The organism is Rhizobium terricola (assembly GCF_012927355.1).
In the GTDB taxonomy this organism is placed as follows: domain Bacteria; phylum Pseudomonadota; class Alphaproteobacteria; order Rhizobiales; family Rhizobiaceae; genus Allorhizobium; species Allorhizobium terricola.
In genome coordinates this window covers 1-53,927 of record NZ_JABBGK010000009.1, presented here as the reverse complement: position 1 = coordinate 53,927, position 53,927 = coordinate 1, and the positions used below count along the sequence as shown (strand labels likewise).

The following is a 53,927-nucleotide window of genomic DNA, read 5'->3' as shown; positions in this document are numbered from 1 at the left end:
CCGTCACGTCGCCGGCATCGCTGCGGATGTCGACCACGGAGAAATCGCCGTCGAGCCGTGTGCGCGCCGCCTTCTGGTCGACGACGACCGCCGCGCCGGATGGGAGATGGGCTGTGAGCTCCATCGTGCAGTCCGACCAGTCGAACAGGCGCGGCCTCGAGCCCACGTCGACGATCAGGGTATTGCCGTCGATCCGCAGGTTGCCGTTGGCCGGGCAGGCGTCGGAGAACCAGCCCGAATGCCAGATCGCGCCCCAGCCGTGACGCGTGCCCTTAAGTTCGGCGACATGCGGGCCGCTTGCCGCGGTCGAGATCCGGATGTCGCTTGCGGATCCTTCGACCCGGATGGCCGAGACCCTGGAGAGGTCAACCGGCCCGGCAAGGCTGTCGCGGCTGGAAATGAAGGCGACGCCGGCATCGATCAGCGCGAGGGCGAGGATGGTGCCGGCGACGGAGAAAAGGATGGTTTTCGGTTTCATCGGTGATGCTCCTTTGGTGGGGGACTGCCCCCATCGAGCATGTCTTGCGCCTGCCGGACGACCTTGATCGCGTTTGAGGTCGACCTCGAACGCGATTTCGGGCCATATCGGCGTCACCGGACCATTCGCTCCACCCTTGCCCTCCTGTTGCCCATGATCTTCGTCCCGCTGTCCTTCGCCGTATCGCTTTTCCTTGCAACCTTTCTCGTGCGGCTCCTGCTGCAGGGGCGCGAAAGCCTGGCGCGCAATCACCTCTTCGTCCTGCTCGTGGCGCTCTATGCCGTGCAGACCCTGCTGGTCGGATTGCGCTGGGGCTATGGCGTCATGGGCATCCTGCCGCTTCTGTCGATCCTGGCGAGCCTTGTGCCGCCGTTGACCTATCTGGCCTTCCGCGATCTGGCCCGCGATGGAGCAAGCGGCATTTCGGTTCGCGACTGGCCGCATCTCCTGCCGACGATCGCCCTGTGCGGATTGCTTCTTCTGTGGCGCAACGCGGTCGATCTTCTGATCATTGCCGAGTTCCTCTGTTATGGCGCGGGCCTGGCCTGGCTCGCCCGCCTCGGCACCGACGGGCTGGTCGCCTCGCGCCTCGACGGATCGCTGCGCTCCCATCGTTCGCTGGTGCTCGCCGCCCTGGCCCTCGTCTCGTCGGCGCTCACCGACATCGTCATCAGCCTCGACTTCGCCCTCGGCGGCGGACAGCATTCCGCAATGGTGGTGTCGGCGGCGACGACGGTCATCCTCTTCCTGCTCGGGATTGCCGCGGTCGTTGCCGGCACGGAAGAAGGCTCGGGCGAGGCGCAGGAGGGGGCTCCGGAGGATGGCGGCACGACGGATGTGGCGACGCCCGAAACGTCGGGCGAGGACGAGGCCATCGCCGCCGGTCTCGACCGGCTGGTGCACGAGCGGCGCCTCTATGCCGACACCGGCCTCAATCTCGGCAAGCTCGCCCGCCGGATGGGGCTACCCTCCCGTGCGGTCTCGCATGCGGTCAACCGCGTCCATGGTATGAGCGTCTCGCAATACGTCAACAATTTCCGCGTTGCCGAGGCCTGTCGGCTCCTCTCGGAAACGGATATGCCGGTCACCCGCGTCGTCTTCGAGGCGGGTTTCATGACGAAGTCGAACTTCAATCGGGAGTTTCTGCGGGTGACGGGTCTCAGCCCGACGCGCTGGCGCGCAGAACAGGCCGTCGCCGACCGCACGGACCTGGCTGCTCAGCCGCCGACGAACTGGAAATAGGCCCAGGCGAGAGCGAAGGCGGCAACGACGCCCAGGCCGATCAAGACCTTGCGCAGGGCCGGATTGGGCTTTTTCGGCTCCTTCGGCTTCGGCGGCTTCTTGAATTCGACGACATTGCTCATCGCGCATGCTCCTTATCAGTCTGGCCGCACCTTACCCTCGAGGGATTGAAAAAGTCCTGATGGAAGAGAATGGGAAAGGCGGGCGGTGCGTGGGCCGCCTAACAGCACGGGTGCGGTGCTGCTCGTTGCCGCGTACCCCCCTCTGCCCTGCCGGGCATCACCCCCTCAAGGGGGAGATTGGCAAGACGTGCCCGCTCGGCCAATGGACTTCGTCAAGGCTCCGCGAGTTTGCGGTTCGTTGGATGGGTGGGCCTGTGTGTGGTACAGAACCGACGCGCCAGATTCAAACCTGATAACGGCGCGAAGCGGTCTGCAGTCCGATCTCCCCCCTTGAGGGGGAGATGCCCGGCAGGGCAGAGGGGGGTGGACATCAATGCGACGGCGGCACACCGAAAAGCGATGCCCGCCCAGTACCCCTCACTCCACCGGTTCGAACACCATCGAATGCCCGTTGATGCAGTAGCGCAGCCCTGTCGGCTTCGGGCCGTCGGGGAAGACGTGGCCGAGATGGCCGCCGCAGGTGGCGCAGCGGATTTCGGTCCTGACCATGCCGAACGACATGTCGCGATGTTCGGTGACGGCGTCCGGCGAGACCGGTTCGAAATAACTCGGCCAGCCGCAGCCCGCGTCGAACTTCGTGTCGGAATAAAAGAGCGGCGTATCGCAGGCCGCGCAGCGATAGAGGCCCTTTTCGAAACTGTCCCAGTAGGGACCGGTAAACGCCCGCTCCGTGCCGTGCTCCCGCAGGATGCGATATTGATCCGGCGTCAGCTGCTCGCGCCATTCGGCATCGGACTTCTCGATCTTCGGCTTGGTCATGTCGCTCATTGGTAAAGCTCCCTTGTCTGGGTCCATAGATAGGGTGGCGATCGTTTCGCGGCAATTCCCCTCGATCCCGCTGGATTGGCACTCAACCGGTGGTGCCTGCCGGAAATCCCCGGATAAACGCCGATGTGAAAAGGGTTTCTCCCGTTTTTTCTTGAGGCGCGTCTGTCTTTGCCCTAACACGGGACGCTCGTTCCGTCGTTCTTCTAGGGCGGGTTGTTTCATGTTTGATCAGGGATGGGCATGCTCAACGACGTCGCCGGACTGACATTGACGGCAATGCTTCTGCCCTTTGCCGGCGCGCTGCTGGCCCCTGTCGTGACCGCCCGTCTTGGTGCCGGCGCCGCCTGGCTGCTGGCGCTCGCGCCGCTCGCCGCCTTTGTCCATTTCCTCCGTTTCGTCCCCGAGATCGCCAATGGCGAGGTCGTCACCGGCGGCTATGCCTGGGTGCCGAGCCTGAGCCTTTCCTTTTCGTGGTATCTCGACGGCCTGTCGCTCACCTTCGCGCTGCTGATCACCGGTATCGGAACGCTGATCGTGCTTTATGCGGGCGGCTACCTGAAGGGCCATCCGCATCACGGCCGCTTCTTCTCCTTCATCCTGATGTTCATGGGCGCCATGCTCGGCGTCGTGGTGTCCGACAGCTTCCTGATGCTCTTCGTCTTCTGGGAGCTGACTTCGATCACCTCCTTCCTGCTGATCGGCTTCGACCATGAGCGCGAGGCCTCGCGCCGCGCCGCCCTTCAGGCCCTCGTCGTCACCGGCGGGGGAGGGCTGCTGCTGCTCGCAGGCCTCTTCTTCATCTGGAACATCACTGGCGTCACCCAGCTCTCGCTGCTCCTGCATTCGGGCGAGCTTTTGCGCCAGAGCCCGTTCTATGCCGCGGCCCTCTTCCTCGTGCTCGGCGGCGCCTTCACCAAGTCGGCGCAGTTCCCCTTCCATTTCTGGCTGCCCAACGCCATGGAGGCGCCGACCCCGGTTTCCGCCTACCTGCATTCGGCGACCATGGTGAAGGCGGGCGTCTACCTGCTGATGCGGCTCAATCCGGTGATGGGGGCGACCCCCGCCTGGGAGATCCTGCTGCCCTTCTTCGGCGGCATCACGCTGCTCGTGGGCGCGAGCCTTGCGATCCGCCAGACAGACCTGAAGCTGATGCTCGCCTATACGACGGTCGCCTCGCTCGGGCTCCTCGTGCTCTTGACCGGCTTCGGCTCGCCTTATGCGGTCGAGGCGGCGGTGCTCTATCTGGTCGCCCATTCGCTGTTCAAGGGTGCGCTCTTCATGGTCGCCGGCATCATCGACCACGAGGCCGGCACCCGCGACGTGACGAGGCTTGGCGGGCTGCGCGCCGCGATGCCGCTCACCTTCCTGTCCGCCCTCTTCGCCGCCGTTTCGATGGCCGGCCTGCCGCCCTTCTTCGGCTTCCTCGCCAAGGAGGAGATCTATGCCGCACTCGCCGGCCCCGATCCGCGCGCCATCGTCTTCACCGGGGTGGCGATCGCCGGCAATGCGCTGATGTTTGCGATTGCCTTCGCCGTGGCGCTGAAACCCTTCCTCGGCCCGAAGGTCGCGACGGCGAAACAGGCCCATGAAGGCCCGGTCCTGCTCTGGCTCGGCCCGCTCGTGCTGTCGATCCTGGGGCTCTGCGCCGCGATCTTCTCCGGCCCCTTCCATGCCGCCGTGTCCTCGCCGATGGCGAGCGCCGTCGCCGGAAAGCCGGAAGCCGTGACGATCAGCCTCGTGCCGCATCTCGGTCTGCCGCTCGCGCTTTCGGCGCTGACGGTGATCGTGGGCGTTGCGATCTATCTCGGCCTTGCCCGTGCGCGGGCCCTGATGGTGCGCCTGCTCGACATCCTCGGCCCCGGTCCTGACCGCGGCTTCGACCATTTCGTCGCCGGCCTCGTCCGCCTCTCCTTCGCCGTCACGCGCTTCGTGCAGAACGGCCGCCTCGAGGTCTATGTCACCTTCACCTTCTTCCTGCTGGCCCTCGTGCTGCTGGTCCCGCCCTTCGTCTACGGCGAGCTTCCGGCGATGCCCGCCTGGCCGGCCGAACTGCGCTTCCACGAGGCCTCGTTCTTCGTCATCGCGCTGGTCGGCGTCGCCGCCGTGCTGGCCGCCCGCGACCGCCTGACGGCGATCGTCTCCCTCGGCATCCAGGGATTTGCCGTGGCCGTGCTCTTCCTGCTCTTCGGCGCGCCGGACCTGTCGTTTACCCAGTTCATGGTCGAGACCCTTTCGGTCGTCATCCTGGCGCTGGTGATGACCCGCATCAGGCTGTCGCCGAGCGACCATCGCGCCCTGCCGGAACTGCTGATCGATGCGCCGATCGCCATTGCCGCCGGCCTCGGTTTCGCGCTGATGCTCCTGAAGTCGACGCAAGTGCCCTTCGACACGGCGCTCACCGACTTCTTCAACACCTATTCCAAGGTGATCGCCCACGGCGCCAACGTGGTCAACGTCATCATCGTCGACTTCCGCGGCACCGACACGCTCGGCGAGATCGCCGTGGTGATGATCACCGGCCTCGCCATCCTCGCCCTGATCCGCATCCGCGTCGTGCCCGTCGCGCCGGCGCAGAAGACGGTCGCCGCCCTCAAGGGCGAGGGCAAAGGCAAGACCAAGGGCCCGGGGCAGGGCCATGGGAAGAGCCAGGGGAAGGAGCTGTCGAAATGAACACGGTCATCTTCCGCACTTTCGCCCCCTTCATCACCGCGCTGATGCTGCTCTTCTCGATCTTCGTGCTGCTGCGCGGCCACAACGAACCGGGCGGTGGCTTCATCGGCGGGCTGATCGCCGCCTCCGGCTTCGCCATCTTTGGCATTGCCTTCGGCGTTCAGGCGGTTCGCCGGGCACTCTGGTTCCACCCGATGTCGATCGCGGGCGCCGGCCTGCTGCTCGCCACGCTCTCCGGCCTTCTCTCGGCGGTGTTCGGGGTTCCCTTCATGACCGGCCTCTGGGTCTATCCGCATATCTTCGGGGTCGAGGTTCCGCTCGCCACCGTGATGTCCTTCGACGTCGGCGTCTATCTGGTCGTGGTCGGGGCGATCACCTCGATCGCCCTGGCACTCGAGGAAAGGGACGACGGCTGATGGAAGTCCTGTTCTCCGGCCTGGTCGGCATCTTCTTTGCCGCCGCACTCTATCTGATGATGTCGAAACACATCGTCCGCGTGCTGCTCGGCGTCGCCCTGCTCGGCAATGCCGTCAACCTTCTGCTCTTCACCGCCGGGCGCCTGACGCGCGAGGTGCCGCCGATCATCCCGAAAGGCGCCGACACCCTTGCCGCCGGCGCCGCCAACCCGCTGCCGCAGGCCCTCATCCTGACCGCGATCGTGATTTCCTTCTCCTTCTTCTGCTTCCTGCTGGTGCTCACCTACCGCGCCTATCAGGACCTCGGCACCGACGACACGACGGCCATGCGCGTCGCCGAACCGAAGTCCGAACCGCTGCCGCCGATGGGATATTGAGCGCATGATGACGGATCCTTCGACATTGCCCTTTGACTTCGCCGTTCGCCGTTGCGTTGGCACCCCCCTCTGGCCTGCCGGCCATCTCCCCCTCAAGGGGGGAGATCGGACCGTGGCTGCCGCCGTGCCGCGGAACACTCGTGGGGCCAGACCTTCAGTCCTGCCGTTTCGGAAATCGTGGCGTGGGCGCGTCCTGGAGATCTCCCCCCTTGAGGGGGAGATGCCCGGCAGGGCAGAGGGGGGTATCAACTAGTGGCCTCGTCGACCCCCGTCGATCTCTCCCATGCCCTCGTCATGGAGCCGACCGGCGCCGAATGGCTGACCATCCTGCCGGTCGCGATCGGGCTGGGCTGCGGCGCGCTGCTGATGATGCTGCGCTATTCGACGCGCCTTCATCCGCTCATCGCGATCATCGGCCTTGCGGTCATGGTCCTCGTCGATCTGCTACTGGTCGGCCGCGTGATCGCGGCCGGTCCCGTCACCATGATGATGGGCCGCTGGCTGCCGCCCTTCGGCATTGCCTTCACCGTCGACCTCACCGGCGCGCTGCTGGCGCTGACGGCCGCCCTTGCCGCCCTTGCCGGCGCCATCTACGCCCTTCGGGACATTGATGCGAGCGGCCGGCGCTACGGTTTCTATCCCTTCCTGATGGTGATGATGGCCGGCGTATCCGGCGCCTTCCTGACCGGCGACATCTTCAACCTCTATGTCTGGTTCGAGGTCCTGCTGATCTCCTCCTTCGGCCTGCTGGTGCTGGGCTCTGAGCGCGAGCAGATCGACGGCGCCGTGAAATATGCGGTGCTGAACCTGATCGGCACGACGCTCTTCCTGATCTCGGTCGGCTATCTCTATGCGATCTTCGGCACGCTCAACATGGCCGACATCGCGACGAAGGCCGGGGACCTGCGCGAGACGGCGCCGCTGATGACGCTTGCCGCGCTGTTCCTGCTGGCCTTCGGCATGAAGGCGGCGGCCTTCCCGGTCAATTTCTGGCTGCCCGCCTCCTACCACACGCCCCGTGTCGTGGTGTCCGCCCTGTTTGCCGGACTTTTGACCAAGGTCGGCGTCTATGCGCTGCTGAGGACCATGGTCATGCTGCTGCCGGTCGAGCGCGAGGCCCTGAGCCTCGTCATCGCGGTCGCGGCCGCGCTCACCATGGTGCTCGGCGCCATGGGCGCGCTTGCCCAGTCCGACATTCGCCGCTTCCTCGGCTTCGTCGTCGTCTCCGGCATCGGCTCCATGCTGGCCGGTGTCGCGATCGCCGGCATTGCCGGCCTTTCCGCGGCGATCTTCTACGCCCTGCATTCGATCCTGCTGATGACGGCGCTTTATCTGGTCTCGGGCGAGGTGGCGCGCCGCGCCGGTTCCTATCGGCTGCATGAGGTCGCGGGCCTCTGGGCCGCAGCGCCCTGGTTCTCGGGCCTGTCGCTTGCGCTCTTCCTCGCCGGCTCCGGCCTGCCGCCCTTTTCCGGCTTCTGGCCCAAGGCCATGCTGGTCAAGGCCTCGCTCGACATCGGCGCCTGGTGGCTGGCCGGCGCGATCCTTCTGTCGGGCTTCCTGACCACAATCGCCTTCGGCCGGCTCTTCCTGCTCGCCTACTGGCGCCCGGCGGCGGGCGAGGGCGGGAGTTCGGCCGCAGCCGTGACTGTCGATCGCTCCAGCCCTGCCGCCATGCTGCCGATCGTCGCCCTGACGGTGCTGATCGTCTGGTTCGGCTTTTTCCCCGAGGCGCTGGTCGATCTCAGCCAGCAGGCGGCGACCGGTCTTGCCGATCCGACCGCCTACTACCATTCCGTCTTCCCGAATGGAGGCCGGCCATGATCCTTTATGCGATCAATCTCCTGATGGCGATCGTCTGGGCCGCCGTCACCGGCAGCGCCTCGCTGCACAACCTGATCTTCGGTTTCCTGCTCTCGACCCTGACACTGGGCCTGATCCGCGAGCAGATCAACGGCACCGGCTATATTCGCCGCGTGCTGAAGATCGCCTCGCTTGCCTGGCTGTTCTTCGTCGAACTGGCGAAGTCGGCCTGGAAAGTCGCCCTCATGGTGGTGAGCCCGAAGCTCGAGATCAAGCCGGGGATCTTCGCCTATCCACTGACCGTCACCCGCGATTTCGAGATCACCCTGCTCGCCAACCTCATCACGCTCACCCCGGGCACGCTTTCGGTCGACGTCTCCGATGACAGGAAGACGCTCTACGTGCATGCCATCGATTGCTCCGACCTGGCGGGTGCCCGCCGCGACATCGCCGAGGGCTTCGAGCGCAAGATCCGGGAGGCCTTCGAATGAGCGGACCCGAAACCATCATCCAGGTCGCCTGCCATGCTGCCTTGGTGATCCTCGGCATCGCCTTCCTCGCCACGGTCTACCGCGTGGTGAAGGGGCCGACGCTGCCCGACCGGGTGCTGGCGCTCGACATGCTGGTCGGCATTGCCATCGGCTTCATCGGCGTCATTGCCATCCGCACCGGCTACACGCTCTACATCGACATCGCGATTGCGCTCGGCCTCGTCGGCTTCCTGGCGACGATCGCCTTCGCCCGCTTCATCCTGGCGCGGGGAATCGGGGGCGAGCGTCCGAACGAGGATGGTTCGGTGCTGGGCAGGGACATGCAAAGACACAATGCCCGAACCAGGGGGCACAGGGGAGGGCGCCGATGATCGCTTATGCCGTGGCCCTTTTCACCGCCATTCTGATCGTCGGCGGCGCGCTTTTTGCGCTCGTTGCCGCAATCGGGATCAACCGGCTGCCCGATCTCTACACCCGCATGCATGCCGCCTCGAAGGCCGGCACGGTCGGCTCCGGGCTCATTCTGCTCGCGGTCGGCTTCCATGCCGCGGATCTGGCGATCTTCAGCCGCGCGCTCGCCGGCTTTTTCTTCTTCGTCCTCACTGCGCCGGTGTCCGCCCATCTGCTGGCCAAGGCGGCCCATCAGGTCGGCTATCGCCTGTCCTCGATCTCGGTCGTGGATGACCTGAAGGACAGTGAAGGATAGTCTGCCGGATAGTTGACGGTTAAAGTACATTGCCGAAGCAAGCGTCGGATTCTGGCGCAATTCCTGCTTTTTTGTAGGTGCATTGTGAGAATTGTTCGCATTAGGCAAACAAGTTTTGCCGCCGTCACCCCATATTTGGTGAAAAATATTAAGTGGACTTTTGGCCGAATGGTGCTAATCGAGTTAGCTGAGCACTGATCTTGAAAAATCTGGCTTCTCACGCGGTTGCTTCAATCTCTGAGCCGATACTTGTATTCGCAAGTGCTGTGTCGGACCGGCGATTGACAGGGAAGACAGCCTGTAAATCAGGATCTGACGGAACAAGTTTCGGTGCGTTCTGCCGGGATCTAGGGGTGGATTCCATGTCGGCGACGACGAGGCGGAGCGCATTTGGCCTTTTTCCAGGGCTTGACGAGCGGTGCCGCGCGAAGATGCCGGTGCCTGGCAAGGACTGTTGAACAGGAGTGTCGAAATGACAGAGAACGCGCATGGCCAGAGCCATGATCTGCTGGTGGAACTGACCGCAGACATCGTGGCGGCCTATGTGAGCCATCATGTGGTACCCGTTGGTGACCTCGCCAATCTGATTGCCGATGTGCATTCGGCATTGAGCAATACGGCAACCCCAGCCCCGACCGTTTCGGTCATCGAAAAGCAGAAACCGGCTGTCGCGGTGCGCAAGTCGGTCCAGGACGACCAGATCATCTGCCTCGAATGCGGCGGCGCCTTCAAGTCGCTGAAGCGTCACCTGATGACCCACCACAGTCTCGGCCCGGAAGAATACCGCGAAAAGTGGGATCTGCCGGTCGACTACCCGATGGTGGCCCCGGCCTATGCCGAAGCGCGCTCGCGCCTCGCCAAGGAAATGGGCCTCGGCCAGCGCCGCAAGCGCGGCAAGTGACCGGATCCCGGTCGCCGGCGTCAGCCGCCGCGACCGCCGGAACGTTCGAAACCGGGCCTCGCGGCCCGGTTTTTTGTTGCGCGGTTTCGGGCGGGCTGGCGATGCCGGTCGGGTTGCCGGCACGGTGTTCACCCGAGAGGCCGGCCATCCGACCCAGTGGCGGGTGGTCTCAGGGCTGGAAATCCTGTCCCGCGGCAAGGGTGTCGATCATCGTGAGCAACCCGGCCTGGCCGCCATGGGCGTCCATCCAGTGCAGAACCCGGCACGCGGCATCGGCATAGATCATCGGGTCCTTGCCGGACAAGGGCGCCCATTGGTAGCCGCTGTCTGGAAGCGGCTTGCCGCTGTCGCGAACGCAGCGATCGGGCCCCGACGCGTTCTGTCTGAGGTATCGCCCGTCATTGGAAACGATCACGGCAACGCCCTCGTCGAACCAGGCCGGCAGCGCCGATGACATGATCTTCCACACGCCGACACGCCGATGCAACTCCACATGGGAGAATTCGTGGGTGATGATGACGGCGTTGAGGCCGCGGGGCGAAAGCCGGATGATGGTTCCAAAGGGCGTGGAATAGGCCATGGCGCGGGCGCCCCTTCCACCAAGGCGCCGGTCGCAATCCTCGCTGGAACAGGCTATGACGGTCGGATGCCCCGCAAAGGCCCCGAAGAACCCGCCGACAACGGCCCGCGAGGTCGAAATGTCGGCCTTGATCTGCTCCCGGATCGCCGGCGTCATGTCGGGATCGACCAAGAGCCCGGCGGCCACGCGCTCCAGTCCGTAGCAAGTCGGGCAGGCGGTCGCGGCGAGCGCGGGATAGGCATAAGACGTGGCCGCCGTGACGGCCACGGCCAGCATTGCCAATGCGGCCAGACCGTATCTGCCGCCTCGAGCCAGACCTTTCTTCATGCTTCTCCTTCTGCGGGCCTTGCCCGGCATGCCTGGCGATGCGCGCCGCTTGCGCGGTGCATCACCCGGTCCAAGCGGCCGCGATCAAGTGCGATGACAAGTCGTGCGAAATTATGTCCTGCGGTCGGCGGTTCGACTCGAAGGCAATCGGCCATGGAACGCACCGGCCCCATGATGACCTCGACGAACACCGTCAGGTTCGCCGGCTGGAGAACGGCTGGTTCAGGCGTTGAAGTGATCGCCGAGGTCGTGGTTCGAGCCTTCGAAAGGAAGTAAATCCCAAACATCACCAACGTGTTTCGCCGCAAACGCTGTGGATGCCGAGAAAATTAAGAAATTTCTCGCTTCTCAAAATTCCCATGCTTCAAATAGGGTGTATGAATTAATTCCTATCAAACGGGAGTTGCCATATGCCGATCGAACCAACCAGCGCTTTGCTTGCCGTCTGCGGCTCTGTGTCCGCGGCAGATGCTCTTGTGCCGGCGGAGCCGTCGCCGGGTCTGAGTGAACGCCGCCTCGTCTGCATGGTGGTGCGCCAGCTCACCGCCGAACTGCTCGCCGTCTCTGGCACTGGAGACAAGCTGCGGAGCGACCGCCGGCGGGCCACCTGCCATCTGCGCCAGATCTCCATGTATGTCTGCCATGTCGCGCTCTCCATGCCCTATGGCGAGGTGGCGCTCGCCTTCGGCGTCGACCGCACGACGGTCAGCCACGCCTGCCACGTCGTCGAGGACCGGCGCGATGACGCCGGCTTCGACGCCTTCGTCTGCAGCATCGAGCGCATGGCCGATGCGGTCTGCATGCTGGCCGGGAGGACGCAATGACCGCGCCCGCGCTTGCCCCCGCTGAGCGCCGCATCCTGCTCCGGCTGCTGCGGCTCGCCCTCGGCGGCCCGCTCTCCGTCCGGCCCGGCACCGGGGCGCTGGTCTGCCTGGAGGGCGCCGCGGGTGTCCTGAAGGACGTTCCGGCCGCGGTCCTGCGCCGCGCCGTCGCCGATGGCCTGTTGCGGCGTGACGGCACGGCTCTCAGCGCCAGCGAGGGAACGGCCACCTATCTGCGGCGCGCCCTCGCCGAGCCCCAGGAAGAAGCCTTTGCCGAGCAGCATCGCGACACGACGGACGCCGTGCTCGTCGAGGACGGCATCCGCCACGCCGTCCGCCGCAACCTGGCCGAATCGCCGCTCTCCGCCCTGTCGCGGCTGAAAGACCGGGAAGGGCGCCCCTGGCTGTCGGAAGAGGCATTTGCCGCCGGCGAACGCCTTGCCGCCGATTTCGAGCGGGGCGGCCTCCAGCCGCGCATCACCGCCACCTGGGAGCCTCGCCTGTCGAGCCGCGTGCCGGGGGCCGCCCCCGCGGCCGTCATCCTCGGCGACGCCGCGCTCGGTGCACGGATGCGTGTTACCGCGGCGATCGAGGCGCTCGGTCCCGAGCTTTCCGGTGTCGCCCTCGACATCTGCTGTTTCATGAAGGGATTGGAGACGGTGGAGCGTGAACGCCAGTGGCCGGCGCGCTCGGCCAAGCTGATGCTGCGCACCGCACTTCTGGCGCTTGCCCGCCACTATGCCCCGCCGCCGCCGGTTACCCGCCGCCGCCACGCCTGGGGTTCTGAGGGCTATCGGCCGGAAATCGGCTGACCACGGGAGATCGCCGAGAGCGCCGTCGCTCAGACCAGATGCCGCGCGGCTTCCTCGCGGATGCGCTGGATCATCGAGCGCAGGCCGTTGGCGCGCTGGGCCGACAGATGTTCGATGAGGCCGAGCCGGCCGAAAAGGTCGATCGCGTCGAAGGCGACGATGTCCGAGGCCCGTTTGCCGGAATAGGCAGCAAGCACGATGGCGACCAGCCCGCGCACGATATGCGCGTCCGAATCACCCGCAAGGTCGATCACCGGATCCGCGCCCTCATGCGGCCGGGTGGTGAGCCAGACCTGGCTGGCGCAGCCCTTGACCTTGTTCTCGGCCGTCTTGTCGGCGTCCGGCAGGTCCGGCAATGCCTTGCCCAGTTCCATGACGTAGCGCATCCGGTCTTCCCAGTCGTCCAGGAAGGCGAAGTCTTCGGTCATCTGCTCGAGTGTCGTCATGGGGCGCGTGCATTCGTTCCGGTTTCGAGAAGCCCGATATAGAGTAATTCCAGCAGAAGTGTGAAGCGGTTTTGCGTCCGGAATTACGTAAAAACAGAGAGATAGCGCATTCACGGCGCTTCAGTTTTCGCCGCTGACGTTGAACGCGATCCGCGCGCCTATTTGAACTGCCGCTGTGGACGAAAAAAAAGCCGCGAGGAGATGGCTTCCTCGCGGCTCGGCTAAGGGCCGAAGTTTCCTGTGGGACAGGCAGACAGGCCGCGGCGCGGCGGTTCCGAGGGACAACACGGAACCCATGCGCCGAAGCAAGGGGGGCAGGAGGCCGACCGTGTCGGGTGGCGGCCTTCGAAATTCGTCGGGTTACACGCGTCGGCGGCTTTTCAGGGCTTCGGCGGCGTGTAGGGCTTGGGGCCCTTTGCGGGGCGGGGGCTCGGAACGACCGTGCCGGTGGTGATGATGTCGGAGACGGTCGTCGGTTCGACCGGCTCGGCGGCGGCGAGGGCCGGCTTTGCAGCTTCCTCTGCCTCGTCGGCGAACTGGCTGTCGAGAAGCTGGTAGGCGACGAGGGCACCTTCGCGGGCTCGCTTGCCGAGCACGGTCAGCGTTTCCGCGCCCTTCTCGCACACTTCGGGTTTCTCCACGCAGATCGCGGAGAGATATTGATAGGCGCCCGTTGCAGCCGCGATTGCGTCGCCCACTTCGAGGCGCTGCTCACCGGCGGTCGGTTCGCTCGGCTGGCTGCCGAAGAAGGACAGCACCACCAGCGTCATGGAGCACCAGAACGTTCCCTTGATCAGAAACCACATCGTCTTCACCAATCCCTGTTTGCCCGCTCTTTGCCGGGCGGCGCCGGGTTCGTTCCCGGACTTGTGAGGGCAACCTAGCCGCGGGTTGCAAAGATCGCTTTTCAAAAACCACGGGTATTTGCTTCAAATTTTATCCAATTCTCGCCGGACGGCATTTGAACCGCCTTTGCTTCAAGTTTTAGCGGTCGCTGTTAAGCATAATTGTGGCGCCGCCCCGGCAATCCACCGGCTTTGCCGGGGGTGTGCGGACACAAAGATTAACGTAATCAGGAAAACACTGATAAATCCGCCGCTTACGTCCCGTTAACCACGTTTTCGAAAGCTCGCCGCAAGTGTCCTATTCTGGGTCTTTGGCGCCCTTTGGGGGGCCTCCGAGGGCCTCCCCTTATCTTTTCCTTAAGCGCGCCGGGCCTAATGTCGGCGCACGGAAATGAAACCGTTTCGCGAGTTTTGGGCGTGCAGGTATTGCGTAACATGGCTGACAGGACGAGGGCGATTCTCGATCGCGCTGCCGGCAGGTGCCTGGCACCGAGCGCGGGTGGCGAGCCGGTCGATCCGACCGAGGTCGCAGCCCTGCGCCGCCTGATGGGCGGCTTCCTTGCGCCGCTTCTCGTCGCCCCCTCCGCGCTCTCCTTCTATTATGGCGCCGCGATCGCCCTGCCGCTCGGCTTTGCCGTCGTCGTCTCGCTCTTCATGGTTTGCGCCGTGGCGCTGATCGCCGCCCATCGCGCCGCCCGGCCGAAGACCGAGGCGCCGCGGGCGTTCGACACCACCGCCGAACTCTCGCCCTTTGATGTCTGCCCGGGCCTTATTCTCGGGCTCGATCCCTCCGGTTATGTCCGCCAGGCCGGCGGCCGCGACCGCGACATGTTCCTCTCCTTCCTGCGCGAGCCCTTTGGCCGGCCCTTCGCCGAGCAGGTCCACGTCTCCGACCGCATCGCCTTCGTCCAGGCGCTCGACGAGCTGCGCCAGGGGGCCGATGCCGTCGTCATCGACCTGCGCCTCGACCGGCCGGTGCTCGGCCTCGACCAGGCCCAGTTCATGAATGTCCGCATGGATATGACCGCCACCCATGCCGTCGACGGCCGGCTCCTCGCGGTGCATGCCCAGATCCTCGACATTGCCGGCGAGATGTCGATCCGCGATACCGTGTCCCTGAAGGAAGACGAGGCCGCCGCCGCCCACGAGGCGAAGTCGCGCTTCCTCGCCGCCGTCAGCCACGAGCTGCGCACGCCGCTCAATGCCATCCTCGGTTTCTCCGACATCCTGGCCGGCGAATATTTCGGCAAGCTCGAAAACGACCGTCAGCGCGAATATGTCCAGCTGATCCGCCAGTCGGGCGCCCATCTGCTCTCGGTCGTCAATGCCATGCTCGACATGTCGAAGATCGAGGCCGGCCGCTACGAGCTGATGCTCGAGCACTTCATGATCGGCGACGCGGTTGCCGAATGCGAACAGATGCTGTCCTTGCAGGCCGCCAACAAGGGCGTCAAGCTGACCAGCCGCATCGCCCGCGGCCTCGGCGAAGTCTGCGCCGACGAGCGCGCCCTGCGCCAGGTGCTGATCAATCTGGTCGGCAATGCCATCAAGTTCACCGAAGCCGGCGGCTCCGTCATCATCGACGCCAGCCGTGAAGGTTCGGACCTCAAGATCGTCGTGTCCGACACCGGCATCGGCATCGCGCCGGAAAAGATGGCGCTGATCGGCCGGCCGTTCACCCAGATCCACGACGACCTGAGCCGCAACTACGAGGGCTCCGGCCTCGGCCTGTCGCTGGTCAAGGGCCTGACCGCCCTGCATGGCGGCACCTTCCGCATGGAGAGCCGTCCGGGCGAGGGCACGGTGGTCACCATCTGCCTGCCGGCCGACGGTTCGGGTGCTGCCGGCGATTTCGGCGGTGGAGAGAACATGGTCGAGTTTCCGCCGCGCTTGAAGTCGGCGGAAAAGCCGGCCACCATGGAGTGCGAGAAAGAGACTGTTTATGACGAAGCGAAAGCGAAAATCGCCTGAGAAGAAGCCGGCCTCGCCTGTGCCGGCCTTTCTTCTTGCGGGCATTGGCGCCTCTGCACGCCTCGTCGGCCGCTACCCGCGGTCGGTGGGCGGCATCGCTGCGTTCTGCGTGACCTTCGGCTTCATCGCCGCCAATGCGCTGTGGTACCAGCCGGGGCTGCATCCGTCGCCGCTGTTGCGCACCCGCGACGTCACCGATTTCAACGCGCTCGCCGGCGTATCGCGCAATCCGCTGCAGGCGAAGGACCCCGCGACCGTCACCACCTTCAAGATCGAGCGCGAGGCCGCACCGGCCGATGCCGGCGAGGCCTCGACGGGCGAAGTCGCTGCCGCCGAGGATGCCGCTCTCGCCCCGCCGCCGGAAACCACCGCTCTTGTCGTCGCCGTTCAGGGCGAACTCGCCCGGCTTGGCCTCTATGAGGGCGCGGCTGACGGTGTGATCGGCCCGCGCACCGAAAGCGCCGTCGCCCTGTTCCAGAAGTCGATCGGCCTCGAGGCGAACGGCCTCGTCAGCACCGAACTGCTCGCAGCGCTCAAGGAAGACACCCGCGTTACGGCCGCCGTGCCGCGCGAGCGCCCGAAGGAAGATCTGGATGCCGCCCAGCAGGCGCCCGATCCGGTTGCGGCTGCGATCCGCAGCGCCCAGAAGGTCGTGGTCACCGCGCCCGACCGCAAGGCGACGCCGCCAGCCGCGATCCCGGTCTCGGCACCCGCCGCTGCCGCCGCACCCGTCTCCGCTGCCCCCATTTCCGCGGCCCCCATTTCCGCGGCCGATGCCGCCCTTGTCATGGAGATCCAGCGCGGCCTCGCCAACATCGCCTATACCGACGTCAGCGTCGACGGCGTGGCCGGCGAACAGACCCGCGCCGCGATCCGCCGCTTCGAGCGCCACTACCGTCTTCCGGAAACCGGCGAGCCGAGCGAGAAGGTGCTGAAGAAGCTGCGCGACATCGGCGCACTTTGACGGATCTCAATGCCCGTTACAGGGCAGGGTTGTATTCGTGAATACGAAGCACTCTTACTTATTAGCATGTATGCAAATTCTTAATTCTGTTGGGGGATAGTCACAATTCGCGGGAGGATTGTGCCTATGACCATGTCGAATGCAGCTCTGACCACCGATTGGCAGCCTGAAGAGCAGCCCGATCGGGGCGTCGACGCTGACGCGCTGCGCGGGATCATCTCCAAGCTGGCCGACGAGGCGTCAACCCTCGGTATCGACCTCGTCGACATTGCCGGCGCGATCCAGGACGTGGCCGCCATGTCGAAGCGCCATGCGACTACCTTCGATGCCGTGACCCGCACCGCCCTTTCCATTGCCGAAACCAACAAGAATGTCGCTGCGTCGCTGCGCGAAACCGACGAGACTGCCGTCGAGGCCCGCCGCATGCTCGGCGAATCCTCTACCCGCCTGTCCGGCGCCGTCGACAAGATCGACCAGATGGTCGCCGCCTCCCAGGAGATCTCCACCGAGATCGGCACCTTCTCCGTCTCGCTGTCCAATGTCGACAAGGTGGCCGAGGAGATCGGCTCGATCGCCCGCCAGACCAACCTTCTCGCCCTCAATGCCGCGATCGAGGCAGCCCGCGCCGGTGAGGCCGGCAAGGGCTTTGCCGTCGTCGCCGCCGAAATCCGCGCGCTCGCGCTGCAGACCTCGCAGGCGACCGGTTCCATCCAGCAGACCTTGAACGAGATCCGCGGCAAGATCGGCCGCCTGTCGGAGGCCGGTCACGGCGCGAGTGAAAGCGCGCTCGGCGTGCGCGAGACCTCCCAGGCGATGAACAATTCCTTTGGCGCGATGGAGGCGGTCATCACCCGCATCCTCGATGGCTCCGGCACCATGGCACGGACCACCGATACGGTGGACCGCCAGTGCGCGGAATTCGTCGGCACGCTCAACACCATGGCCGGCGAGGTGTCGGAATCCGACACAGCCCTGCAGAATGCCGCAACCCGCGTCGACCGCGTGGTGGCGCTTTCGGAAACCCTGATCCAGCTCACCGCGTCTGCCGGCATCGAGACCGCCGACAGCCCCTGGATCGATGCGGCCTGTGACGTGGCGGCGCGGATCTCCGAAGCCTTCGAGAGGGGCGTGAGCGGCGGACGCATCGGCATGAGCGCGCTCTTCGACCGCAGCTACCGGCCGATCCCGGGCACCGATCCGGTGCAGATGATGGCGGCCTTCACCGAATTCACCGACCAGGTTCTGCCCGGCATCCTCGAGCCGGTGCTGACGCTCTCCGACCGCATCGGCTTCTGCGCCGCCGTCGACACCAATGGCTACCTGCCGACCCACAACAAGAAGTTCTCCGCGCCGCAGCGCCCGGGCGACGCCGTGTGGAACACCGCGAACTGCCGCAACCGCCGCATCTTCAACGATCGCGTCGGGCTCGCCGCCGGCCGTTCGACCGCGCCCTTCCTGGTCCAGACCTACCGCCGCGACATGGGCGGCGGCAATTTCGTCGTGATGAAGGACATCTCCGCCCCGATCACCGTCGGCGGCCGCCACTGGGGCGGTTTGAGGTTGGCGATCCGGGTCTAGTCTCCTACCACCCGTTGGCCAGGTCGATGTGCGCCTTGATCAGGTCCTTGAGCTCCGCGATCGCATCGATCACCAGTGAGGTAACCTTGGCAGCCGCATTCGCGATCGAACTCAGGACGGCATTGACCATGTCGAGCAGATAGGTCAGCGCCTTGCGCAGGCCTTTTCGCATCTTGTCGCCCATGGAAACAAGGCCTTTCAACTTCGACAGCAGGCCGTTGCCGATGAGGCGCGTCGCCTCGAGAGCGTCGGTCGCGATGTCGGAAATGCCCGCACGTGCGCGATTGAAGATGTTGTTTTCCCGCGCGTCGGTGAGTCCCAGTCGGACTGTCTCGATATCTTCCCCGAAATCCGGTTTGAAATCGAAGTCCTCGACGGTCTCGTAGAGAAGGTTCACGAGAAGTTGTTCGAGCTGCATGATGAATTCGTCGAGAAGCCCGCGCGGATCCTCGAAGGCGCGCTGGTCGAGATTGGCGAACTGGAACGGCATGGTGTCTTCCTCCTCCGGGTTCCGATTGCCGAGTTTAGCCCAGGACAACCTTCGGGCGAAAGCTACCCAAACGGGCCGGTCTTCAGGGCTTTCCCCGCCCGAAGAGGCGATGCCGGCCCCTCGGACGTCCGCCCTCCAGCGCCCCGTCGCGGTCGCGAGGGACGCCACCCCACGGGGCAGGGCGAGCCACGGATTGCGACAAAACGTGCAGGGTCGGGCCCGCGTGCAATGGCTTGCCCGACTGTCCCGCCGCGATCCGTAAAGATTGCATTTAGGTTTTGCCGGTAAGTTTCCGTTAGCAATTCGCCCCGGCCGACGGCTGAGGCGTGTTGAGCGTGTTCCCTTGTTTGTCTTGCGTGCGGGTAAAAATGCGTCTTACGGCTCTCCCAGCAATCCTCCTTGCCTGTCTGGCCGCCTCCGGCTGCGTGTCCGGTTCCGATCCCGAAAGCGCGTTTCTGCCGCAGCCTTCGCAGGAAAAGACCAGCGCGGTCGCGCCCCGCGCGCCGGTGCCGTCCGCCGAGATCGCCGGTACTGCGGCGCCGATGACCCCGCCCGCCACCGTTGCCGCCGCACCCGCGTCGCCAGCCCCCCACGAACTCGCCTGGGCCGGCGAAGTGCCCCAGCCGCAGGCCTTCACCGCGACCGCGATGACGGTCGGCATGCCGGTGCCGGAGGAAAAGCCGGTCGCCGCCCTCGTGCCGGCCGAACCCGCGGTGCTGACCATCCCGCAGAAGGGCGGCCGCGTCTATGCGCGCCAGTTCCGCGATGCCAAGCCGATCAATTTCGGCAAGCAGTCGCCGAAGAAGCTCGCCGTCCACGGCGTCGACGTCTCGCGCTGGCAGGGCGACATCGACTGGGCCAAGCTCCGCACCCAGGGCGCCAACTTCGCCTTCATCAAGGCGACCGACGGCGGCGACCATATCGACCCGATGTTCCGCACGAACTGGCGCAAGGCGAAAGACGCCGGCATCCGCCGCGGCGCCTATCACTTCTTCTATTGGTGCCGCACCGCCGGCGAACAGGCCGACTGGTTCATCCGCAACGTGCCGAAGGAAGCCGGCGCCCTGCCGCCGGTGATCGACGTCGAATACAACGGCGAATCGAGCTGCAAGCGCCGCGTCTCGCGCGAAAAGGTGCTGGAAAAGATGCAGGTCTTCATGGACAAGCTGGAGCGCCATTACGGCCAGCGCCCGATCATCTACACCGCGCCCGACTTCTACCGCGACAACCTGCGCGGCGCCTTCCCCAACCACCCCTTCTGGCTGCGCTCGGTCGCCGCCCATCCCTCCAAGGTCTATCCGGACCGCAAGTGGCTGTTCTGGCAGTATTCCGGCTCCGGCCTGTCGCACGGCGTCGACGAAAAGATCGACCTCAACGTCTTCAACGGCTCGGAAGCCCAGTGGCACAACTGGGTGGCGTCCAAGGCCGACTGAGCAGGGCGAGGGGACTGTCAGCGCGGATACGTGGAGTTCCGACAAAAACATTTGACTTCACTGGTGGTTGTATTGTCAGTTTTGAGAAACTGGCACTATTTGGACCACGCTCGTCATGCCGCAACAACTTACTCGCTCTGCCGTCCGCATTTACGGCGCGCTATCTGCACTCGGTAGCGAGAGCGGAAATCTTATGGAGGCAATACTACCTTTCTTTGATCCGGTATTGCGTTTGTACAACGGCAACAAACTTGATCCCAATGTGATCGCTTCAGCCGTCAGAGATACTTACAAATGGAACTTCAACGCAGACCTCGTTGAGGCATTTGTCCCATATTTGGAACGCCAAGGATGGGTCGTCGCGGACATCGCTGCGAACAAGGATACTAGCTACACAATTCAAATGCCCGTCCAAGTGAACTTTGACGAGACGGCGCAAAACGTGGAATCAGAACTACGTCGGATCGCTATTCAGTTTAAATCATTCTCTGAAAGCCTGTCCCCGCTCACGACTATTCCAAGAGACGTAGAAGAGTTCGAAGATATTCTTGTCGAATGGCTTCTCTATATCGAGGCGTTCAGTGAGCGTAATATAGATTTTCGGGCTGGATTTAGAAAAGATGAGACAGGAACACTACGGCAATATGTAGAGATTCCAAATACTACGTCGCTTCGTGATGAAGAAAAATTCCTGTGTGCGCGTTTCGTAAAACGGGCAATCGAAGAAGATAAAGGAAGCGCTGAGGTTCTGGCTCGAATTGCCGCGATTGGGTTGTTGACAGAAGTTGTGCAGGACTTTGTACGGCCTGTAACGTCCGTCGATAGAACAGATCTAATAGTTTATCTTGATGCGCCGGTCGCGATGGAATTGCTTGGTGTTTCGGGGAGGTTGGCTCGAGAGAATACGGAGCCAGTAATCGCAGAACTGATCCGGATAGGTGCTTCCATTCGGATATTTGGACAGAGTATAGAAGAGATAAAGAATAGCCTGGAGGCCGTGCTGAGAAACTCTCGACCTACAGGTCCGACCGCCCAAGCAATGCTGCGGCGTGAGGTCTTGCGGGAATATGTTATGGAGGTCTCAAGAGATCCGTCATCTCTATTGGAAAAGAAGGGCGTGAAAATTGCGTATCGCACGATGGATCAGACCCCTTCCGAACACCAATATTTTACGAAAGAACAATGGGAGGAACTCTATAGCAAGCTTAGTTTCGCAGAGAATCCACGTGCGAGAGAGCATGACGCAGATGTCACCGCATTCGTTGTAAGACAACGACACGGGAGAACTAGTCGAGATATTTTTAAGTCGCACGCGGTCCTGCTCACTCGAAATGGCCTGCTTGCACAAATCGTCCGAAAAATATCCGCCCAAGCCACGGCGCCTGCTGCTGATGCTGTGCCACCGGTCGTGCATCGCCGAGTCTTGGCGACTGCAATGTGGCTTCGGACAGGAATGGGGGCAGGCGATCTCAACATTCCAAAACGCATGCTACTTGCCAGCTGCGAACACGTCCTAGCTATCCGGCCAGGTGTAGTGGACGCGGTCAAACGCCTAACCGAGGCGCTAGGTGATACAGATAAGACCCGCCAGCTTGACCTATTGATCTCTCAGGACCGTAGCGCGCAAGCGCTCATGGACAAAACACTCGGCGCGACGAACGTTGTCACTGAAGAAAACTTCGCGTTGCTTTGGCAAGAGATGCTGCACCCCCATCTAGAAGAAGAACGCTTGAAGGGGCAGGCCTCGTTGAACGAGGCGCGTGCGGAAAGTAAGCGGCGTTTGGAGCACGCCAACCAAAAGATCGAAGCCATCCAAAGGGAACGGGAGCAGCAGGAGGCGTCGTTAGGCGCACAATTGGCCACAAAGCTGCAGGAGGATCGAGATGCAGTGGTGGCGCTATGCGCGGATGTAGAACGCGTGCTCGCTCGGAAGAGAGAAATCAGAATTGGTTTGGCACTCGTAATCGCTTTGGTTTCGTGCATTCCGATGTTGTTGGAGACGACGCCAATTGTCCGCTGGCTTGCAGTGTTTTTTGGCTTCTTGTTTGCGTTTCTGACAGCAACAGGTGGGAGGCTTCTGAGGGTCGAAACGGGGAGTGAGGGGGCGCTCAACGAACTTCTGAAAACAGCCAAACATCGGCGGCTCGTCAGCAAACTTGAGCAATTTGACGTTAAGTGGATGGGCAAAAAATTCGTTATTGATGATCAAGAAAAATTGCCATCGGCCGGGAACCGCAATGAGTTGTTCGGATAGAACAATTGCAAGTTCATATTTCTGCTGCGTTCTCGGCTGAGTGCTGATCGCAGACGCAGTTCGCTGCCAGATACTACGCCCTCCGTCGTGGCGCACCGCCCCTACCACCGCAGCAACCGCCGCCCCGCGACATAGCCGGCGGTGGTGACGATCGTGATCGCCAGGGTGTACCAGGTGGCGAGGAAGAGGGGGCTGTCGTCCGGGCAGTGCCAGGCATAGAGCGCGGCCCCGATCGCGCTGGCCGCAAGGCCGGCCACAGCACCGGCGCGGCCCGGGTTTTCCGGCGCACCTTCCCGGAGCGCGGCGATGAAGGCGGCAAGCGGGGCGAGCGAGAGCACCGGAATGAAGAACACGCAGAAGGCGGCGTGCTGGCCGCTAAGGTTGGCGCCCCATTCCGCCTGCGGCACGGTCAGGAGTTCGGCGGCGACCGCGACTGCCACGGCGCCAAGCACGCCGGCAAGCGCCATGATCCACGCGCCGGTCGCCGCCCCCGGCCGGCCGATCCGGGTCAAGAGGCCGAAGCCGGCGATGGCGAGCGCCAGCGTCGCGCCGATCTTGAAGGCGACGCGTGCGGTTTCCACTGCGCTCACGAGGTTATGGCGCAACCCGACGGAGGCGAGGAAAACGGCCCCGGAGACCAGCACGCCGGCGCAGAGCGCCAGCGCCAGCATGCGGCCAAGACGCAGCCGGACGGGCGCATCCTCGGAAAGCAGTCTGATCAACTCGTCGGTTTTCACGTCTCACTCCGATAAAGGGTGGCAAGCGATTTCAGCGCCCGATGCAGCGCCACCCGCACCGCACCTTCCGTCATCTTCAGCCTGAGCGCCGTTTCCCGCACCCCGGCGCCCTCGATCGAGATCGACCGCACGATGTCGCGCTGCGGATCCTTCAGCCGCTCGAGCAGGTTCAGCGCATCCTGCCGGTCGAGATTGCTCGTCTCCGACGGCGCCTCCAGCGTCTCGATCACGTCCTCGATCGGCACGCTGACGCGGCGTCCGCGTCTCCTCAGGCTGTCGATCAGCTTGTTGCGCACGATCGTCGAGAGCCAGGGGCCGATCGGCCGGGCCGGATCCCAGCTGCCGCGCTTGAGGTGGACGGCGAGCAGCACCTCCTGCACGATGTCCTCGGCTTCTCCGGCCGGCGCACCGAACTGTTCGCAGCGGCGCCGCGCCATCGACCTCAACCGGGGAGTGACCGCGACAAGAAAACGGTTATAGGCCTGCGCGTCGCCGTCAATGGCGCCGCGCATCCATTCCGCCCATTCCACTTCCTGCACTGCCTGCTTCACATTGACCTCTACGGGCGCCCACACGTTTTTGTTACCAGAAATTTTGATCGCCGCGGAAATGCATGGCAAGTCCATGAATTGAATGCGGAATTCTGAACCGGAAAAGAAGACCTTCGCCGTCTCCTCGACAATTTTCCGCAAACCGGCCTGTAACGTCCGCACGCCCCGCCGCGTAGCCCGAGATACCAGGCCAATTCCGGCCCGGGATCTGAGGAGAACTTATCATGAAGACCAGTCTCGCCACCCTCGCGCTTGCCAGCTCGCTCGCTTCGGCCCTTGCCGCCGTCTCCGCCCCCGCCTTCGCCGAGGATGCCAAGGAGAAATGCTACGGCATCGCGATGAAGGGCCAGAACGACTGCGCCGCCGGCAAGCACGACTGCGCCGGTCATTCGACCATGGACTACGACAAGCAGTCCTTCAAGCTGGTGCCCACGGGAACCTGCACGACCATGATGACGCCCGACGGCGGCCATGGCTCGCTGACCCCGGCCTGATCCCCGGCTTGATCTTGAGATCGACCCCGACCACCCATCGTCCAACAAGGAAGAAGACCATGAACAACACCTGCAACGTGCTGGCCGCTTCGCTTGCCGCCGCCCTGAGCCTCGCCGCAAGCCATCCGGCCGCGGCGCAGGATGCCTCGAAGGAGAAGTGCTACGGGGTCGCCCTCAAGGGGCAGAACGACTGCGCGGCCGGCCCCGGCACGACCTGTGCCGGAACCTCGAAGATCGACTACCAGAAAAACGCCTGGAAGCTCGTGCCCGCCGGCACCTGCGAGGCGATGAAGACGCCCGACGGCCACGGCTCGCTGATGCAGGGCCCGGCGCCCGTCTGAGGTCGCTCGAACACAAGGGGTGGCGCGGATTGAGCCGCGCCCCTCGATTTCCATTCCATCCGGAGAGTGATCATGCAGGCCTCAACGCTTCCGCGCCGGACCGGCGTCGGCTTCAAGCCCGAGCATTTTGCCGAGATCGATACGGGACCCCAGCCGCTCGGCTTCTTCGAGATCCATGCCGAAAACTACATGGGGGCGGGCGGCCCGCCGCATGCGCGCCTTTCCCGGCTGCGCGAGGATTATGCGCTGTCGGTCCATGGCGTCGGCCTGTCGATCGGCGCCATGCAGCCGCTCGATCGCGATCACCTGAAGCGCCTGAAGGTCCTCTGCGACCGCTACCAGCCGGAGAGCTTTTCCGAACATCTCGCCTGGTCGAGCCACGGCGAGGTCTTCCTCAACGACCTGCTGCCGCTTCCCTATACGAAGGCGACGCTTGACGGCGTGGTCGCCCATATCGACGAGGTGCAGGCGCTCCTGAAGCGGCAGATGCTCCTGGAAAACCCGGCCACCTACCTGACCTTCCGGGAGAGCACCTTCGAGGAAACCGACTTCCTTGCCGAGGTCGTGCGCCGCACCGGCTGCGGCCTGCTGCTCGACGTCAACAACGTTTTCGTTGCCGCCACCAATCACGGCATCGATCCGCGCGCCTATCTTGCCCGCTTTCCCCTTGCCCATGTCGCCGAGATCCATCTGGGCGGACACTCCGAGACGACCGACGACGCCGGTGCGGCGCTGCTGATCGACAGCCACGACACGGCCGTGAAGGATCCCGTCTGGGCGCTCTATGAGGAGGTGATCGACCGCACCGGGCCGATCGCAACCCTGATCGAATGGGACAACGACGTGCCCGACTGGCCGGTGCTGCTGGCCGAAGCGCGCGCCGCCGAAGACATCCTCGAGCGCGTCGCGCGACGGCGTGCCGCGTGAGGCCGCCCATGTCCGCTTCAACGCTCACCGCCTTACAGCCGGAATTCGCCGCAGCGCTCACGGACGCTTCGCTGCCGGTGCCGGAAGGGCTCACATCCTGGACCGCGGATCGCCCGCCGCGGCGTTTCGCCGTCTATCGCAACAATGTCCGCTCCGGTCTCGTGGCGGCCCTTGCGTCGCGCTTTCCGGTGACGGAGCGGATCGTCGGTGCGGATTTCTTCTCGGCCATGGCCGCGGAGTTTATTGCACGCCATCCGCCGCGCTCGCCCTTGCTGCTGACCTATGGCGACGACCTCGCCGATTTCGTCGCCACCTTCGAACCGGCGCGCGATCTGTCCTACCTGCCCGACGTCATCCGGCTCGAGGCGGCCCGGGGCAGGGCCTACCACGCCGCGGACATGGCCCCGCTTGAGGCGAGCGACCTGACCGGGCTCGATCCGGAACGGATCGGCGACCTGCGCCTCGTTGCCCATCCGTCCCTGTCGATCCTGCGCTCCGCCCATCCGGTGGTGACGATCTGGGCGATGAATGCCGGTGAGATGCCGCTGCAACCGGTGGACGACTGGAGCGGCGAGGACGCCCTCGTGCTGCGCCCGGCCATGATCGTCGAGGTTCACCGGCTTCCATCGGGGGCCGCCGTGTTTCTCTCCGGCCTTGCGGCGGGCCTCACGCTTGCCGAAGCGGCCGAAACGGCGCTCGGCGACACTCCCGAATTCGACCTTGTCAAAAACCTCGTCGGCCTGATCACCAGCGGGGCGTTTTCGAAAATCCAGACACCGGAGGAAGCATGATGTCGCAACAAGCCAAACTCGTCGCGGACGGCCGGCCGTCGGCAATCGGCCTCGTCACGAGGGCCCGAAATCTCGCCGAACGTATCCCGCATGACCTGATCGCGCTTGTCGCGCGGCTCGGCATCGCCGGGGTCTTCTGGCAGTCGGGCCAGACCAAGGTCGAGGGCTGGCATCTCTCCGACAGCGCCATCTACCTCTTCGAGAACGAATACCGCCTGCCGCTCCTCGATCCCTGGCTCGCCGCCCATCTGGCCGCCTTTGCCGAACATCTCTTCCCGGTTCTGCTGGTGCTGGGGTTGTTCAGCCGCCTCTCGGCGCTCGCCTTGCTCGGCATGACGCTGGTCATCCAGACCTTCGTCTATCCCGGCGCCTGGCCGACGCACGCCACCTGGGCCGCCTGCCTGCTGCTGATCATCGCCGGAGGTCCCGGGCGGCTGGCGCTCGATCACTGGATCGCCGGCGCCCTCGGCCTGCCGCGCAGATAGGCGCTCACGCGGTTGCGCACACCCCCCGTCTTCCCCCCGTCATGCCGAGCCCCCATATAGGCGGTCATTGGTCGCATTTCACAACCTTTGCCTTGACGGCGGGGCTTCGGCCAAACATTGGTGGATCGGGGATTGTTGGGCCGCAGGGCGCCGGCGTCTCCGGATCAAGTCGGAGGGTGGGCGTGAGTTCGAAGAAGACCGGGAATCGACAGGCCGTCACGGCGCCGAGCCAGTTCGACCTTCGCCGCGACGAGCGCATCTCGCTGGTGGGCCCGCGTTCGGCGGCGCGCTGGCTCTTGGTCTTCGTGCTGCTCGCCGGCGTCTATTTCTTCCACGGCTTCCTCGTGCCGGTGCTCGCAGCCCTCGTCATCGGCTTTGCCTCCTGGCCGCTCTATCGCCGCCTGCTCTCGGCGGTGAACGGCAATCGCACGCTCGGCGCGACGATCGCCATCCTCTCGGTCATCTCCTTCATCGTCGTGCCGATCTCGCTCGCTGCCGCCTATGCAGTGCAGGAGGTGAAGATCTGGGCGGTGTGGGTGATCGCATCCAACGCATCCGGCGCGCCGGTTCCCTCCTGGCTCGGGGGCATTCCGCTGATCGGGGAGGCGCTCGCCGAGCAGTGGACCAAGCATCTGAGTCACCCCGGCGGCATCGGCGAGGTCATCCAGCTCACCAGCGGCTCCAACATCGGCAGCATCTATCGCGGCCTGCTGGTCGTCGGCGCCTCGGCCTTTCAGTGGTTCCTGACCCTGCTCTTCATGCTGATCACGCTGTTCTTCGTCTATCGCGACGGCGCCCACCTGATCGCCCAGCTCGATCGCCTCGGCGAACGCATCCTGCCGATGCGCTGGGAACGCGTCTCGCGCATCGTGCCGCTCACCATCTCCTCGACGGTCACCGGCATGACCATCATCGCCATCGGCGAGGGCATCGTGCTCGGCACCGCCTACTGGCTCGCCGGCGTGCCCTCGGCCGTCACCCTCGGCCTGATTTCCGGCGTCATGGCGCTGATCCCCGGCGGCGCGCCGCTGTCCTTCACGCTCGTCTCCTTCTATCTGATGGCGAGCGGCTCGCTGGTCGCGGGCCTTGCGCTCTTCGCCTGGGGCACGGTCGAGCTCTTCATCGTCGACAAGACGCTGAGGCCCCGGCTCGTCGGCGGGCCGATCAAGCTGCCCTTCCTGCCGACCTTCTTCGGCCTGATCGGCGGGGTGAAGACCATGGGCTTCCTCGGCCTCTTCGTCGGCCCGGTGCTGATGGCGCTTCTGGTGGCGATCTGGCGCGAATGGATCCGTGATGCGAGCGAGGAACCCGCCGACCTGTCGTCGGCCGACGCAGTGCCCGACGTTGCGGAAAGCCGGGCGTCTGCATCGGCAAGCGCGACCGCCGTCGGCGAAAACGCCTGAACGGCCGGGACCGGACCCGCCATGCGCGTCAGATCCGATCTCTTCGTCTCCGCGCTCGTCCGCCGCGCCTTTTCCGCCGGTGGCTTTGCCGCCGTCGCGAAGAAGGGTGTCGAGGAAGCCGGCGCCATCTTCGTGCGCCAGCGGTTCCGTGACGGCACCGAAACGCTCTACGGCCCCGCACCCCAGGCCCTCGTCGCCGACGAGGATCGTGATAGCCGCATGTTCGAGTTGAGGCTCGCTCGCGGCGAGCCCGAGGCGGCCGACGCCCTCCTCGAGCGGGAACGCAAATGGGATCCGGATTTCTGGGTGGTGGAACTCGAACTCGACGAGATCGGTGATCTCCTGCCGATGGCAGAGGGCTGAGGCTGCCTTAAGCGTGCCCCGGCGTTACGCCGTGGGCTTCGTCGGATGCTTTCCGACGATCTCCTCCACCGCGCCGCCGGCCGTCTTCCACGCGGTGAAACCGCCGGCGATGTGGCTGACCCGGTCAAGCCCCATGTCCTCGACCGTCTTGGCCGCAAGGGCCGAACGCCAGCCGCTGGCGCAGAAGAACAGGAACTGCCTGTCCTCGGCAAAGACCGGCTTGGCATAGGGGCTTTCCGGATCGACCCAGAATTCCAGCATGCCGCGCGGGCAGGAAAAGGCGCCGGGAATGCTGCCCTCGCGTTCCCGTTCGCGCGGGTCGCGGAGATCGACGAAGACGAGGTTGTCGCGGCCGTGCAGCGCAAGCGCGTCTGCCGCCTCGACGGCCGTCACCTGGGCATTGGCCTCCGCCAGCAGTTCCTTGTAGCCCTTCTTCACGCCAAGCCTCCCCGTGAAATGCAAGATGTCTCTTCGCCGCCGATCTTGAGCGGCGGGGCAGGGTGCGTCAACCGCGACGGAGGACGGAGAACCGAAACGGGGAGGTGTGCGGCTGCTGCCGGCGCCGGGTCAGCGCATCCGGTGACGCAGAACCTGCCGGCCGCGCTCGTCCACCGCCTGGGTCGACGGCCGGATGGCGGGGGCCGGACCATTGGACGGAGCCGAGGAATTGGCAGCCTGCGGCACGGCGTCGGCGCTGGCGTCGTCGAAGGTGTAGCTGTCGGCGCGCCGCCAGGTGTCGACCCGCTCCTCGCATTCGATCGCGTCGAGGCCGGAAATCAGCGCCTCGGCACGGCTCACGCCGGCATTCTCCTTGGCGAGATGCGGATAGAGGCGGGTGAGCACGTAGAGCGCCTCGGAGGGGTTCATCGCCACCCCGATCAGCGTGGTGGCGAGCTGCCGGCCGGAAATGTCGAGCAGGATGCGCTCGGCGAGCCAGCGGCTGGACGACAGCACGTCGGCGAGCGTGGTGGCGAAATGACCGGCCTCGCGATTGCGGGCGAAGCGTACGAGAAGCGCCTCCTGCATCGGGGTTACGGTGCGCAGGCCGAGCCGGTCGTCCGGCGGCCGGTTCACATGCGTGGCAAGCCGGCGGATCTGGTCGCGCAGCTGTTCCTCGCGCTCCGCCGTCGTGAGCTGTGTGCCGGGAACGGCCGGCTGTACCGGCGGCTTGGCCACAGCCATCGGCGCGGCGGCATCGGTGGTATCTGACGAGGTCTTCTTCGCGGGCGTGCGTGCCGGCTCGCCGTGGCGAAGGCCGACCAGTGCGTCGATTACGGTCGGCGACAGCTGCTCGCGGCGCACGATGGCGCGGGCGTGTTCTGCCCCTTGCGTGCGGGCGATGGTGATCAGCAGCTCGTCGGAAAGGCAGGGCGAGGAGACGAGAAAGGGTGCGGCGATCGAAATCGGCTGCGAGGCGATGAAGAGCGCGACGGCGCCCGGAACGTTCGGGCATTGCGACAGTGCCGCCACCGCCTGGCGTCGGGCCTCGACCGTCGATGCCTGAAACAGCGGGGTGAAGAGCTCGGCGAATTGCCTGAGCTCCGATTTCGACGGAAACTGCAGGTTCTCGAAACTCGTGACCGTCGCCATCAGCACAACGTCCCTCTTCCTCACGCTTAACGGCTTTTCCAGTTCCCGAAACTGATCGCTCACGGCAAGACCCACGCTTACGCAATACCCATTTGGGACAGATTAGACGCTATTTGTTAGCAAGCTGTTAACTAAGCTGTGGCCAAATCGAAAGGTGGCGAAGGCGCCGGAACATGATTCGCGCGACCTGGCCTCGACCGTAGTTGCGTGCCCCCAGGAGGGCAGGAACGGCTCCCCCCTCCGGTGATGCGCAAGGAGAAAGGCGCAGATGCTCCGCTCGCGCCGTGTTCGTCCCCTTCAGTCAGGGGCGGTTCGGCCTCCGGGGATGTGCTGGCCCTTCACGTGAAGGGCAGGGTGAGATCACGGCATTCATCCGTCTCGATTTCTTTGTTTTGAAGGAGACGAGCATGGCGGAAATCATAAAGATCAAGGATCGGCTGGAGCTGAACGGCAAGTCGACGCGCAAGGCGTCCGGCGCGGCGCAGATATTGCTGTTCACCGGCATACGCTACGAGCGCTTCGAGCCGGCGCCGATGCGGCCGGAGGGATTGCTGCAGGCCCTGCCGCGTCCCGGCGAAGGCATCGACCAGCTGGCCTATTGATCGGAAACCCGCCCCGTCCTCATGGGCCGGAAAGGGGAGTGCAGACCGCCTCTTCGAGGAAGCTCGCGGCTTCAGCCTCGAAACTCGGCTGCGGCGCCATGGTGCGCAGCACCACATAGCCCGTCGTGCCCTTGTGCTCGACGAGGATCGACTGGGTCAGCGCCGCGCCCGGTGCCTTGCGGATCTGCGAGAGCTGCACCGGCGTTGCCAACACCATGTCGAGATTTCCGCCGACAGAGGTCCGGTCGTTCATGCTGAAGACCTCGTTGGAATCCTTGTCATAGATGGCGAGCGACCAGAAGCTCGGGCCGCCACGCGCCAGGAGACGGAGCGGCTGGCGGGCGATGTCGAAATGGCAGACCGCGGTCTTGATGAACGGGTCGACATTGGTGAGCCCGTCGTCCTTCGCCACGTCGCCGAGGCTGTGGAAGCTGTGCGACGGGCCGATCGCCCTGACCCTGGTGAAGGCGTCCTTGCCGGTGAAGTTCGGCAGGGAGAGGATGATGATGATGTGAAGCAGCGCTGCGCCGACGATGCCGGTCACGACGGCATGCATGATCCTATTCATTGCCGCACCCCAGGCGCTCGACCTTCGGCATTTCCAGCCCGATCAGCCCGGAACTTCCGGCCGCCGGCGTGTCGAGCAGCGTCAGCACCAGCGAAAACGCGCCGGTATCGGGCAGCGCCAGCCAGTTCATCGGCTTGGCGGTCGGGGAGACGGTGATGGCGAAGGAGCCGTCGCGGTTGCGCAGGATGCCTTGCGAATTGTGTGCGGCGGGAAGTTCGGCCCGTGTCGCGAGCGGCCGGCCGTCCGGGTCGGCGGCATAGAGCGTCCAGAGCCGCGCCGTCGGCGTCTTGCCGGAGATCTTATAGGTGCAGGTGCCGTTCAGCTGTTCGCCCGCCTCGTCGGAGGCGGCGGTAAACGTCAGGCCCTCCGCCGATCCGTAGAGCAGCCGGCCGGCCTTGGCGCGGTGCGACTTGGCGTAAGGATCGGCATTGGCCGTCTGCACGTCGGGAAAGGCGCTCCACACCCCGATGCGGATCGCACCGAAGCCGGCAGACGCGTTGAGCGCCGAAAGCGTCGTCAGAATGCCGCCGCCGAACGCGATGGCGAGCGTGAGCGCGATGAGCAGAGGAACCCGGAACACGTTTGTCTTTTGAACCCTTGGTGACGGCTGAAAGCGGTATCACTGATTCTAGGCAAGGGGAAGGTTCGGGGACGGTCCGGGGAGGGCGGCAACAGCACGCGATCAGGTTCCGCCGATGGATGTCACCTTGCGTCCGGTGACGCTGGCCGCTGCACCGGACAGCAGGGGCCGAACCGAAATCTCGGACAGACCCGCATCCTCGAACAGGCCGGAAACCGTTTCCGGCGACAGTTTGCGCGACCAGGCCTGCCAGCAACCGAGCACCGTCCGCGAAAAGCCTGTGACCACCAGCTCATCGGCGATCCGATCGACTTTGGCGGTATCGAACTCAAGAACCGGAAAAAGGACCGAAACGTAACCGCCTACCACCGTCACCCGCGTCATCTCGGCGATCAGGACTTCCGGACCTGTCACGACATTGACCAGCGAAGCGGCCACGACGGCCTGAAACGTGCCTTCGCCAAAGGGCAGGGCCAGCGCATCGCCTTCGGCGAACCTTGCGCCGCCGCCGGAATATTTGCGCCGCGCCAGCGCGATCATGCGCGAGGAACGGTCGAGCCCCGTGACGTTGGCACCTGCGGCCTGGAGCGATGCCGACAGCGCGCCCGGGCCGCATCCGACGTCGAGTATGGATCCCCCCGGCCGGAACGGAAACCCGCCTGTCCACTCGTCGAGCATGCTGCGCTGCCAGTGCAGGCCCGCGATGTAATCGAACAGACGCGGCGGACTGGCCGCCATCAGCGCCCCGACCGCCAGTCGCTCGAACATCTCAGCCGGCCGCACGTGTATTGCCTTCCCAGACTGCCCGCGGGCGCAGCCACGTCAGCAGGACCGCGATGACGACCGCGTTGAACATCGGAAATGCGGAAACCTCGAACCCGATGACGCCGGTCAGCGAATAGAAGAGGCCGGCCAGGAAGTCGATGCCCTGGATGGCGATCATGCCGTCGAGCCATGCCCGGTGGCGCAGCGGATCGCCGGCAATGACGAACATTCCGACACCATAGACGAGGAACCGGGCAGCCAGCATGCCAAGCGGATAGAATACTTCCGGCGAGGCGACCGAAATCCCCTGCCAGGCAAGAAACCCGCCCGGCACGGCGATGTAAAGAACCCCGAGCGCGATCTGCACGAGGCCGACGATGCGGCAGACCCAGGTGAGAGCAGTCATTCGATATCTCCTTCGATACTGTGAAATCCACTGATCTTGGGAGATAAGGCACCTTGCTTCATTTTGTGAAGTATGCACTTTATTTATAGTCACTATCAAATTGGAAAGCGCCATGGGCCTCGCATCGGAAACATATCTGCAAGGGGCCTGCGAGGCGGAATGCCCCGTCCGCCGTGCGGCAGAGGTGCTCGAGGGAAAATGGACGACCCTGATCGTGCGCGAGCTGGTGTCAGGTGTGAAACGCTATTCCGAACTCCAGCGGGCCCTTGCCGGCATATCGCCGAAGATCCTCGCCGACCGGCTGGCCCTGCTTCAGGTGAAAGGTTTGGTGGTGAAGACCATTTATCCCTGCGTGCCTCCGAAAACCGAATACGAGCTGACCCCGCTCGGGCGCGAAATGGAAAAGGTCATCCGCGCCATGGCCGAATTCGGGCTCATGCTGCAGGCGGCGGGGGAGGCGACTTCAGCACGACCTTAGGGCCAAAACGCAGGCGGGAATGGCGTTCTGATTGGGGTTTGAACTCAGTGGAAAAGCGCCATGAGCGAAGCGACGACGATGACCGTCCAGGTCGCCATCATCGCCGGCGCGCGCAGTGCATATTGCTGCAGCGAGCCTTCCGGCGCCACCATGCCGAACGGGTGGACGAGGCGGGCGACGAGCAGCGCGATCAAAAGGGCGCGGACCATCGACGGCGCCGATCCGCCCGCCTCGCAGAGCCCGATCAGGATCAGCGCGATCGGCACATATTCGGCAAAATTCGCCTGGATTCGGATGCGGCGCTGCAGCCGGACATCGCCGGCATCGCCGTGATGCGCCCTGAACTGCGCCCGGCCGGCCGAAACCCAGACGGAAAGCAGGATGAACAGCAGGCCGAACAGGCCGGCATAAAATGCGGTCAGGGCAGGAAATATCATCGTCGCCTTCCTCGGTTCGCCGGGATCGATTCGGGACCGATGCTACGCAATCCCGGCGATCCGGTGAAGGCCGGCGGCGCCGTTGCCGCGAAAGCGGGAGAGCTGGCGGAAGATCTGGCGGCGATGACCGTCCAGGGCGCCATCATCGCTGGCGCGCGCGCACCTGTCCGGATTGGGTCTTATGTCAGGACCACGTCTCACCCCACCCCGGACCTTCGGTCCGACCCTCCCCCTCGAGGGGAGGGTGCCAGAGGCGACAGCCAACCCCGCCTCACAGAGTCCCGGTCAAAGTGGCGGATGTTTCTCCGTCTCGGGGAACGGGCGGCGGACGCGACAGCCACCCACCTCCCCCTTGAGGGGGGAGGTCGCCGTAAAGCGGCGGGTGGGGGTGATGGACGGTTCGGCGACCACGACTTGTCCTGCGGGATCTCCGTCAGCCGGCCAGGGCCAAGGCGTCGGCGCCAGCGGGAAGGCGCGTCGGCGACGACGGATCGGTGGCTGCGCGCCACACGGCTTCCGCAACGTCCGAGGCGGTCGTTATCTCCGCGTCTGCCTGCTGTTCCCATCCGGCAAAGACGCCGGCAACCACAGCGGAATAGGCCTCCGGAAAGCCGCCCTGTTCCTGCATCCGGGCGCGTGCCGTCTCGCCGAACCGCGTCGCCGGCGCGCGGCCGGGCAGCACGAGCCGCACGCGGATGTCGAAGGGCGCGAGTTCCAGGGCCGCGGACTCGGTGAACGCGTTCACCGCCGCCTTGCTTGCCGTGTAGGCGGACAGAAGCGCGAGCGGCTTCAGCGTCACGCTGGACGTGACATTGACGATCACGCCGGCCCGCCGCTCGCGGAACTGCGGCAGCACGGCCTGGGTCATGGCGATGGTGCCGATCGTGTTGGTGTCGAAGAGGTCGCGCACCATGGCCAGAGGCGTGCCTTCGACGGCGTTCAGCCAGCCGATGCCGGCATTGTTGACCAGCACGTCGATCGGGCCGCTCGCATCGACCACGGCGCGAATGCTGTCCGGGTCGCGGATATCGAGCCCCATGATCGACAGGTTGGTGGACTGCGGCAGGAGATCCTGTCGCGGCGTCCGCATGGTCGCGACGACGCGCCATCCCCTGTCGAGGAAGAGCTTCGCGGTCTCGAGCCCGAAGCCCGACGAGCAGCCGGTGATGAGAACGGTTTTCATGGGTGTCTCCTTTTTCCGTCTTGGTTTTTTCGAAACTAGACAGACGGATGTAGATTTTACATAATGCATAATCCAAGTTTCGTTATCAGGAGTATCGATTGCGGGATCCACTGGCCGAGATCGTCACATTGCTTCAGCCCGGGGCACCCTTTTCCAAGGTGGTGAGCGGGGCAGGGGCCTGGCGTGTCGAGCGTGAGGAGAGCGGCCGGCCGTTCTATTGCGTCGTCCTCGATGGCAAAGCCCGGCTGGAGGCCGAAGGTCATGCGGCGTTCACTCTTTGCGCCGGCGACTTCGTCCTGATCCCCGCGGCCCAGGCCTTTGCCATGTCGAGCCTCGCCGAAGCGGACGTCACGGGCGCCGATCCGCTTGCCGTCACAAAGCTTCCCGGCGAGACGCGGCACGGCAATCCCGACGGCCCCGCAGAGGTTTTGATGCTGGTCGGACACTTCGTCTTCGGATCGCCGGACGCGGCGCTGCTGGTGTCGCTCCTGCCCCGGCTTCTCCATGTCGAGGGCGATGCGCGGCTCTCGGCGATCGTCCGGCTGGTGACCGACGAGGCGCGGGCCGACCGGCCGGGACGCGACATGATCGTGGAGCGCCTGCTGGAGGTGCTGCTCGTCGAGGCCTTGCGCTCGGGCGCCGGCGAGACGGCGCCCCCCGGCATTTTGCGCGGGCTGGCCGACGAGCGTCTTGCCGCCGCGATCCGGCGGTTGCACGGCGAGCCGTCGCGGTCCTGGACGGTGGAGGAACTCGCCCGCGCCGCCGCCCTGTCACGCTCCGCCTTCTTCAACCGGTTCCGCCGGGCGATCGGCGTGGCGCCGATGGAATATCTGCTGTCATGGCGCATGGCGCTCGCCAAGAACCTGCTCATCGCCCGCGACACCGGCATTGAGGAGATCGCCGCACGGGTCGGCTACGGCTCCGCAAGCGCGTTCAGCACCGCCTTCACCCGCTTCACCGGACTGCCGCCCTCGCGTTATGCCGAGCATCTTTCGGCTGGCTGACGGCGGGGCAATCCGACCCCGCAGGCGCCTTAGACGATCCGGGTGATCTCCAGTTCCTGGTCGCCCATGCTCACCACGTCGCCGACGGACTTGCCGGAAAGCAGGCGGGCGACGGGGGAGACGTAGGAGATCGAACCGGCCTTCGGGTCGGCCTCGTCCTCGCCGACGATGCGATAGGTCTGGACCCGGCCGTCGTCGCGCGAAAAGGTGACCGTGCTGCCGAAGGCCACCGTGTCGGTGGTGCTCGGGGCGGGCATCGGCTGGGCGGTGCGAAGGCGCTCGGAGAAATAGCGCAGGTCGCGGAGCGGTCCGGCCGACTGGCGCCGCCGCTCGTTGACGTCCTCGATGGTCGTCGCCGCCTCATAGGCCTCACGCGCCTCTGCAAGCTGCCGTTCGAGCGCCTTCAGCCCGGTCTCGGTGACGAGGTTCGGATGCGGCGAGATCGGACGATCGGGCAGCAGGGTTTCCGAAGCGGCTTCGGCACTCTCTTCCTTGACGAAGGCGACACTCAATGGGCAACTCCTCTCGGCCTGCGCTACCTGTCCCGGGGCAAGCGGCCTTGACCGCCCCTTGCCCCGGGACATCGAACGGACGACCATAGCCGATTGGGCCGGATTGATCCATCGCCCGCCCTTTTTCCCGTCTGTCGAGTAAGCGGGCTACGTCCTCCGGCGGAGAGCGGGACGCCGATCTGGTGGCGGTCCCGCCGAAGGGATGCCGCAGGGCGGCTCCCCTACCCGAAATCGTGATTTAGCAACTTCGGAAAAACGCGCTATCCTCTTGAGGTCAATTCAATGCAGGCCAAGTCAACGGAGGAATGATCGATGAAAACGCTTTCCCTGATGGTTCTGGCGCTTGCCCTTTCGGCCGGTGCCGCCTTTGCCGATTGCGCCTATCACAACACCAGCGCTGCGATCGACGTCGATCGCCAGATGACCACCGCCAGCATCCCGCCTGCCCAGGAAGCCGTCCCGGCGACGGAACAGACCATCGTTCTGCTCAAGAAGACGCAGCGCCGCGTGCCCCCGGCCGATACCACCGAATAGCCGCACCGCCGATCCTCCCCGAGCGCGATTACGCGGCGTCGATGCTACGTGATCCGCCGGGAGACGGTGCCAGCCGCCAGCCGTTCCGGCCGTCGCCCTTCACCCCGTAAAGCGCCTCGTCCGCTGCCTCCAGCAGCTCGTTAAGCAGCGTGTCGCTGGCGATCGAGCCGCAGGCGACCCCGATGCTCACCGTGACATGACGATTGCGGTCGCCGGTATGGGCATGCTCGATCGACAGCGATCTGACCGCCCGGCGCACCCGCTCGGCGAACATGCCGGCCCGCGTCTGGTCGGTGAGCGGCATGACCGCGAGAAATTCTTCGCCGCCGAGGCGGGCGAGGTGCACCGTGTCCGGCAGGTCGCGGCGCATGGCACGCGCGACCTCGCGCAGACAGCCGTCGCCCGCGCCATGGCCATAGCTGTCGTTGAACGCCTTGAAGTGGTCGATGTCGACGATCAGCACCGCCGAGTTCTGCAGTTCGTGCGGCTTCAGCGTCCGGCGCAGCCGGGCGATTTCGGCCTCGGTGCCGCGCCGGTTCGGCAGCTGGGTCAGCGGGTCGGTGGAGGAGAGCCGCGCCAGGTCGTCGTTCTGCCGCGACAGCTCGCGCTTCAGCGCCTCGTTCTCGTGCATCTGCAGGAAGGCCCGCTGCCGCTCGACTTCGAGCTGGTGGCTGGCGACCAGCGTGAGCACCACGGTCGGCAGATAAACCGCGAGGTGATGGGCGACATTCACCGCCGTCATGCCCTCGACGAAGCCGATGAAGCCGTAATTGATCACGGCCGTGACGAGACTTGCGGAAAGCGCGAGGCCGTAGGTCGGCCGGGCCGCGATCGTCACCACCATCTGGAACACCGCCGCGGCATAGTAATAGTGGAGCGCCGCCGGATTGTCGCTGGCCGCCACAATGATGCACCAGACGACATTGCCGGCGATCGCCATCGCCAGCGTGGCGATCTCCTTGTGGCGGATCGGATGCTGGCCGCTCTGGTACCAGCCGAGCGCCAGCATCAGCGGCAGGATCAGGCCGTAGCGGAGCGAAAGGGAAAGCCAGGCGATGTCGCCGAGCAGCAGGATGTCGACGAGCCCGTACAGCAGGTAGAAGGCACCGACCGCGACCGTCGTGCGGGCGAGCGCGCGGTTGCGCGAGGCAGACCGCTCCTGCTCGTAGGAGGCGGCCTGTTCATCGGTCAGGCGGGGCAGCGCATCGAGGCCGAACCAGAGATCCATGCTTCTTCCAAGGGTCTTCGGGGAGACGGGGTGTCCTGAATTCGTCGCGAGGCTTAGGCCGTGGCTGATTAATCCCCTCTTAAATTGAGGGGATTTGCCGGCATGACAAATGCCGACCGCGCCTTGTGGTTAATCGGGGGTAAGCCGAGCCTTCGCAAAGGTCGCGAAATGCGTCAGTCGACGCTCGCGACCTTCTGCGGATCGAGCACGATCGGCTTGGCTTCGTCGAGCATGCGGGCGATGCCGCGGATCATCCGGGTCGTTTCCGCCGAGAGCGAACGCGGGCGCACCATCGGCGGCAGCTTGCCCTCTTCCTCGGCCGGCTTTGCCTTGGCGATTTCCTTTTGCGCCTCCGGCGGCGGGGTCTCGACGCCCGGGATGGGGCGAAGGTCGATGCCCTGGTGGGCATAGTCCATCAGCGCCTTGAAGGTCATCGCCGGCAGCGAGCCGCCGGTCATGTTGTTGGACGAGGTGTAGTCGTCGTTGCCGAACCAGACGGCGGCCGTGTAGTTGCCGGTGAAGCCGCAGAACCACGCGTCGCGATAGGCCTGGGTGGTGCCGGTCTTCCCGCCGGTCAGGACCCCGTCGACGGCGGCGCGCCGGGCCGTGCCGACGTAAGGCACGCGGGTCAGCATCTGGTTCATGTAGGCGGCCGCCGTCTCCGACAGCACGCGCTCGGGCGCCGGCTCGTCACGCTCGAAGTCGTATAGGATGTCGCCGGCATAATTGGTGATCTGCCCGATGCCGTGGCGCCGCGACTGCAGCCCGCCGGCCGGGAAAACGGCATAGGCGGTCGCCTGGTCGAGCACGGTCACTTCCGAGGTGCCGATCGGGATCGTCACGTCCTTGCGGATCGGCGTCTCGACGCCGAACTTCTTGGCCTCCGCCATGATCTTGTCGATGGCGCCCGGGCCGAGCTTGTCCTTGGCGAGGCGCACCGGGATCGTGTTGATCGACTTGGCGAGCGCAGTCTTGATGTCGATGCGGCCGGCATAGCTGTTGCCGTAGTTGTGGGGGCTCCAGTTGCCCCACGAGATCGGCGCGTCGACGATCGGCGAATCCGGCGTCAGGCCCGATTCCATGGCGAGCGAATAGGTATAGACCTTGAACGAGGAGCCCGGCTGACGCAGCGCCCGCGAGGCGCGGTTGAACTGGCTTTCGCCGTAGTCGCGGCCGCCGACCATGGCGCGCACGGCCCCGCCGTTCTCGATCATCACCAGCGCGCCCTGCTTGACGTTGTAGCTCTCGCCATATTCGCGCAGGTTCGCCGCGACCGCCTCTTCCGCCGCCTTCTGCAGGCCGGTGTCGATGGTAGTGCGGACCACCAGCGTATGGTCCTTGAACTTGGCGGCGATGCGCTGCACCTCGTCGAAGGCCCAGTCGAGGAAGAAGTCCGGCGCCTCCGCCTCGTCGCGGTCGATGACGCTTGCCGGATTGCGCCGCGCGGCGATCACCTGACCCTCGGTCATGATGCCGCCCTGCACCATGTTGGACAACACCTCGTTGGCGCGGGCGCGTGCCGCCGGCAGGTTGACGTGGGGCGCATATTTGGCCGGCGCCTTGAACAGGCCGGCGAGCATCGCCGATTCCGCGAGGTTCACCTCGGTCAGCGGCTTGCCGAAATAGAACTGTGCCGCCGCCGCCGCCCCGAAGGTGCCGCCGCCCATGTAGGCGCGGTCGAGATAGAGCGACAGGATTTCCTTCTTGGTGAGGTTCGCCTCGAGCCACAGCGCCAGGAAGGCTTCCTTGATCTTGCGCTCGATCGACCGCTCGTTGGTGAGGAACAGGTTCTTGGCGAGCTGCTGGGTGAGCGTCGAGCCGCCCTGCACGACGGTTCCGGCCCTGGCATTCTCGCTCATCGCGCGGGCAAGGCCGAGGAAGTCGATGCCGAAATGCTCGAAGAAGCGCCGGTCCTCGGTCGCCAGCACCGCCTTGATCAGGTGATCCGGCAGCTCGTCGATCGGCACCGAGTTCTCGTGGATGATGCCGCGATGGCCGATCAGGTTGCCGTAGCGGTCGAGGAAGGTGACGGCGAAGTCGCCGTGGTTTCGCCAGTCCTTCTTGGTTTCCTCGAAGGCCGGCTGGGCGAGCGCCAGGAGCAGCACGAAACCGGCGGTGCCGAGCGTCATGCCCTCGCCGAGCACCTCGAAGAACAGCTTTTTCCAGCCGCGCACCCGGAAACGCCGGAAGAAGATGGTGATCTCCTCCCAGGTTTCGGCGAGCTGGAAGCCGGCATTCCACATCGTCGAGTCGATCCAGCTGTCGACGCGAAGCAGGATGTGGCGCTTGAGGCGCGGCTTCTTCTGGTCTTCCGGCGGACGTTCCTCGGCCACGTGCACTTCAATCCTTCAACGAGAAGGCCTGCGCCCTTGACGCGACCGCCGGCAGGGGCCAAGACCGTCCCCTGAAAAGCGCCGGGCAAATCGGCATGCCTTACAATTGGCTGATAGATTGTCGATTTGCGGGCAAAGAACAAGAAAAAAGCGAGGGGCTGGCCCCCGCACGGACGGCCCGGCACAAGGCTCGGGAATGGCGATGAACGACACACCCTACTGGAAGACCAGGACGCTCGCCGAGATGAGCCTTTCCGAATGGGAAGGCCTTTGCGACGGCTGCGGCCTCTGTTGCCTGAACAAGCTCGAGGACTGGGACACCGGCGAGGTCGTCTTCACCTCGGTCGCCTGTCGCCTGCTCGACGGGGAGAGCTGTCGCTGCAAGGACTACGAGAACCGCCAGGAGACGGTGCCGGATTGCATCCAGCTCACCGTCAAGGGCGTCGACGAGATCGCCTGGCTGCCGCCGACCTGCGCCTACCGCCTGGTCGGCGAGGGCCGCGACCTCTACTGGTGGCACTACCTCGTCTCCGGCGACCGCGAAACCGTCCACGAGGCCGGCATTTCCGCCCGCGACCGCACCGTCTCCGAGGACGACGTCGCCGTCGAGGATTTCGAGGATTATGTGGTCGACTGGCCGTTGCATGTCGGGGAAGGGGCGGAGTAGGGGGCGGGGCTGTGCTGGGCCACCTACTTCGGAAACTGCCAGTATATGGCGCCAGTTGCCGAGCTCACAGCTCTAAGGGTTGGTGTCCGTCTGTCAGGTGGGCGAATTCCCGACAACATCAATGCGGCAATATCATCGACGACGGAACGGTCGTTGGCGAAATAGCTGTGATTGATGCCAAAAACGTAGTTGCTTACCGCGGTAGCATCGATCGTGTCGATCCCCTTCAGGATCAACGGGCCGCTAGAAGGGGAGTCTCCTGCACGCGGCATGTGTGATCGCAATGACTTCGATGCCCGCAATGCCCGATCACTGGAGGAGGCATAGAGCGTGACCCCGTCAGCGAAGGTAATGATGCGAGACGCAAGACTTGCAAAATCGTCCGCATCCACATCGGGGGCGGCGAAGATAATGTCATCATACGGAGTAAAGTCAGTGCGGGAGGCCTGATCAGCGAGTGCTTCTATCAGCGCTGCACTGCCCATGCTGTGGGCGACCAAGGTGATCTTCTGAATGTCGGGCACGGATTTTATAAGGTCGAGGAATGCCGACATCTTGTCACGAGACTGCCGGGCGCTATCGACATCATAAAAGTAGTCTTTGACTGTTCCCTTGGACGGCCAGCTGTAGAGCGCTACAAGTCCGTCAAACTGCATATCCCAGACAAGCTGGGCGGTGGAATAAAGGGCGTCCTCGAATTTGACGTTAAAACCATGAACGAACACCAGCGCGTGTCCCTCGTTCCGGTCTGCCGCGGAGAGACGTTGCGTGGCATATGCGTGGAACTCGCTTGGGCTCAATGTGTTTATGCTTGCGATCGTGAAATGTGCCTTCGGATCTTCCTTCTCGAACGTAATCGTAACCAAGGGGAGCTCTATCGAGGCGGGGCGCTCAACCACACCAAAACGATGGTCTTCGGGAACGGTTACCCATGCGAGCCCGAGCTGGAGTTTTCCCGAGCGTTGGTCGTTGTATTCTACGCCGGATAGGGTCGCGTTTTGCTGGCGATCGGTCCCGAACAGGACAGGTACGGCGCGGTACTGGGCAAAAAGTCCCTCGCAGATATCCATATCGTTAGATGCAACTCTGCACTTCTCGGGCGGGCTTAGCGAGCCGGCATCTATCTTCATCTGTAGATTTTTGTCGGTAACCAAGAGCGGCTCCAGCAGAAAGGCCTGGACTAGGTGATCTGGCTTCTCAATTGTAATGGTGGTGGTATTGATCGACTCTCCCATTGCCATTTTCATTGCGATTGCCACTGCCGCCTTGCCGAGTTCTCGCCGATCTAGCCATATCCCCGCCATTTGCCTGCCGCTGTTTATTCGGCCTAACGTCTCAACGTCGCTAGCAGGTGCGCCAATTGTGACTTTTTCGCCAAACTCGGAATCGGCGATAATTTTCGCTGCCTCTCCGCTCGGCGCGATGACGGCATCTATCTGATCATCGCGGGGGAAGAGGTACTGCTCCAAATTGCGCTTAGCTATTTCCTGAGGCCAAATTGGATTGATCGTCTCTTGATAAAGGCTAATTCTGCCGACGGACGCCGCCGGTTTCAGCACATCGAGCTGCCCCTGTAGAAATAGGTTGTCTTCCGGATTTTTCTGCTCTTCGTGAAGAACAAGAAAACTCTGCCCCGGCGTTTCTGTCATCATATTGTTGGCGATCGCACGTCCTGCTGCACGATAATCGAAATCAACACTGACAACCCAAGGATCCTCTACAAGGGCTCCGAGAGCAATTACAGGCACCCCCCGCAATCTGGCTTCCTTGCTTATTCTTGACGCGGCAATCGTGTCCACAGGATCAAGAATCAAGGCAGTTACGCTCTGGTCGAACAGGCCTATGGCATCCTCGATCTGTTTGCTTGAGGAGCCATTGGCATCTATCTCTATCCAAGTAGCCTCGATCGCTTGAAGCGCCGTGCGTAAGCCTGCATGTTCTTCATACTTCGAGCCTGCAGGATCATCCGCCCACAACACACCAATGGTTGACGCGTGCGCTAAGGTCAGTTGCAAAGGCAGTACGAGGATTGCGACGATGAGTGCGATTCTATGAATATTCATTGTCATAGCCCCCATGGGATCTCGCGATCCAACGCAATCATTGGTCGACAATTTGGGGTTGTCAATATTCCCATCGCCTTCAAGCAGGGCCGCAAGGTTCTGCCTGCCGTCTCCGCCGTGCTCGCCTCGCTGCACCGCATGGGCCTCGTCTCGACCGCCGACGGCAAGACCTTCGCTTTCCGCCGCGCCCCGTGAAGCAGTGGTGCCGCCCTTCGACTTGCCCGGCAGGCGGATGAGGGGCGGTTGCTGATTATGGGTGCCGCCGCTTTGGCTAGGCGATCCCGAGAAAGACGGCGAGCGAGCGCGTCACCGACAGCATGGTCTCTTCGTCGAGGTGGCCGATCACAGGGCCGATCCGTTCGCGGCGCACGGACATCGCCTTGTCCACCATGATTTGCGATGGCCGGGTCAGGCCATTTTCCGGTCCGGGATCGATCCCCGGCCGGATGAGCGGTGCTTCTGTAAGAGTGCTGGTGATGAGCAGGACGGTGACGGTGCCGATGCCGTCGAAGGCATCGGCCTGAATGACCAGCGCCGGGCGTGGCTTGCCGAAGTCGTCGGAAACCGCCACGGTGACGACGTCGCCGCGTCTCAATCCGCCTCCTCCGCGAGATCGTCCAGTGCTTGATCGAGCAGGACCTGAAGGTCATGGTCGCCTCTGTCCGACTGAGCGACGGCCAGCGACTGGCGACGGCATTCCTCCACAAAGCCCGGTCGGCGCGTATCGGGCAGCCAGATCTGCACCGGCCTGAGGCCCATGGCCCTCAGCGCCTGCCGTCGCTTTTCGACCCGCTTGCTCACGGATGTCGCCATGATCGGTCTCCGGTTAAATGTTACATGTAACATTTTGCCCGGCCAGCGGCAAGGATTTGACCGGATCCTGCCGTCGTTGCTCCCACCAAATGGGGCGAGCAGACGGCGGCGGCAGCGACTGTCGTCTCTTCTGCCTGTCAGATCGCGATGGGGGCGGTTGCTGCCCCGTCTTAAAACTCTTCCCAGCCGGGACCCGCGCCGCCACCGCCACCGCCGCCGCCACCGCCGCCGCCGCTCGGGCCGCTGGCGGAGAACAGTTCTTCGAGGTTGAGGAAGCAGATCATCTGGTCCTGGTGGGCGAGGATGCCGTCGATGAACTGGGTCGCCTGTCCGGTGTTGTGCGGGACCGGCTGGAGGCTCTCGGCCGGCACGGTGAGGATGTCGGAGACGCCCTCGACCAGGAGGCCCATGGTCATGTCGTTGACGTCGGTGACGATGATGGCGCTGCGCTCGGAGGCCTCGGTGCCCTGCATGCCGAGCTTGGAAGCGAGATCGATGATCGGGATAACCATGCCGCGCAGGTTGATGACGCCGAGCACCTCGTAAGGGGCATGCGGCATCGGGGTCACCGGCACCCAGCCGCGGATCTCGCGGATCGACCGCGTTCTCACGCAAAACGACTGGTCGTTCAGCCGGAAGGCGATGATTTCCAGGGAAGCATTGGTCATTGCATTGACGTTCACGCCGGTATCCTCGCGACGGGGAAGAATGTGAACTCGTTTCCTACCGGTCAAAGCTGGCGCCGGGCTGGCTTGATCTCGTCCCTCGAATTCTACCCTTCACCCTGACCCGGCCGGTGTCGCGTTGCGCTTGCCCCTCACCCTGACCCTCTCCCCGTCGTGACGGGGAGAGGAGACGGCCGGTGGGGTGCCGCTTGGCCCTTCTCCCCATGATCATCGGGAGAAGGTGCCGCCCTGCGACCGGCTCAGGGGGCGGATGAGGGGCGGGCTGCGCCGACCTCTGGCCGATCTCCCCCCGCGTGAGGGGAGATGCCCGGCAGGGCTGAGGGGGGGGTATCGCCCGCCGTAACGACAAAAGTCACCCCCCTCTGTCACTTCGTGACATCTCCCCCTCAAGGGGGGAGAGTGGGAGTCCGCGGGCCTCGCTTCGCGTCCTGGCCTCGCGTCAGCACGCATATTTTTTGCCCCACACCCCTTGACCCTCCCATGATGGGAAGGTGCATCTAGGGGAAAGACGCCTTTGGACCGGTCGGGTTCGGGCGCTTTTGAAACCGGTTTCCGTGCCGTGGATGTGGGCTATTCCTGTTTCGGGACCCCATATATGGGGCCTGCATCGTGGGACCGCCGCCGCATGGCCGAAAGGTGAAGAGATGAACGAACGTCAGACGATCCATCCGACGGGTGGGGAAAGCTCCGGGCAGGCGCCCTTGCCGGCCAAGGGCGCCACCAGAACACCCGCGCTGTCGCCGATCATCGTGCCGGTCGAGGGCATGACCTGTGCGTCCTGCGTCAAGCGGGTGGAAAAGGCGGCGGCCAAGGTTGCGGGTGTCGAGACGAGCGCGGTCAACTTCGCCACCGAGACGCTGAGCGTGACCCCGGGGCCGGGCTTTTCGGCCGAGGCGCTGGTCAAGGCGGTGAAGGACGCCGGCTATGAAGCCAAGGCCGAAACCGTGATGCTCGACATCGAGGACATGACCTGCGCCTCCTGCGTGGCGCGGGTGGAAAAGGCGCTGAAAACCGTGCCGGCGGTCGAGACCGCCGCGGCCAACCTCGCGACCGCCAAGGCGGTCGTCACCGTGCTCGGCGGACGCAATGCCGTACCCGCCATGGTGAAGGCGGTCGAGAAGGCCGGCTACAGGGCGAAACTGCAGGCCGAGGCCGGCGAGCCGGACACCCACGAGCAGGCCAAGGAGCGTGAGATCGCCCGGCTGACCCGCGATTTCTGGATCGCGCTCGTGTTTTCCCTGCCGCTTTTCGTCATGGAAATGGGAAGCCATATCTATCCGCCGCTGCACCATACCCTGATGACGCTGTTGCCCGGCAACCAGTTGAATCTCCTGCAGTTCGTGCTGGCGACCGCGGTGCTGGCCGGTCCCGGCCGGCGCTTCTTCGTCAAGGGCCTGCCGGCACTCCTGCGCGGCGGCCCGGACATGAATTCGCTGGTGGCGATCGGCACGGGGGCGGCCTATCTCTATTCGCTGGTGACGACCTTTGCCCCGGCGGTGCTGCCGGCCGAGGCGCGGCATGTCTATTATGAAGCCGCGACCGTCATCGTCTCGCTGATCCTGCTCGGCCGCCTGCTCGAGGCGCGCGCCAAGGGGCGCACCGGCGCGGCGATCAGGAAGCTCGCCGGCCTGCAGGCCAAGACCGCCCGCGTCGAGCGGGCCGGTCAGACGCTCGACATCGCCGCCTCCGATGTGGTGGTCGGCGACGTCGTGGTGATCCGCCCGGGCGAACGCTTGCCGGTCGACGGCACGGTGATCGACGGTGCCTCGCATGTCGACGAGGCGATGATTTCCGGTGAGCCGCTGCCTGTCGAGAAGACGCAAGGCGCGACCGTCATCGGCGGCACGATCAACGGTCGCGGCTCGTTCCGCTTCCGCGCCGAAAAGGTCGGCGCGGACATGATGCTCTCGCAGATCATCCGCATGGTCGGCGAGGCGCAAGGGGCGAAACTGCCGATCCAGATGATGGTCGACAAGGTGACGGCCTGGTTCGTGCCGGCTGTGATCGCCATTGCGGCCGCAACCTTCCTCGCCTGGTTCTTCGTCGGGCCGGATCCGGCCTATACCTATGGCCTGGTCGCCGCGGTCGCCGTGCTGATCATCGCCTGCCCCTGCGCCATGGGGCTGGCCACCCCGACCTCGATCATGGTCGGCACCGGCCGGGCCGCCGAACTCGGCGTGCTGTTCCGCAAGGGCGAGGCTTTGCAGACGCTGAAGGAAGTCGACACCGTCGTTATGGACAAGACTGGCACGATCACCAAGGGCCGGCCGGAACTCACCGACGTGTCGGTGGCCGAGGGTTTTGACGAGAATGAGGTGCTGTCGCTGGCTGCCGGCCTCGAGGCCCGCTCGGAACATCCGGTCGGCGAGGCGATCGTCAGGGCGGCCGAGACCCGCGGGCTGACCGTCGCGGCGGCCGACGGCGTCGAGGCGGTGGCCGGCTTCGGCATCACCGGCAAGGTCGATGGCCGCACCGTCGCGGCCGGCGCCGACCGCTACATGGCAAGGCTCGGGCTCGACGTTGCCCCGTTCACCGAGGTCGCGGCAAGGCTCGCCGGCGAGGGCAAGACGCCGCTTTACGTGGCGATCGACGGCCGGCTGGCGGCGGCGCTCGCGGTCTCCGACCCGTTGAAGCCCAACAGCGTCGCCGCCATCAAGGCATTGAAGGCGCTCGGGCTTTCGGTGGTCATGGTGACCGGCGACAATCGCGGCACGGCAGACGCGATCGGTCGGGCGGCGGGCATTGCCGAGGTGGTGGCCGAGGTGCTGCCGGACGGCAAGGTCGAGGTGCTGAACCGCTTGAAGGCCGAAGGCCGCAAGGTGGCCTTCGTCGGCGACGGCATCAACGACGCGCCGGCGCTTGCCACCGCCGACACCGGCATTGCCATCGGCACCGGCACGGACGTGGCGATCGAAAGCGCGGACGTGGTTCTGGTCGGCGGCGATCTCGCCTCGGCGGTCCACGCGATCGAGCTCAGCCATGCGGTGATCCGCAACATCGGGCAGAACCTTTTTTGGGCCTTCGCCTACAACATATTGCTGATCCCGGTGGCCGCGGGCATCCTCTACCCCGGTTTTGGTATCCTGCTGTCGCCCATGGTCGGCGCAGGCGCCATGGGCCTGTCCAGCGTCTTCGTGCTGACCAATGCGCTCCGCCTGCGGCGCGCACGTGTCACCGATCTCGCGCGGTGAGGCTGGAGAGGAACGCGATGGGTAGGACAATGGCACGACTGGGCGGAATGAACATCGGCGAGGCCTCGGAAGCCTCGGGCGTATCGTCGAAGATGATCCGCTATTACGAGGAGATCGGCCTCGTGATGCCGGCGCATCGCACGGCGAGCAACTACCGCATCTATGGCGAGGACGAGGTGCACCGGCTGCGCTTCGTCCGCCGCGCCCGCTCGCTCGGCTTCTCGCTGGAGGAGACCGAGCGCCTGCTGAGGCTCTGGGCCGACAAGGACCGCACCAGCGCCGAGGTCAAGAAGCTGGCGCTCGATCATGTCGCCGAGCTCGAGCAGAAGATCGCCGGCATGCAGGCGATGGTCGCGACGCTTTCCGATCTCGCCCGCTGCTGCCACGGCGACGAGCGGCCGAGCTGCCCGATTCTCGCCGACCTTTCGGGCGGCAAGACGGCCGGCGTCGCGCGTCCGGCCGCCCGCCGCGGCACGGCACGCACCGCCCGGGCCGCCCGCGACATCTAGGGCGTTTCCCGGAATTGCGTCGACAGACCGTTTCTCGCTTTTCCGCTTGACCTTCCCATGGTGGAAAGGTGCAAGAGAGAGGAACGCGACACTGACGGAAACAGATAAGGACTGACCATGAGCGCAAAACATCTCTTCCTCGTCGAGGACATGACCTGCGGCCACTGCGAAAAGGCCGTGACCAAGGCACTCGCCGAGGCCCTGCCGGGCGCCGCCGTGGCGATCGACCTCAAGACCCATGAAGTGGCGGTCGAGGGCGATGCGGCAAAGGCCGAGGAAGCGATCCGCGAGGCGGGTTATACGCCGGTCCTGAAAAGCGCCTGAGCGGCGAGGGGGCCGACCTTGCCCGTCATGCTCGGGCCTGTACTGGGCATCTGCCACGGGATGCCTTTCGTTGAGGCAGTAGATCCTCGGCACAAGGCCGAGGATGACGGCGATGGAAGGCGGGGCGCTTGTCCACGAACTGGCGGCCCGTCGTCTGACTGGCCGCCGGGCTGCCGACGGGGCGGTTGATCCTCGCGCCGTCATGCTCGGGCCCGTCCCGAGCATCTGCCACGGCTTGCCGCTCTTTGAGGCAGTAGATCCTCGGCACGAGGCCGAGGATGACGGCGATGGAACTGCTGCACCTGCCATCAAGCCGGGGCCGGCCGGTTTGCTGACTGGCGGCTGGGCTGCCGACGGGGCGGTCGATCCTCGCGCCGTCATGCTCAGGCCCGTCCCGGGCATCTGCCACGGCTTGCCGCTCTTTGAGGCAGTAGATCCTCGGCACAAGGCCGAGGATGACGTCGAGTAGAACGGCTGCACTGCCATCTAGCCGGGGCCGCCGGGCTGCCGACGGGGCGGTCGCCGTTCGTCCGGACTGGGGCGGATCGCCGCGACGCATGATTTTGTCGGCCGGGGTTATTGCGTATCTACAGAGCTTCGTACATATATAGCGCAAATCCTATATGTGTGCGAAAGGCAGGGCTCCCATGTCCAAGAACTATCTCGAAATCACCAAGGAAATCTCCAACGGCATCAAGACCTTGCGCAAGGACATCCCGGACGTGATGGCCGGCTTTTCCGCCATGGCGCAGGCCGCCACCAAGGACGGGGCGCTGGACAAGAAGACCAAGGAACTGGTGGCTCTCGGGATCGCGATCTCCACCCGCTGCGACGGCTGCATCGGCTTCCACACCGAGGCGCTGGTCAAGCTCGGCTGCACCAAGGCGGAGTTCGAGGAGACCCTCGGCATGGCCGTCTACATGGGCGGCGGGCCGTCGCTGATGTATGCCGGCCACGCCATGGCGGCCTGGGAACAGTATGGTGGGGCGGCCGAGTAAGGCCGCTTGCTGCCGGCGGACCCGCCGCCTCGGGTCCGCCAACCTCATGTCCGCCCATACTTGGCGGTTTCGCCGCCCGCTGACCCGCGCTAGGCTCCAGCCGACCCGAATCTCCTGGAGTTCCCGCCGATGCGCCGCAGCCTTACGACCGCCCTTGCTCTTCTCGCCGTCCCCGCCGTCGCGCTTTCCGCGGAACCCACCTTCTACGAGAAGGCGGCCACGTCGCTGACCGAATGCGAGACCGCCTTTTCCGAGAAGACCCCCGACTTCAAGCGCCGCCGCGACTTCATCGTGCGGCGCACCACAGACGGCCGCGAACGGGTGATCCAGTGCCTGCCGGACGGTGTGGTCGAGCTCTTCTGCGATCCGAAGGCCGGCCGCTCGGTGGTCGCGGTGCTCGAGGGGGAAACGCTGCCCGCCTGCGCGCGCCTGAGCCTCGGGCTCAAGGTCCGCAAGACGGAAACGCTGATGCCGCAGTAAGCGCCCTCCGGCCCCTCAAGGATCGCCTTGACGGCCGGCAACGCCTTGTCCGCGAGGGCCTCGTGTGCCCTTGCCCAACCTGCCTGCCCCCATTTCTGTTAGTCCTTTGTTTTCACATTTTTAGTAAAAGCTAAATTTGCGGGGGCGCAGGAACGTTCGGGGAAAGGGGCAAGATGGCTTTTGCGGGCATGAGGAACACCCTGGCCGGGGGCCGGGTGGACGTCCTTCTTCGGTTTCGTCCCGACATCGACGCCCTCTACGAGGCCGACAACGGCGAGGCGCGGACACGACATATGAGGCACACCGCGCTGGTCGGCCTGATCCTCTACAATCTCTACAACATCACCAGCTTCTACCTGCTGTCCGACATCCATGATTTCACCGTGCTGGTGCGCGTTCTCGTCCAGACCCCGGCCTGCCTCGTCATCTTCTGGGCGATCCCCCGCGTCGGCTCCTTCTGGCGCGAGTTCATGGTGCTGCCGGCTATGCTGGGCGTCACGCTGTTTTCGGTTGTCGTGGTGCTGATGTCGAAATCGCCGCTCGCCGCCTATACGCTGGGCGAGCTGTCGCTGGCGCTGGTCTTCGCCAACATGCTGATGGTGTTCCGCTTTCGTTATGCGCTGGCGATGACGCTGATCACCTGCACGGTGACGATCGCCGGGCTTTCGGTCAAGGCGGGCCTCGACGAGGGCCTGAGGATCTCGCTGATGCTGCAGATGGTGATCTGCTGCATCTTCACGCTCTATGCCAACTGGCACGCCGAGTTCCAGCGCTGCCGCTCCTACCTCGCCGAGCTCGACGCCCGCACCCGCGCGGCGACGGCCGAGGAGATCGGCAGCCACTTTCGCGATCTGTCGCGCACGGACGCGCTGACCGGCCTGCCGAACCGCCGCCATCTCGACATGGAACTCTCCGCCCGGCTGGAACGGGGCGCGCCGCTCGCCGTGATGATGGTCGACGTCGACTTCTTCAAGCTGTTCAACGACCGGCTCGGCCATGCCGCCGGCGACGAATGCCTGCGCCGCATCGGGGCGGCACTTGCCGAAAGTGCTGCCGGCGCCGGCGGCTTTGCCGCCCGCCTCGGCGGCGAGGAATTCACCCTTCTGGTCGATGGCGACGAGACGGCCGGCCGGGCGCTTGCCGAAGACGCGATCAATGCGATCCGATCGCTGTCGCTCGCCCATCCCGGCCGCCCGGACGGCGCGCCCCTCGTTACCGTGTCGATCGGCATTGCCTGGGGCCGCGGCGAAACCCCGCAGACCGCCCACCGCCTGATCGCCCGCGCCGACCGCGCCCTCTACGAGGCCAAGCGCCAGGGGCGCGACCGGCTGAGCGCTGCGGCGTAAGGGGCTGCTGCGGGGGACTGTCTCTTTCGACAATCCCTGGCGCTTGCCCCTCGACCTCGACCTCTGCCGCTGCCCCTCACCCTGACCCTCTCCCCGCTTGCGGGGAGAGGGGACGGCCGCGACGGTGCCGCTTGTCCTTCTCCCCGCCTGCGGGGAGAAGGTGCCGGCAGGCGGATGAGGGGCAAAGGGGAGGGGCGTGGCAGCGTGCGGCGGTGGCGTGAGTGGGAGGAACTGCGCGAAGCCGACGCTCACTTGCATCGCCATCTTGCCGAGTTTGATTTCCGTCATTACCGCGGTGCGGCCCTCAAGATCAGCGATGCAGAACGCGCCGAAGATTTTGTTCGTCAGGCTCGCGACACGCGTTTGACCTGTCGGCGGGTTGGTGAAGGCAGTTACGCCAAAGCAAAAGGCGCGTAAGATCATGGCGACTCGAAAAAAGGGGAAACGCCGTGCCTAACGCAAGATTTGCAGTAACGAACGTACGGCGAGAAGAAACCGGCGCATGGGTCTTAACTGTTGGTGCGCTGCCTGACTCAATTGACGTTGTACTATCAGAGGCGGAAGCGGTTCTATTAGTTCGAACAATGCAAAGTGGTTTCCTTGACCGACTTGGGAAGGTATCGGCCCACCCCAATTACCCGCGTCTGTCTGTTGCGGATGCCAATGTTGCGCACGGCCAATCTGAGACCGGTCTTCTACTCGATACGGAAGAAATTGGATCGATGGTCTTAGCATTCAGCTCTCCGCTGGCGGAGAAAATCAAACACGAAATTGACCGCGTCGTGCAATCGAACAAAGACAGGCAAACGGGGCATTAGCCCTTATTCTTGGTTTACTTATCCTTCCCAGGCTTCGGCTTTGGAGCGGTTTTCGGTTCAGGTGGGGTCTTCACATACACCGCAAGACCTCGTCGCCCTTCTTGTCGTCAATCTGTTTTGGGGTGTCTGACATGCACGAGAAATTCCGCAATCTTGATTTTGATCCGAGAAAACTACCGCCACAGTATCTAGAAGCGATAGGGCTTGCTGTAGCATGCTCTGCTCAAACTGAAGACCACATGCAGATGGCAATATCAGGGTGCCTTGGCATTGACGCCGAACTAGGTTGGGGTGTTACCTCACACATGACTGCCCCGCTTAGGGAAAACGTCTTGAAGTCTGTCGCAGAGATCAGAATTGATGATTTAGACGATCTAGATCGTCTTGACGACCTTATCGATTTGGTCAAGCAGGCCGCCGATAAGCGCAATGCGATAGTTCACCACATGTGGTGCCACGATGAAAAAACCGGAGAAGTTTTCCTCGTTAAGACTACGGCTCGAAACACGGTGAAGGCAGACGTCGTCCCAATGCCGTTAGATACCATCAGAGCTGACGCGATGTTCATCTATGATGCGGGAATAAAACTTCTCCAGTTTCTCCTTGCCAAAGACCTTATCCCTGCGCTCCCGCCTGTCGGTCGCTCTCGCTTCCATAAGAGCAAGGCGGCGCGAAAGAAGAGAATTAAACGCTAACTGAATGCCGGCCTGTCGCGAAGCAGTGCCATTTTGCGCCTTGGTGCATCACACACCAAAATAGGAAAATAGTCCTTGACGGCGTGACGGTCGTCTGCTAGGGTTCTGTCATCGTCGTAAAGCTGTGGCCGCAGCGGTTGTCTTGCTGGCCTGCTGGCGACGGGAAGTTTGTGAAGGCTCGGGGGACCGGGCCTTTTTTGTTGCGCGGTCGGGGGAGTGTGTCGGCTGGTCGGTTTTTGGCCACGGCCTTGCGATTGCCGCCTGGGATGGCAGCTTGGGATTGCCTTTCTGCAACGCCTCCGGATTGCCCCTTCACATTGCCCCTCACCCTGACCCTCTCCCCGCATGCGGGGAGAGCGACTGTCTTGGCAGTCAAGCGTTTTGCCATGGTTTTTCGTCCCGGATGATGGCGTTGAGGATTGTCAGCAGTTTGCGCATGGTAGCGACGACTGCGACGATCCTGGGCTTGCCCG

General features: G+C 64.4%; 62 protein-coding genes and 1 pseudogene (1 of these 63 running past the window's edge). 38 read left to right on the top strand and 25 right to left on the bottom strand.

What is annotated here, in order from left to right; translation table 11 throughout:
* Window positions 1–478: the 5' portion of a hypothetical protein gene (locus tag HHL25_RS22205; RefSeq protein ID WP_169595425.1), read on the bottom strand. It extends 260 nt beyond the left edge of the window; only the first 478 of its 738 coding nucleotides appear in the window; its start codon is at window positions 476–478; its stop codon lies off the left edge, out of view.
* 63 nt (window positions 479–541) lie between these two features.
* On the opposite strand from HHL25_RS22205, the gene HHL25_RS22200 reads away from it, so the two are divergent.
* The gene (locus HHL25_RS22200; RefSeq protein ID WP_246701943.1) at window positions 542–1,720 is read left to right on the top strand and encodes a helix-turn-helix domain-containing protein; all 1,179 of its coding nucleotides are present in this window, start codon (window positions 542–544) and stop codon (window positions 1,718–1,720) included.
* Here the strand turns inward: HHL25_RS22200 and HHL25_RS22195 are convergent.
* Window positions 1,696–1,842, bottom strand: a complete 147-nt coding sequence (locus HHL25_RS22195; RefSeq protein ID WP_169595423.1) for a hypothetical protein — start codon at window positions 1,840–1,842, stop codon at window positions 1,696–1,698. The two genes, HHL25_RS22200 and HHL25_RS22195, sit on opposite strands and share 25 nt — an antisense overlap.
* A gap of 417 nt (window positions 1,843–2,259) precedes the next feature.
* Window positions 2,260–2,670 (bottom strand): peptide-methionine (R)-S-oxide reductase MsrB, encoded by a 411-nt coding sequence (gene msrB, locus HHL25_RS22190; RefSeq protein ID WP_169595422.1) that lies wholly within the window; start codon window positions 2,668–2,670, stop codon window positions 2,260–2,262.
* A 240-nt stretch (window positions 2,671–2,910) separates the two neighbouring features.
* Between msrB and HHL25_RS22185 the strand changes: the two genes are divergently transcribed.
* The 8 genes from HHL25_RS22185 to HHL25_RS22150 all read left to right on the top strand — a co-directional run bounded on the left by HHL25_RS22185 (window position 2,911) and on the right by HHL25_RS22150 (window position 10,031).
* Window positions 2,911–5,340 carry a putative monovalent cation/H+ antiporter subunit A gene (locus HHL25_RS22185; protein WP_169595421.1) on the top strand — a complete coding sequence of 810 codons (2,430 nt, stop codon included), beginning with the start codon at window positions 2,911–2,913 and terminating at the stop codon, window positions 5,338–5,340.
* A complete protein-coding gene (locus HHL25_RS22180) occupies window positions 5,337–5,756 on the top strand; it encodes a Na+/H+ antiporter subunit B (protein ID WP_169595420.1) in 420 nt (139 codons plus the stop codon). Before HHL25_RS22185 ends, HHL25_RS22180 begins: the two co-directional genes overlap by 4 nt.
* Window positions 5,756–6,133 (top strand): Na+/H+ antiporter subunit C, encoded by a 378-nt coding sequence (locus HHL25_RS22175; RefSeq protein WP_169595419.1) that lies wholly within the window; start codon window positions 5,756–5,758, stop codon window positions 6,131–6,133. Before HHL25_RS22180 ends, HHL25_RS22175 begins: the two co-directional genes overlap by 1 nt.
* Before the next feature lie 252 nt (window positions 6,134–6,385).
* Complete coding sequence (locus HHL25_RS22170; RefSeq protein WP_169595418.1) at window positions 6,386–7,954, top strand: Na+/H+ antiporter subunit D; 1,569 nt, start codon at window positions 6,386–6,388, stop codon at window positions 7,952–7,954.
* A complete protein-coding gene (locus HHL25_RS22165) occupies window positions 7,951–8,424 on the top strand; it encodes a Na+/H+ antiporter subunit E (protein WP_169595417.1) in 474 nt (157 codons plus the stop codon). The genes HHL25_RS22170 and HHL25_RS22165 overlap by 4 nt, the downstream gene beginning before the upstream one ends.
* Window positions 8,421–8,795: a cation:proton antiporter gene (locus tag HHL25_RS22160; RefSeq protein WP_169595416.1), complete on the top strand. Its 375-nt coding sequence runs from the start codon at window positions 8,421–8,423 to the stop codon at window positions 8,793–8,795. Before HHL25_RS22165 ends, HHL25_RS22160 begins: the two co-directional genes overlap by 4 nt.
* The gene (gene mnhG, locus HHL25_RS22155) at window positions 8,792–9,130 is read left to right on the top strand and encodes a monovalent cation/H(+) antiporter subunit G (protein ID WP_169595415.1); all 339 of its coding nucleotides are present in this window, start codon (window positions 8,792–8,794) and stop codon (window positions 9,128–9,130) included. The genes HHL25_RS22160 and mnhG overlap by 4 nt, the downstream gene beginning before the upstream one ends.
* A gap of 472 nt (window positions 9,131–9,602) precedes the next feature.
* Window positions 9,603–10,031, top strand: coding sequence for a MucR family transcriptional regulator (locus HHL25_RS22150; RefSeq protein ID WP_169595414.1), 429 nt, complete (start codon window positions 9,603–9,605; stop codon window positions 10,029–10,031).
* Window positions 10,032–10,200: 169 nt separating this feature from the next.
* Here HHL25_RS22150 and HHL25_RS22145 read toward each other — a convergent pair whose 3' ends face one another.
* Window positions 10,201–10,938 (bottom strand): hypothetical protein, encoded by a 738-nt coding sequence (locus HHL25_RS22145; protein WP_169595413.1) that lies wholly within the window; start codon window positions 10,936–10,938, stop codon window positions 10,201–10,203.
* A gap of 410 nt (window positions 10,939–11,348) precedes the next feature.
* Here HHL25_RS22145 and HHL25_RS22140 point away from each other — a divergent pair, with 410 nt between their 5' ends.
* Window positions 11,349–11,762 (top strand): helix-turn-helix domain-containing protein, encoded by a 414-nt coding sequence (locus HHL25_RS22140; protein WP_169595412.1) that lies wholly within the window; start codon window positions 11,349–11,351, stop codon window positions 11,760–11,762.
* Window positions 11,759–12,571: a DUF6456 domain-containing protein gene (locus HHL25_RS22135; protein WP_169595411.1), complete on the top strand. Its 813-nt coding sequence runs from the start codon at window positions 11,759–11,761 to the stop codon at window positions 12,569–12,571. The genes HHL25_RS22140 and HHL25_RS22135 overlap by 4 nt, the downstream gene beginning before the upstream one ends.
* A gap of 29 nt (window positions 12,572–12,600) precedes the next feature.
* On the opposite strand, the gene HHL25_RS22130 is transcribed toward HHL25_RS22135, so the two are convergent.
* Together HHL25_RS22130 and HHL25_RS22125 are read right to left on the bottom strand one after the other, a co-directional pair.
* Complete coding sequence (locus HHL25_RS22130) at window positions 12,601–13,017, bottom strand: SufE family protein (protein WP_169595410.1); 417 nt, start codon at window positions 13,015–13,017, stop codon at window positions 12,601–12,603.
* A gap of 380 nt (window positions 13,018–13,397) precedes the next feature.
* Window positions 13,398–13,823, bottom strand: a complete 426-nt coding sequence (locus HHL25_RS22125; RefSeq protein ID WP_169595409.1) for a DUF5330 domain-containing protein — start codon at window positions 13,821–13,823, stop codon at window positions 13,398–13,400.
* Window positions 13,824–14,297: 474 nt separating this feature from the next.
* On the opposite strand from HHL25_RS22125, the gene HHL25_RS22120 reads away from it, so the two are divergent.
* The 3 genes from HHL25_RS22120 (at window position 14,298) to HHL25_RS22110 (ending at window position 18,375) form a co-directional block, all read left to right on the top strand.
* A complete protein-coding gene (locus tag HHL25_RS22120; RefSeq protein ID WP_205927982.1) occupies window positions 14,298–15,833 on the top strand; it encodes a sensor histidine kinase in 1,536 nt (511 codons plus the stop codon).
* Window positions 15,805–16,797, top strand: coding sequence for a peptidoglycan-binding domain-containing protein (locus HHL25_RS22115; protein ID WP_169595407.1), 993 nt, complete (start codon window positions 15,805–15,807; stop codon window positions 16,795–16,797). Before HHL25_RS22120 ends, HHL25_RS22115 begins: the two co-directional genes overlap by 29 nt.
* A 132-nt stretch (window positions 16,798–16,929) precedes the next feature.
* Complete coding sequence (locus tag HHL25_RS22110; protein WP_169595489.1) at window positions 16,930–18,375, top strand: methyl-accepting chemotaxis protein; 1,446 nt, start codon at window positions 16,930–16,932, stop codon at window positions 18,373–18,375.
* Between the two features lie 4 nt (window positions 18,376–18,379).
* Here the strand turns inward: HHL25_RS22110 and HHL25_RS22105 are convergent, their stop codons facing one another.
* Window positions 18,380–18,865, bottom strand: a complete 486-nt coding sequence (locus tag HHL25_RS22105) for a hypothetical protein (RefSeq protein ID WP_169595406.1) — start codon at window positions 18,863–18,865, stop codon at window positions 18,380–18,382.
* Between the two features lie 368 nt (window positions 18,866–19,233).
* Between HHL25_RS22105 and HHL25_RS22100 the strand changes: the two genes are divergently transcribed.
* Window positions 19,234–20,298, top strand: a complete 1,065-nt coding sequence (locus tag HHL25_RS22100; protein WP_169595405.1) for a glycoside hydrolase family 25 protein — start codon at window positions 19,234–19,236, stop codon at window positions 20,296–20,298.
* 115 nt (window positions 20,299–20,413) lie between these two features.
* Window positions 20,414–22,552, top strand: coding sequence for a hypothetical protein (locus HHL25_RS22095; RefSeq protein ID WP_169595404.1), 2,139 nt, complete (start codon window positions 20,414–20,416; stop codon window positions 22,550–22,552).
* 101 nt (window positions 22,553–22,653) lie between these two features.
* On the opposite strand, the gene HHL25_RS22090 is transcribed toward HHL25_RS22095, so the two are convergent.
* Window positions 22,654–23,289 carry an NrsF family protein gene (locus tag HHL25_RS22090; protein WP_169595403.1) on the bottom strand — a complete coding sequence of 212 codons (636 nt, stop codon included), beginning with the start codon at window positions 23,287–23,289 and terminating at the stop codon, window positions 22,654–22,656.
* The gene (locus HHL25_RS22085) at window positions 23,286–23,840 is read right to left on the bottom strand and encodes a sigma-70 family RNA polymerase sigma factor (RefSeq protein ID WP_169595402.1); all 555 of its coding nucleotides are present in this window, start codon (window positions 23,838–23,840) and stop codon (window positions 23,286–23,288) included. Before HHL25_RS22085 ends, HHL25_RS22090 begins: the two co-directional genes overlap by 4 nt.
* 224 nt (window positions 23,841–24,064) lie before the next feature.
* On the opposite strand from HHL25_RS22085, the gene HHL25_RS22080 reads away from it, so the two are divergent.
* The 7 genes from HHL25_RS22080 to HHL25_RS22050 all read left to right on the top strand — a co-directional run bounded on the left by HHL25_RS22080 (window position 24,065) and on the right by HHL25_RS22050 (window position 28,644).
* Complete coding sequence (locus HHL25_RS22080; RefSeq protein ID WP_169595401.1) at window positions 24,065–24,334, top strand: BufA1 family periplasmic bufferin-type metallophore; 270 nt, start codon at window positions 24,065–24,067, stop codon at window positions 24,332–24,334.
* Between the two features lie 59 nt (window positions 24,335–24,393).
* Window positions 24,394–24,675, top strand: coding sequence for a BufA1 family periplasmic bufferin-type metallophore (locus HHL25_RS22075; protein ID WP_169595400.1), 282 nt, complete (start codon window positions 24,394–24,396; stop codon window positions 24,673–24,675).
* A 72-nt stretch (window positions 24,676–24,747) separates the two neighbouring features.
* Window positions 24,748–25,602: an MNIO family bufferin maturase gene (bufB, locus tag HHL25_RS22070; RefSeq protein ID WP_169595399.1), complete on the top strand. Its 855-nt coding sequence runs from the start codon at window positions 24,748–24,750 to the stop codon at window positions 25,600–25,602.
* Between the two features lie 8 nt (window positions 25,603–25,610).
* The gene (locus HHL25_RS22065; RefSeq protein ID WP_169595398.1) at window positions 25,611–26,393 is read left to right on the top strand and encodes an HvfC/BufC N-terminal domain-containing protein; all 783 of its coding nucleotides are present in this window, start codon (window positions 25,611–25,613) and stop codon (window positions 26,391–26,393) included.
* Window positions 26,390–26,878, top strand: coding sequence for a DoxX family protein (locus HHL25_RS22060; RefSeq protein WP_246701942.1), 489 nt, complete (start codon window positions 26,390–26,392; stop codon window positions 26,876–26,878). Before HHL25_RS22065 ends, HHL25_RS22060 begins: the two co-directional genes overlap by 4 nt.
* 257 nt (window positions 26,879–27,135) lie before the next feature.
* The gene (locus HHL25_RS22055) at window positions 27,136–28,281 is read left to right on the top strand and encodes an AI-2E family transporter (protein WP_390624536.1); all 1,146 of its coding nucleotides are present in this window, start codon (window positions 27,136–27,138) and stop codon (window positions 28,279–28,281) included.
* A 21-nt stretch (window positions 28,282–28,302) separates the two neighbouring features.
* Window positions 28,303–28,644 carry a DUF1491 family protein gene (locus tag HHL25_RS22050; RefSeq protein WP_169595396.1) on the top strand — a complete coding sequence of 114 codons (342 nt, stop codon included), beginning with the start codon at window positions 28,303–28,305 and terminating at the stop codon, window positions 28,642–28,644.
* 24 nt (window positions 28,645–28,668) lie between these two features.
* On the opposite strand, the gene HHL25_RS22045 is transcribed toward HHL25_RS22050, so the two are convergent.
* On the bottom strand, window positions 28,669–29,082 hold the full coding sequence (locus tag HHL25_RS22045; protein WP_169595395.1) for a rhodanese-like domain-containing protein: 414 nt from the start codon (window positions 29,080–29,082) through the stop codon (window positions 28,669–28,671).
* 129 nt (window positions 29,083–29,211) lie between these two features.
* Complete coding sequence (locus HHL25_RS22040) at window positions 29,212–30,297, bottom strand: DUF2336 domain-containing protein (protein WP_169595394.1); 1,086 nt, start codon at window positions 30,295–30,297, stop codon at window positions 29,212–29,214.
* 344 nt (window positions 30,298–30,641) lie between these two features.
* Here HHL25_RS22040 and HHL25_RS22035 point away from each other — a divergent pair, with 344 nt between their 5' ends.
* Window positions 30,642–30,836 carry a hypothetical protein gene (locus HHL25_RS22035; protein ID WP_169595393.1) on the top strand — a complete coding sequence of 65 codons (195 nt, stop codon included), beginning with the start codon at window positions 30,642–30,644 and terminating at the stop codon, window positions 30,834–30,836.
* Window positions 30,837–30,855: 19 nt separating this feature from the next.
* Here the strand turns inward: HHL25_RS22035 and HHL25_RS22030 are convergent, their stop codons facing one another.
* From HHL25_RS22030 to HHL25_RS22015, 4 genes are all read right to left on the bottom strand, one after another.
* Window positions 30,856–31,404 (bottom strand): DUF1254 domain-containing protein, encoded by a 549-nt coding sequence (locus tag HHL25_RS22030; RefSeq protein WP_169595392.1) that lies wholly within the window; start codon window positions 31,402–31,404, stop codon window positions 30,856–30,858.
* A complete protein-coding gene (locus HHL25_RS22025; RefSeq protein ID WP_169595391.1) occupies window positions 31,397–31,984 on the bottom strand; it encodes a DUF1214 domain-containing protein in 588 nt (195 codons plus the stop codon). The genes HHL25_RS22030 and HHL25_RS22025 overlap by 8 nt, the downstream gene beginning before the upstream one ends.
* 102 nt (window positions 31,985–32,086) lie before the next feature.
* On the bottom strand, window positions 32,087–32,767 hold the full coding sequence (locus HHL25_RS22020) for a class I SAM-dependent methyltransferase (RefSeq protein ID WP_169595390.1): 681 nt from the start codon (window positions 32,765–32,767) through the stop codon (window positions 32,087–32,089).
* The gene (locus tag HHL25_RS22015) at window positions 32,754–33,155 is read right to left on the bottom strand and encodes a hypothetical protein (RefSeq protein ID WP_169595389.1); all 402 of its coding nucleotides are present in this window, start codon (window positions 33,153–33,155) and stop codon (window positions 32,754–32,756) included. Before HHL25_RS22015 ends, HHL25_RS22020 begins: the two co-directional genes overlap by 14 nt.
* A 112-nt stretch (window positions 33,156–33,267) precedes the next feature.
* Between HHL25_RS22015 and HHL25_RS22010 the strand changes: the two genes are divergently transcribed.
* Window positions 33,268–33,633, top strand: coding sequence for a winged helix-turn-helix transcriptional regulator (locus tag HHL25_RS22010; protein WP_169595388.1), 366 nt, complete (start codon window positions 33,268–33,270; stop codon window positions 33,631–33,633).
* 44 nt (window positions 33,634–33,677) lie between these two features.
* Here HHL25_RS22010 and HHL25_RS22005 read toward each other — a convergent pair whose 3' ends face one another.
* Together HHL25_RS22005 and HHL25_RS22000 are read right to left on the bottom strand one after the other, a co-directional pair.
* Window positions 33,678–34,070, bottom strand: a complete 393-nt coding sequence (locus HHL25_RS22005; protein WP_169595387.1) for an MAPEG family protein — start codon at window positions 34,068–34,070, stop codon at window positions 33,678–33,680.
* 433 nt (window positions 34,071–34,503) lie between these two features.
* Window positions 34,504–35,253, bottom strand: a complete 750-nt coding sequence (locus tag HHL25_RS22000) for an SDR family oxidoreductase (RefSeq protein WP_169595386.1) — start codon at window positions 35,251–35,253, stop codon at window positions 34,504–34,506.
* A gap of 98 nt (window positions 35,254–35,351) precedes the next feature.
* Here HHL25_RS22000 and HHL25_RS21995 point away from each other — a divergent pair, with 98 nt between their 5' ends.
* Window positions 35,352–36,257, top strand: a complete 906-nt coding sequence (locus tag HHL25_RS21995; RefSeq protein WP_169595385.1) for an AraC family transcriptional regulator — start codon at window positions 35,352–35,354, stop codon at window positions 36,255–36,257.
* A 29-nt stretch (window positions 36,258–36,286) separates the two neighbouring features.
* On the opposite strand, the gene greA is transcribed toward HHL25_RS21995, so the two are convergent.
* The gene (greA, locus tag HHL25_RS21990; protein WP_169595384.1) at window positions 36,287–36,769 is read right to left on the bottom strand and encodes a transcription elongation factor GreA; all 483 of its coding nucleotides are present in this window, start codon (window positions 36,767–36,769) and stop codon (window positions 36,287–36,289) included.
* 312 nt (window positions 36,770–37,081) lie between these two features.
* On the opposite strand from greA, the gene HHL25_RS21985 reads away from it, so the two are divergent.
* On the top strand, window positions 37,082–37,303 hold the full coding sequence (locus HHL25_RS21985) for a hypothetical protein (RefSeq protein WP_169595383.1): 222 nt from the start codon (window positions 37,082–37,084) through the stop codon (window positions 37,301–37,303).
* Between the two features lie 28 nt (window positions 37,304–37,331).
* Here HHL25_RS21985 and HHL25_RS21980 read toward each other — a convergent pair whose 3' ends face one another.
* Window positions 37,332–38,531, bottom strand: a complete 1,200-nt coding sequence (locus HHL25_RS21980) for a GGDEF domain-containing protein (RefSeq protein ID WP_169595382.1) — start codon at window positions 38,529–38,531, stop codon at window positions 37,332–37,334.
* 173 nt (window positions 38,532–38,704) lie between these two features.
* The gene (locus tag HHL25_RS21975) at window positions 38,705–40,864 is read right to left on the bottom strand and encodes a transglycosylase domain-containing protein (protein WP_315853112.1); all 2,160 of its coding nucleotides are present in this window, start codon (window positions 40,862–40,864) and stop codon (window positions 38,705–38,707) included.
* Window positions 40,865–41,066: 202 nt separating this feature from the next.
* Between HHL25_RS21975 and HHL25_RS21970 the strand changes: the two genes are divergently transcribed.
* The gene (locus HHL25_RS21970; protein ID WP_169595381.1) at window positions 41,067–41,531 is read left to right on the top strand and encodes a YcgN family cysteine cluster protein; all 465 of its coding nucleotides are present in this window, start codon (window positions 41,067–41,069) and stop codon (window positions 41,529–41,531) included.
* Window positions 41,532–41,554: 23 nt separating this feature from the next.
* On the opposite strand, the gene HHL25_RS21965 is transcribed toward HHL25_RS21970, so the two are convergent.
* Window positions 41,555–43,594 carry an alpha/beta hydrolase gene (locus HHL25_RS21965; protein ID WP_169595380.1) on the bottom strand — a complete coding sequence of 680 codons (2,040 nt, stop codon included), beginning with the start codon at window positions 43,592–43,594 and terminating at the stop codon, window positions 41,555–41,557.
* On the opposite strand from HHL25_RS21965, the gene HHL25_RS21960 reads away from it, so the two are divergent.
* On the top strand, window positions 43,583–43,789 hold the full coding sequence (locus HHL25_RS21960) for a hypothetical protein (RefSeq protein ID WP_169595379.1): 207 nt from the start codon (window positions 43,583–43,585) through the stop codon (window positions 43,787–43,789). The genes HHL25_RS21965 and HHL25_RS21960 overlap by 12 nt on opposite strands.
* Window positions 43,790–43,865: 76 nt before the next feature.
* On the opposite strand, the gene HHL25_RS21955 is transcribed toward HHL25_RS21960, so the two are convergent.
* The 3 genes from HHL25_RS21955 to HHL25_RS21945 all read right to left on the bottom strand — a co-directional run bounded on the left by HHL25_RS21955 (window position 43,866) and on the right by HHL25_RS21945 (window position 45,075).
* Window positions 43,866–44,189, bottom strand: a complete 324-nt coding sequence (locus HHL25_RS21955) for a type II toxin-antitoxin system PemK/MazF family toxin (protein ID WP_169595378.1) — start codon at window positions 44,187–44,189, stop codon at window positions 43,866–43,868.
* Window positions 44,186–44,407 (bottom strand): antitoxin MazE family protein, encoded by a 222-nt coding sequence (locus HHL25_RS21950; protein WP_169595377.1) that lies wholly within the window; start codon window positions 44,405–44,407, stop codon window positions 44,186–44,188. Before HHL25_RS21950 ends, HHL25_RS21955 begins: the two co-directional genes overlap by 4 nt.
* Window positions 44,408–44,577: 170 nt before the next feature.
* The gene (locus tag HHL25_RS21945) at window positions 44,578–45,075 is read right to left on the bottom strand and encodes a chemotaxis protein CheW (RefSeq protein WP_169595486.1); all 498 of its coding nucleotides are present in this window, start codon (window positions 45,073–45,075) and stop codon (window positions 44,578–44,580) included.
* Window positions 45,076–45,737: 662 nt separating this feature from the next.
* Between HHL25_RS21945 and HHL25_RS21940 the strand changes: the two genes are divergently transcribed.
* The 9 genes from HHL25_RS21940 (at window position 45,738) to HHL25_RS21900 (ending at window position 53,454) form a co-directional block, all read left to right on the top strand.
* Window positions 45,738–48,284 (top strand): heavy metal translocating P-type ATPase, encoded by a 2,547-nt coding sequence (locus HHL25_RS21940; protein ID WP_261345131.1) that lies wholly within the window; start codon window positions 45,738–45,740, stop codon window positions 48,282–48,284.
* Between the two features lie 47 nt (window positions 48,285–48,331).
* Window positions 48,332–48,793 (top strand): Cu(I)-responsive transcriptional regulator, encoded by a 462-nt coding sequence (cueR, locus tag HHL25_RS21935; RefSeq protein ID WP_169595484.1) that lies wholly within the window; start codon window positions 48,332–48,334, stop codon window positions 48,791–48,793.
* A gap of 117 nt (window positions 48,794–48,910) precedes the next feature.
* Window positions 48,911–49,117 (top strand): heavy-metal-associated domain-containing protein, encoded by a 207-nt coding sequence (locus HHL25_RS21930; RefSeq protein WP_169595376.1) that lies wholly within the window; start codon window positions 48,911–48,913, stop codon window positions 49,115–49,117.
* A 103-nt stretch (window positions 49,118–49,220) separates the two neighbouring features.
* Window positions 49,221–49,586, top strand: coding sequence for a hypothetical protein (locus tag HHL25_RS21925; RefSeq protein WP_169595375.1), 366 nt, complete (start codon window positions 49,221–49,223; stop codon window positions 49,584–49,586).
* Between the two features lie 178 nt (window positions 49,587–49,764).
* A complete protein-coding gene (locus tag HHL25_RS21920; RefSeq protein ID WP_169595374.1) occupies window positions 49,765–50,115 on the top strand; it encodes a carboxymuconolactone decarboxylase family protein in 351 nt (116 codons plus the stop codon).
* A 129-nt stretch (window positions 50,116–50,244) separates the two neighbouring features.
* Window positions 50,245–50,595 carry a hypothetical protein gene (locus tag HHL25_RS21915; protein WP_169595373.1) on the top strand — a complete coding sequence of 117 codons (351 nt, stop codon included), beginning with the start codon at window positions 50,245–50,247 and terminating at the stop codon, window positions 50,593–50,595.
* 173 nt (window positions 50,596–50,768) lie between these two features.
* Window positions 50,769–51,941, top strand: coding sequence for a GGDEF domain-containing protein (locus HHL25_RS21910; RefSeq protein ID WP_246701941.1), 1,173 nt, complete (start codon window positions 50,769–50,771; stop codon window positions 51,939–51,941).
* Between the two features lie 204 nt (window positions 51,942–52,145).
* Window positions 52,146–52,358 (top strand): hypothetical protein, encoded by a 213-nt coding sequence (locus HHL25_RS21905; RefSeq protein ID WP_169595372.1) that lies wholly within the window; start codon window positions 52,146–52,148, stop codon window positions 52,356–52,358.
* Between the two features lie 532 nt (window positions 52,359–52,890).
* A complete protein-coding gene (locus tag HHL25_RS21900; RefSeq protein ID WP_169595371.1) occupies window positions 52,891–53,454 on the top strand; it encodes a hypothetical protein in 564 nt (187 codons plus the stop codon).
* A 372-nt stretch (window positions 53,455–53,826) separates the two neighbouring features.
* Here HHL25_RS21900 and HHL25_RS21895 read toward each other — a convergent pair.
* Window positions 53,827–53,927: pseudogene (locus tag HHL25_RS21895) on the bottom strand (IS110 family transposase); the annotation flags it as partial.

Bases quoted from the DNA above. Each gene is read 5' to 3' on its own strand.
- msrB (WP_169595422.1), bottom strand. From the start codon at position 2,670: ATGAGCGACATGACCAAGCCGAAGATCGAGAAGTCCGATGCCGAATGG.
- HHL25_RS21910 (WP_246701941.1), top strand. From the start codon at position 50,769: ATGGCTTTTGCGGGCATGAGGAACACCCTGGCCGGGGGCCGGGTGGAC.
- HHL25_RS21945 (WP_169595486.1), bottom strand. From the start codon at position 45,075: ATGACCAATGCTTCCCTGGAAATCATCGCCTTCCGGCTGAACGACCAG.
- HHL25_RS21950 (WP_169595377.1), bottom strand. From the start codon at position 44,407: ATGGCGACATCCGTGAGCAAGCGGGTCGAAAAGCGACGGCAGGCGCTG.
- bufB (WP_169595399.1), top strand. From the start codon at position 24,748: ATGCAGGCCTCAACGCTTCCGCGCCGGACCGGCGTCGGCTTCAAGCCC.
- HHL25_RS22060 (WP_246701942.1), top strand. From the start codon at position 26,390: ATGATGTCGCAACAAGCCAAACTCGTCGCGGACGGCCGGCCGTCGGCA.
- HHL25_RS22075 (WP_169595400.1), top strand. From the start codon at position 24,394: ATGAACAACACCTGCAACGTGCTGGCCGCTTCGCTTGCCGCCGCCCTG.
- HHL25_RS22100 (WP_169595405.1), top strand. From the start codon at position 19,234: ATGCGTCTTACGGCTCTCCCAGCAATCCTCCTTGCCTGTCTGGCCGCC.
- HHL25_RS22005 (WP_169595387.1), bottom strand. From the start codon at position 34,070: ATGATATTTCCTGCCCTGACCGCATTTTATGCCGGCCTGTTCGGCCTG.
- HHL25_RS22175 (WP_169595419.1), top strand. From the start codon at position 5,756: ATGGAAGTCCTGTTCTCCGGCCTGGTCGGCATCTTCTTTGCCGCCGCA.
- HHL25_RS21915 (WP_169595373.1), top strand. From the start codon at position 50,245: ATGCGCCGCAGCCTTACGACCGCCCTTGCTCTTCTCGCCGTCCCCGCC.
- HHL25_RS21965 (WP_169595380.1), bottom strand. From the start codon at position 43,594: ATGAATATTCATAGAATCGCACTCATCGTCGCAATCCTCGTACTGCCT.
- HHL25_RS22150 (WP_169595414.1), top strand. From the start codon at position 9,603: ATGACAGAGAACGCGCATGGCCAGAGCCATGATCTGCTGGTGGAACTG.
- HHL25_RS22130 (WP_169595410.1), bottom strand. From the start codon at position 13,017: ATGACGACACTCGAGCAGATGACCGAAGACTTCGCCTTCCTGGACGAC.
- HHL25_RS21940 (WP_261345131.1), top strand. From the start codon at position 45,738: ATGAACGAACGTCAGACGATCCATCCGACGGGTGGGGAAAGCTCCGGG.
- HHL25_RS22185 (WP_169595421.1), top strand. From the start codon at position 2,911: ATGCTCAACGACGTCGCCGGACTGACATTGACGGCAATGCTTCTGCCC.
- HHL25_RS22110 (WP_169595489.1), top strand. From the start codon at position 16,930: ATGTCGAATGCAGCTCTGACCACCGATTGGCAGCCTGAAGAGCAGCCC.
- HHL25_RS22030 (WP_169595392.1), bottom strand. From the start codon at position 31,404: ATGAATAGGATCATGCATGCCGTCGTGACCGGCATCGTCGGCGCAGCG.
- HHL25_RS22145 (WP_169595413.1), bottom strand. From the start codon at position 10,938: ATGAAGAAAGGTCTGGCTCGAGGCGGCAGATACGGTCTGGCCGCATTG.
- HHL25_RS21970 (WP_169595381.1), top strand. From the start codon at position 41,067: ATGAACGACACACCCTACTGGAAGACCAGGACGCTCGCCGAGATGAGC.
- HHL25_RS22080 (WP_169595401.1), top strand. From the start codon at position 24,065: ATGAAGACCAGTCTCGCCACCCTCGCGCTTGCCAGCTCGCTCGCTTCG.
- HHL25_RS21920 (WP_169595374.1), top strand. From the start codon at position 49,765: ATGTCCAAGAACTATCTCGAAATCACCAAGGAAATCTCCAACGGCATC.
- HHL25_RS22120 (WP_205927982.1), top strand. From the start codon at position 14,298: ATGGCTGACAGGACGAGGGCGATTCTCGATCGCGCTGCCGGCAGGTGC.
- HHL25_RS22015 (WP_169595389.1), bottom strand. From the start codon at position 33,155: ATGACTGCTCTCACCTGGGTCTGCCGCATCGTCGGCCTCGTGCAGATC.
- HHL25_RS22115 (WP_169595407.1), top strand. From the start codon at position 15,805: ATGACGAAGCGAAAGCGAAAATCGCCTGAGAAGAAGCCGGCCTCGCCT.
- HHL25_RS22010 (WP_169595388.1), top strand. From the start codon at position 33,268: ATGGGCCTCGCATCGGAAACATATCTGCAAGGGGCCTGCGAGGCGGAA.
- HHL25_RS22035 (WP_169595393.1), top strand. From the start codon at position 30,642: ATGGCGGAAATCATAAAGATCAAGGATCGGCTGGAGCTGAACGGCAAG.
- HHL25_RS21930 (WP_169595376.1), top strand. From the start codon at position 48,911: ATGAGCGCAAAACATCTCTTCCTCGTCGAGGACATGACCTGCGGCCAC.
- HHL25_RS22000 (WP_169595386.1), bottom strand. From the start codon at position 35,253: ATGAAAACCGTTCTCATCACCGGCTGCTCGTCGGGCTTCGGGCTCGAG.
- HHL25_RS21985 (WP_169595383.1), top strand. From the start codon at position 37,082: ATGAAAACGCTTTCCCTGATGGTTCTGGCGCTTGCCCTTTCGGCCGGT.
- HHL25_RS22125 (WP_169595409.1), bottom strand. From the start codon at position 13,823: ATGTGGTTTCTGATCAAGGGAACGTTCTGGTGCTCCATGACGCTGGTG.
- HHL25_RS22095 (WP_169595404.1), top strand. From the start codon at position 20,414: ATGCCGCAACAACTTACTCGCTCTGCCGTCCGCATTTACGGCGCGCTA.
- HHL25_RS22135 (WP_169595411.1), top strand. From the start codon at position 11,759: ATGACCGCGCCCGCGCTTGCCCCCGCTGAGCGCCGCATCCTGCTCCGG.
- HHL25_RS22165 (WP_169595417.1), top strand. From the start codon at position 7,951: ATGATCCTTTATGCGATCAATCTCCTGATGGCGATCGTCTGGGCCGCC.
- HHL25_RS21960 (WP_169595379.1), top strand. From the start codon at position 43,583: ATGAATATTCATTGTCATAGCCCCCATGGGATCTCGCGATCCAACGCA.
- HHL25_RS22195 (WP_169595423.1), bottom strand. From the start codon at position 1,842: ATGAGCAATGTCGTCGAATTCAAGAAGCCGCCGAAGCCGAAGGAGCCG.
- HHL25_RS22065 (WP_169595398.1), top strand. From the start codon at position 25,611: ATGTCCGCTTCAACGCTCACCGCCTTACAGCCGGAATTCGCCGCAGCG.
- HHL25_RS22160 (WP_169595416.1), top strand. From the start codon at position 8,421: ATGAGCGGACCCGAAACCATCATCCAGGTCGCCTGCCATGCTGCCTTG.
- HHL25_RS22180 (WP_169595420.1), top strand. From the start codon at position 5,337: ATGAACACGGTCATCTTCCGCACTTTCGCCCCCTTCATCACCGCGCTG.
- cueR (WP_169595484.1), top strand. From the start codon at position 48,332: ATGAACATCGGCGAGGCCTCGGAAGCCTCGGGCGTATCGTCGAAGATG.
- HHL25_RS22140 (WP_169595412.1), top strand. From the start codon at position 11,349: ATGCCGATCGAACCAACCAGCGCTTTGCTTGCCGTCTGCGGCTCTGTG.
- HHL25_RS22050 (WP_169595396.1), top strand. From the start codon at position 28,303: ATGCGCGTCAGATCCGATCTCTTCGTCTCCGCGCTCGTCCGCCGCGCC.
- HHL25_RS21925 (WP_169595375.1), top strand. From the start codon at position 49,221: ATGACGGCGATGGAAGGCGGGGCGCTTGTCCACGAACTGGCGGCCCGT.
- HHL25_RS21900 (WP_169595371.1), top strand. From the start codon at position 52,891: ATGCACGAGAAATTCCGCAATCTTGATTTTGATCCGAGAAAACTACCG.
- HHL25_RS22105 (WP_169595406.1), bottom strand. From the start codon at position 18,865: ATGCCGTTCCAGTTCGCCAATCTCGACCAGCGCGCCTTCGAGGATCCG.
- HHL25_RS21980 (WP_169595382.1), bottom strand. From the start codon at position 38,531: ATGGATCTCTGGTTCGGCCTCGATGCGCTGCCCCGCCTGACCGATGAA.
- mnhG (WP_169595415.1), top strand. From the start codon at position 8,792: ATGATCGCTTATGCCGTGGCCCTTTTCACCGCCATTCTGATCGTCGGC.